We start from the raw sequence: 57,206 nt of genomic DNA, 5'->3' as shown, positions 1-57,206 counted from the left end.
GCGTCTCCGGCCGCAAGCCGGGCCGGGTCGTGTACGTGCGCTCGCCGCGGCCGTTCAGCTCGGCCGGCGGGCAGACGCTGTGGAGCACCGAGGCGTGGTACACGCTCAACTCCATCCCGGGCGGGGCCACCGTGGCCAACCTGGCACTGAACGCGACGGCCACCGCCGACAGCTCGTGCATCGCCGCGGAGAGCCCGGCGAAGGCCGTCAACGGCACCGTCTCCGGCGGTACCGCCGACAAGTGGTGCTCCAACAGCGCCAACAAGTGGCTGCAGGTCGACCTCGGCTCGGCCAGGTCCGTCGGCCAGATCGTGGTCCGGCACGCCGGCGCCGGCCGGGAGAACGTGGCGAACACGAGCAACTTCACGCTGCAGACCAGCACCGACGGCACCACGTGGACGACCCGGGCGACGGTCACGGGCAACACCGCGAACATCACCACGCACAACTTCCCCGCGGTGAGCGCGCGGTACGTGCGGTTCGCGACGACCGACACCCCGTACGCCCGCGTCTACGAGCTGGAGGTGTACTCGCAGACCGGCGCGACGTCCGGCCCGATCACCGGCATCGGCGGCAAGTGCCTGGACGTCGACAACGCCGGCACCGCCGACGGCACGAAGATCCAGCTGTGGACCTGCAACGGCACCGGCGCCCAGCGCTGGACCAGGACCGGCAACACGTACCAGGCGCTCGGCAAGTGCCTCGACGTGGACAACGCCGGCACCGCCAACGGCACCAAGGTGCAGCTGTGGACCTGCAACGGCACCGGCTCGCAGGTGTGGATGCCGCAGGCGAACGGCACGGTCCTGAACCCGCAGTCCGGCAAGGTCCTGGACGCCCTCGGCGGCTCCTCCGCCGACGGCACCCAGATCCACATCTGGGAGGCGGCCGGCGTCGCCAGCCAGCAGTGGGTGGTCCCGACCGGCTGACGGTGACCCGGCGGGGCCCGGCGTGGGGTGCGCCGGGCCCCGCCGGCACGCCCGCGGACCGTAGAGTCCTGCCCATGCGACGGGGACTCGTACCATTGACGCTGATCGTCCTGCTCACCACGGCCGGCTGCGCGCGGCCGGGCCGGGTCGACGCCGCGAGCGACGCCACGCCCGGCTCACCGCGGCCGGCACCGAGCCGGTCCGTGGCCGCCTGCGCCGACCCGGACGCCTCGCCGGCACCCGCCACCGGCGCCCCGGGCACCCCCGGCACGGCGACCGCCGGCACGCCCGGGTCCGAGGACCAGTTCCAGCGCGACAACCAGGCGAACCGCGCGTTCCGCCAGCGCGGGGTGCTGCCGCCGCAGGCGATGGCGGCCGTCCAGCCGTGCGTGGCGGAGGTCCGGGCCGGCCTGGACCGGCTGCGCGCGGAGGGCCGTTTCGACGGGCCCGCGATCGAGCGGGTGCTGACCGACGCCGGCCTCGCCGAGGTGGAGAGCCGCCGGGCCGGCCGGCTGGACACCGGCGACGGCAGCGGCCTGCTGTTCTGCGGCAACTCCGGGTTCGGGTACGTGTTCGGCCAGCACGGCCCGGCCGGCACCACGGTCGACGCGGGCGGCGCCATCGCCGACGGCGGTTGCCTGCCGGCGCCGGACTGAGCCGCCCGGCGGCCGGCGCCATGCCGAGCCACCCGGCCGCCGGGCGGCCGGACCGGGCCAGCCGGCTGTCGGCTACCCGCCTGTCACGGGCGGCCGCGGGGGCGCGACCCTACGCTCCCCGCCATGAGACGTGTGCGGAGTCACCCCGGCGCCTGGCTGCCGGTCATGATCGTCGGGGCGCTGCTGCTCACCGGCTGCGGCGGTGACGAGCCGTCCGCGGCCCCGGCCTCCGCGGGCGCCGCCCCGACCGCGGAGGCCAGCACCGGCGCGCCGGCCGAGGAGCCGCCCGCGTCGCTGCCGCCGGGCGCCCAGCCGGGCCTGGACGACTACGACGGCGACGGGCAGAAGGACCCGACCTGCTCGACGCAGGACTTCGGCGCCGGGCTCGTGCTGCGCATCCCGTGCCAGATCTCCAACGCGCACGACCCCGAGAACGACACCCGGCTGGTGAAGGACTCCCTGTACCGGCTGCCCGGCCCCGACGTCGACCTGACCGGCGTCTCCGGCTCCGTGCTGGAGGCCCGCGACCCCGACGGCGGCCACGTCTACATCGTCACGTTCAACAGCGACGCCCTCTTCGCGACCGGCAGCGCCGAGATCGGCAGCACCGACACCCTCGACAACACCATCAAGGTCATCAACAAGCTGTACCCGAACGGCGCCATCCAGGTCCGCGGCCACACCGACGCGACCGGCTCGGCGTCGGGCAACCAGGCGCTGTCGCAGCGGCGCGCCGAGACCGTCCGGGCGTACCTGACCGGGCACGGCGTCGCCGCCACCGCCGTCACCGCGGTCGGGCTCGGCAGCAGCCGGCCGCTGGTGGAGGAGCGGAACACCGACGGCTCCGCCAGCGTCGCCGGCCGGGCGTTCAACCGCCGGGTCGAGCTCGTCATCCGCCTGCCGAAGTGAGCCGCTCCGGCGTCACCGTGTCGCCCGGACGGCCGGGCGCAGGGCATGCTGGAGGCATGACGGAGCCGGAGACACCCAGCACCGCACGGATGATCGACTACTGGCTCGGCGGCAGCGACCACCATCCGGTCGACGTCGCCGCGGCGCGGGCGTTCGAGTCGGCGTACGGGCCGTGCGCCGACATCTTCCGCTCGCTGCGGGCGTTCTCCGGGCGGGCGGTGCGGCACCTCGCCGCCGAGGGCATCGACCGCTTCCTGGTGTTCGGCGCCGGCATCCCGACCCGCGGCAACGTGCACGAGCAGGCGCCCGGCGCACGGGTGCTGTACACCGACATCGACCCGCTGATCGTCGCGGCCGGCGCGGCGATCGTGGCCGGGATGGACGGCGTCGGCTACGTGCGCGGCGACGCCACCGACCTGGCCGCCATCGACCCCGCCGCCCGCGCGGAGGTGCTCGACGGCGCCCCGGCCGGCCTGGTGTTCCTGGGCCTGGCCGCATTCCTCGACGACGCCACGCTGGCCCGCGCCCTGGACGCCATGTACGACGCGGTCCCGCCCGGCAGCCGGCTGGCGTTCGACTTCGACGCCACCGAGCTGGAGGCGTACCCGCAGGCCCTGGCGATGATGGGACCGGCCTTCCACATGCGCGCGCCCGAGCGCTTCGCGCGGCTGCTGGGGCGCTGGACCCTCACCGGCGACGGGATCGTGCCGGTCGCGCGGTGGCGCCCGGACGGCGATCCGGAGCGGGTGCCCGACGCGTTCTGGGGCGGCGTGGCCGTCAAGTAGCCGCCCCCGCGGACTGCACACAACCTGCAACTGCCGGCGGGCTCCGCGGCGCCCGAACTCCCTTAGAGTGACGGCCATGGATGAGCTGGTGGTCCGCCGCACCGTGTCGTTCGCCGGCGAGGGGGCCGGGACCGGCGAGCTGTCGTGGGGGCAGCTCGACGTGTGGCTCAAGATGCGCCGGCTGGGCCGCACGTTCGCGATGGGCGGCGCGCGGGCCCTGCCGGCGGGCGCCACCGTCGAGGACGTCGCCGGCGAGCTCGCGTATCTCATGGGCCGCTACCAGTCGATGCGCACCCGGTTCGTGCCCGTCGACGGCGAGGACGTCCCCCGGCAGGTCGTGCACGACCGCGGCACGATCGGCCTGGACGTCGTCGAGGCGGCGGGCCGGGACGCCGCCGCGGTCGCCGAGGACGTCGCGCGGCGCTACCGGACGGTCCCCTTCGACTACGCGCACGAGTGGCCGGTCCGGATGGCCGCCGTCGTCGACGGTGACCGGTGCACCCACGCGGTGCTCGTCATGTCGCACCTGGTCTTCGACGGCGCCGGGGCGGTCGTCATGATGGCGGAGACCGCCGCCCGCACCACCGCGCCGGTGCGCGGCATCGCCCCGCTCGAGCAGGCCCGGCAGCAGGCGCAGCCGGCGGCGCGGCGGCACCACGCGGCCGCGCTGCGGCACTGGGAGACCCGGCTGCGCCGGATCCCGGTGCCGGTCGTGCCGCCGTCGCGGGACGTGCGCAGCCCCCGCTACCACCACGGCGTCCTGCGCTCCACCGCCCTGCCGGCGGCGCTCGTGGCCGCCGCCCGCCAGCACGGCACCGACACCGCCGCGGTGCTCCTCGCCGTGTTCGCCACGGCGTTCGCGTCGGTGACCGGCGTGCTCGTGCTGCCGCTGCGGCTGATGGCGAGCAACCGCTTCCGCGCAGAGCTGGACGGCAGCGTCTGCCCCGTGTCGCAGAACGGGCTGTGCGTCCTGGACACCACCGGCGACTTCGGCGAGGTGGTGCGGCGGGCCCGGGGCGCGGCGATGGCCGCGTACAAGCACGCGTACTACGACCGGCGGGAGCTGGAGGCCCGGGTCGCCGCCGTCGCCGCCGAGCGGGGCCCGGGCATCGACCTGGACGTCGCCTTCAACGACCGGCGCTTCGGCGGCACGCTGCGCCCGGTCGCGGCGCCCGCCGGCCCGGGCGCCGAGTTCACCTGGGTCAGCGCGCACGACGACCCGCAGTCGGCGTTCTTCCTCAGCGCGGACGGCACCGACGAGGTCCTCGAGCTGACCCTGTACGTCGACAGCCACTTCCTCGCCCCCGACGACGCCGCCGCGGTCCTCTGGGCGATGGAGGCGACCGCCACCCGGCACAGCACTGTCGGGATTGCGGCAGCAGGCCCCTGACCTGGGCGTTGTGGTGTCTGCACCACAACCCGCCTGGTCCTGCCACGACTGACCGCGGCCGCCCGCCGCCGGCAAGCTTGCACCCATGTCAAGCCTGAACTCCGGTGCCGGCCAAGCCCGGCTCGTCGGTTGCATCCTTACCGCCGTCGCCGCCGTCATGGTGGGCGTCACCGCGCTGCTGTTCGCCACCCTGCCCGCCTCCCCCACCAGCGACGACCTGATCGCCGCCGCAGCGGTCGCCGCGGTCACCGTCGTGCTGTTCGCCGTCGGCGTGCCACTGTTCGTCGTCGGCGCCCGCCGCCTCGCCCGCCAGCGGCGCGTCCTGCGCACCGGCACCCCGTGCCTCGCCACGGTCGTCGCCGCGCACCGGGTCACCGACCCCGACAACGACCGCCCCGTCGCCAAGATCCTCCTCGCCGTCCCGGCCGCGGGCCACGGCACCGTGACCGCCACGGTGCGCCAGGTCGTCCCGCCGGTCCTCACCCGGATCGTGCGGCCCGGCGCGGTCCTGCCCGTCCGCGTCGACCCGGCCGACCCGACGTTCGCCGTCATCGACTGGGAGCACGCCCAGCAGCGCCACCGCATCGCCGGCGACGTCGGTTTCCACGTGGCCACCGACATCGCCGGTGCCCTGCTGTTCGGCTGACCCCCGGCCCGCCGCGCCCACCGGCGCGGCTCGCCGGGGTCGCGCACCGGGGCGGCGGTCGGCTCGCCGCCCCGCGAGGGTCGACGCGACGTTGTATGCTGCCGGCGATGACTACCTCGTGGTGCAGATTGGGGGTCCCGTCCGCAAAAGGTGAGTGCTGATGCACACACCCGACGCGACTGGGGACACCCGCCGTTCCTTCTGGCTGCGCGTGCGCGAGTTCGCCGTGCCGCCCTCCATGATCGAGTCGGCGACCGCTCGCCGGCATGCCGGTGACTGGGCCGGCGCCTGCGCGGCCGCGCGCGTCGACGTCGATCTCGACCTGCGGGCCGTGGCCCGCGCCGGCGGCACCGAGCTCGCCGCCCGGATCCGGGCCGACCTGCGGCACCTGGCGCCGGACCTGCTGCGGTGGCACATGCCGCGCATCGCTCCGGACGGGTTGTTGCGCCCCGGCCTGACCGTGTCCCTCGCCCGGTACGACGGCCCGGTCCACCTCGTCGCCCGCACCCCGCCGGCGTGGGCGGACGCGGGCCAGCGGATCAGCCTGGCGGTGTGGGACGGCGCGCGGTGCGGCGTACCGCATCCGCATCCACATCCCGACCGGCGGTTCCGCCTCGACCTGCACCGGCACCTCTGGGACGCGCGCCGGACCGGTGAGCTGCCGGCCCGCTCCGGCGCACCACCGGGACCGTGGCCGGCCGGGCCGCCCGGCGGGCTCCCGCCGCCGGGCCGGGCCGACGGCACGGCCGCGCTGTCGGTGCTCGGGTGCGCGGTGGACCGGTGGGCCGCGGAGGCCGCGATCGTGCTGCGCACCGACGGGCACCCCGGCGGCACCGTGACCGTGCGGGTCGGCGCCCGGCGCCGGCTGGTCGTCGACGCCGGCGACGGCGGCATCACCGCGGCCCACGGCCGGGGCGGTCGCGGTCCGGTCCTGCCGGACGCCGCGACCTGGGTGCCGCCGGACGTGGAGCTGCTGCGCGCCGGGCTGCTCGACGCCGGCCGGCTGCACCCGCTGGTCGCCGCCGCGCTCGTGCCGGACCGGCCACCGCCGCCGGCGCCGCCGGACGACCCCGGGGCGCCACGCACCGTCGAGTGCCGCGGGCAGCGGCACCGCATCGGGCTCGCCGGTGGCGTGCTCGTCGCGTTCGACCACGACCCGGCCGAGATCCGCCGCGAGGAGCTCCTCGTGGCGCTCGGCGGCACCCCGCTGCCGTGCCTGCGGGCGATCGACGAGGCGCACCGCCGGCCGGAGTGCCTCACCGACGTGCGGGCGCGGCTCGACCACGGCGACGCCGCCGGGGCGCTCGCCGTCGTCGAACGGCTGCTCGGGCCCGACGCCCTGCTGCGGCACGGCGCGCTGCGCGAGGAGCTGGAGACCGCGGCGCAGCGCCTGGTCGAGCACGGCCTCTTCCGCGCCGGGCTGGCCGGCGGCCGCGGCCCCGCGCACCGCACCAGCCGGGCCACCCGGTCGCACCCGCGGCACGCCTCCCCGCGCTGACCTTCCCTGACCTCGTACAGGCTCCACCGGACACGACAAGGTGATGCATCATGCCCATGACCGACCCGTCCGCCGACCAGCTCGCCGTCGCCGCCGACCTGCTCGCCCTGCTGCACGACACCGGCACCGAACCCCGCGCCGATCCGCAGCTGGAGGCGCTGACCCTCGCCGTCGCCGCCGACCTGCCCGTCCTGCTGTGGGGCGAGCCCGGCATCGGCAAGACCGCCGCCCTGGCCCAGCTCGCCGAGGCGCTCGACCTGCCGCTGACCACCGTCATCGCCAGCGTCCACGAGCCGTCCGACTTCTCCGGCCTGCCCGTCGTCGGCGACGACCCCGCCGCGCAGGGTGTGCCGATGGCCCCGCCGGACTGGGCCGTGCGCCTCGTGCGCGCCGGCCGTGGCCTGCTGTTCCTCGACGAGCTGTCCACCGCGCCGCCGGCGGTCCAGGCCGCGCTGCTGCGGCTGGTCCTGGAGCGCCGCGTCGGCGCGCTGCGGCTGCCGCCCGGGGTGCGGATCGTGGCGGCCGCGAACCCCCGCTCCTCGGCCGCGGACGGCTGGGAGCTCAGCGCGCCCCTCGCCAACCGGTTCGTGCACCTGCAGTGGGCGCACGACCATGACGTCGTCGTGCGGGGACTCGGCGGGACGTGGCCGCGCGCGACGCTGCCCCGGCTGGACCCCGCGGCGCTGGCCCCGGCCGTCGCGTACGCCCGGCGGGCCGTCTGCGGGCTGCTCGCCGCCCGGCCCCGGCTGGTGCACCAGCTGCCGGGCAGCGACGCCCGCCGGGGCGGCCCATGGCCGTCGCCGCGCAGCTGGGACATGACGCTGCGGCTGGTCGCCTTCGCCACCGCCGCTGGGACGTCCCGCGACGTGCTGTCCATGCTGGTGCGCGGCACCGTCGGCGACGGCCCGGGGCTGGAGCTGCTGGCGAGCCTGGACCGGATGGACCTGCCGGATCCCGAGACGCTCCTGGCGGACCCGGCTGCGGCCACCCTGCCGGAGCGCGGCGACCTGCGGCAGGCCGTCCTCGACGGGGTTGTCGAGGCGGTCCGGAGCCGGCCGGAGAAGGCCCGCTGGGACGCCGCGTGGGCGGTCCTGGCCCGCGCCCTGGACACCGGCGCCCCGGACCTCGTGGTCGTGCCGGCGTCCACGCTCGCCGCGCTGCGCCGCGTCGACTGGGACGTGCCGGACCTCATCGAACGCCTCGCCGGCGCCGTCGCCCTGTCGCAGCGCGCCGACCGGGCCGGCGCCCGGGTCGCCGCGGCGGTGACCGGCTGATGGCGGCGGCACCCACCACACCGGTTCCGCGACCGGCGACGAGCCCCACGCCGGCTCGGCGGCCGGCGGCGGGGCCGACGCCGGCCGCCGGGTCCGCGGACCCGGCCGTCGATGCGCCGGGGCTCGACCTCGACAAGCTGTACGCGGCGCGCCTGCACGCGGCCCGCGCCCGGCCGTACCTGGCGACCGCCCTGTTCGCCCTGCACGTCGTGGCGTCGCGGCGGGTACCGACGATGGCCGTGGACCGGCAGTGGCGCTGCTACGCCGCGCCCGCGTTCGTGGCCCGGACCCCGGTCGAGGAGCTCGCCGGCGTGTGGGTCCACGAGGTGTCGCACCTGCTGCGCGACCACCACGGCCGCGGCGACCGGGTGGCCCTGGATCGCGACCTGACCGGCCCGGGCGAGCGGCTGCGGATGAACATCGCCGCCGACTTCGAGATCAACGACGACGTCTACGGCGACGGCCTGGCCCGCCCCGAGGGCGCCGTCTCGGCCGCCGACCTCGGGCTCGACGAAGGGCTGCTGATGGAGGAGTACCTGCGGCAGTTCCGGCTCGGGCCGTGCACCTCCGGCATGGTCTGGCTCGACTGCGGCAGCGGCGCCGACGGCCACGAACGCGAGTGGGACCTCGGCCCCGACGGCGCGCACGGGCTGAGCCGCGAGGAGCTCGACGCGGTGCGGTTCCGGGTCGCGCAGGGCATCAACGGCGCCCCCGGCGACGTGCCGCAGGCGTGGCGGCGCTGGGCGAAGGACGCGTTCCACCCGCCGCAGCCGTGGCGGGAGCTGCTCGGCGCCGCGGTCCGCGCCGCGGCGGCCGGCGCCGCCGGAGGCGACGACTACACGTACGGCCGGCCGTCGCGGCGCTCCGCGGGCCTGCCCGGCGTGGTGCTGCCGAGCCTGCGCCGCAACCCGCCGCGGGTCACCGTCGTCATCGACACGTCGGGGTCGGTGAGCGACGCGGAGCTGGGCAGCGCGCTGCTCGAGGTCGCCGCGATCGGCCGGGCCGTCGGCGGCCGCCGCGACCTGGTGCGGGTGCTGTCGTGCGACGCGGCGGCCGGGGTGGCGTACCCGCTGTGCCGGGCCGAGGGCATCGAGCTGATCGGCGGTGGCGGCACGGACCTGCGCAGCGGGTTCGCCGCGGCGCTGCGGGCGACACCCAGCCCCGACGTCGTGGTGGTCCTGACCGACGGGCAGACGCCGTGGCCCGCCTCGCGCCCGCCGTGCCGGACGGTCGTCGGCCTCTTCCCCCGCCGCCGCACGTGGACGGAGGACGACCCGGAGGAGCCGCCGGCCTGGGCGCGGGTCGTGCGGATCGGCTGACGGTCAGCCGGTGGTCGCGTACACCCGCAGCGTCACCTCGTTGCTCAGGTGGGTATCCCCGCCGACGGTCAGGGCCGCCTGCATGGTCCAGACGGTCGGCGGGGTGGCCTGCCCGCCGTCGGTGACGGTGACCCGCGCGTTGTTGCCCCGCCCGCGGAACTCGACCGGGCCGAGCAGCGTCTGCGCCCGCACCGTCCACTGCAGCGCGTCGGCGAGCCGCGCCTCGTCGAACCCGGCCGGGACCGCCACCGACAGCGGCAGCGTGAACGGCTGCACCGAGTAGCACGCCCCGCCGAACGTCTGCCCCGGGCACCCCGGCGCCCGCACCAGCAGCGGCAGCACCTCCCGCAACCGGTCACCGGCCGGCGGAGGCGCCCCGGTCGACGCCGCCGCGGGCGACGGGGCGCCCGGCGCCTTCGGGGATGCCGCCACGGCGGCGGTACGCCCACCGCCCGCCGACCCCGACACTGACACCGCGACGGCCGGCGCGGACACCACGATCGCCGGCGCGGCCCGCGGCGGGACGGTCGACGACGGGACCACGGCGGCGCCCGCCACCTCCTTCGGCGGCCCGCCGCGCACCCCGAGGAGCCCGGCCCCGGCGGCGAGGACGAGGAGCACCACGACGACGCCCAGCAGCACCGGCGGCCGCCGCAGCAAGGGCAGCCGCCCGCTGACCACGGCCGGCGCCGGGTGGTACACCGTCGCAAGTGGACGGTCCGGCTCCGCCACGACGACAGGCGGCAGCTCGGCGGTGACGTCCGCGTCGTCGCCCGGGCCCGCCAGGGTGCACCCGGCCTCGGCAGCGGCATCCGACGCGACGGGGTCGTCCGCCACGGCGGCGTCGCGCGGCGCGGCGGGTTCCCCGACCGGGTCGAGGGCGGCGATGTCGTCCGGCACCTCGGGCAGCGGGACCGCGCCCAGCACCGCGGGCACCGCCGGCCGGCCGTCCCGGGCCGCCGTGCACGCCGCGCAGTCCGGCAGGTGCGCCGCCACCGCCTTGCGCAGCGCGGGCCGCAGCCGCTTCGCGTCCCCGACGACGGCCGCCAACCGCGGGCAGCCGGACCCGCCGGCGAAGGCGTCGGCGGTGAACATGGCGAGGTCGAGGTGGCCGCCGGGTTCCACCAACCGGTCGACCGCCTTGCGGGTGACGTCGGCCTTCCTGCCCAGGGCCGCGGCGACCGTGGTGAGGTCGACCTGCCGGTGCCGGGGCCGGTCCGCGTACTCGGGCAGCACCAGCGCCAGCAGGCTCCAGTGCTGCTCCTCCAGGGCCGGCCGGGCCGCGTACAGGGCAGCCGCGGGACCGTCCGGCGCCGGCGCCGGTCGCTGCCGCAGCGCGGCCCTCACCGCGGCCCGGGCGAGCGCGAACATCGCCGGCGGGTCGCCGGGCGCCGCGGCCACCGCCTCGAGGGTGGCGGCCCGCGCCACGGCCTCGTCGCCGCACGCGAGGGTGACGCAGTAGCGGTACAGCTGGACGTGCTGCCGTTCGATGCGCTCCATCGACCGCCTCCTTCGCCTGGGTCCGCGGGCTCAACGATCGGACCGCGCCCCAGGTCGCGGCGGCGGCCCGGCCCGCAGGACGCGGACCGGGCCGTCGCGGGGCAGGTCAGGCGCCACCCACGCCGAACTCGCGCGGGCCGACCCGGAACAGCTGGGTGTTGGTCAGCCGGTTGCGCTCCCGGCTCTGCTCCGGGGTCTCGTTCGGCACCCGCTTGAAGAAGCCGCGCTGCACGACGGTGCCGTCGGCCTCGACGGTCATCTGCAGGCCGCTGCCGGCGTTGCGCACGAACGTCTGCACGTCGTTGGTGAGGAACACGAACGCCTGGCTCGGGGTGCCGTCGCACGGCCGCAGCTCCAGGGCCGCGCCCGCCTGCTGCGAGTCGCCGGTGACGTCGATGCACAGCGGCCGGCTGCCCGGCTGCAGGCTCGGCTGGAAGGCGTAGGAGGTCGCCCCCTTCACCACCTTTCCGTCGGCGCCGATGACCTTCGGGAACAGCTTCGTCCACACCTGCGAGTCCGGGGTCTGCCCGGCCTAGCCGACGCGCGGCTTCGACACGATCCGGGCGCCCGCCGTGTTCCCGGCGGGCTGCAGGACGTTCGCGGTCCCGGCCGGGACGATGACCTGGCTCTTGACCGGCGGCAGGACGTCCTCGGCGGACGCCGGCCCGGCGGCGAACCCGGCCAGCAGCCCGGTCGCCAGGGCGGCGCCGCCCAGCAGGGTGGTGGTCCGGCGCAGCGTGATGGTGCGCATATCAGTGCTCGCTTTCTGGTGGTCGGATGTCGGTGGACGTTCGCCACCAGATACGAGGCGGGGCCGGCGCCCGGTTCAGCGTCCGGCGCGCGGATCGTGGTGCTGGCACGACTTCGGGAGTGGTGCCTGCCGCCTTGTCGCGTAGCCGACCGCCGTGCGGCAAACCGGTCCGCGGGCGGCCGCGTGTGTACCGGCGACGCACCGCTGCCGATGTCCGATGAGGAGAACCGTTGTGAAAGCCCTTTCCGCCGCTGCCGTGCTCGTCGTCGCGCTGGGCGGCCTGACCGCGTGCGGGTCCGGCGGCACGCCCGCCGCGAGCCCGTCCACGGCTCCGGCGACGGCCCAGGCCGCCGGCGCGGACCTCGCCGACGGCGCCGCCGTCGCGGTCCCCACGCCGAGGGCGGAGCCGATCGCCCTGACCGCCGGCACCGCGAAGGTGGCCGGCGCCGACGCCGCCGTCGTGCGGTTCAAGGACCGCGTCGTGTACCGCTTCGAGGCCGACGAGAACAGGCCGCCGAAGGTGAACTGTGCCGGCGACTGCCTCGTCATCTGGCCGCCGCTGCTCACCGACGGCACCCCGGTCAAGCTCGCCGGCGTCGACCCGGCCCTGGTCGGCTCGGTCCGGCGCGCCGACGGCTTCACCCAGGTCACGCTGGACGGCTGGCCGCTGTACCTGTTCAAGCAGGACGAGTCGCCCGCCGACACGAAGGGCGAGGGCGTCGGCGGCAACTGGAGCGTCGTGCGCCCCGACGGCAAGCCCGTCGTCAGGAAGTAGCGCGCACCGGGCCGGGCCCCGCTGGTGGGGGCCCGGCCCGGCGCCGGTCACGGCTCGCGGTGGGAGAAGGCCATCTGGTACTGGAAGCTGCCGAGGCCGTCGGCGCCCGGCACGAACACCGGGTCGCCGAAGCCGTCGCCCTTCGGGTAGAACACGGACAGGCCGGTCATGCTCCAGTTGTCGACCGACCACACGGTGTTCGGCCGGTACGTGAGCCGCACGCTGAGCACGTTCTCCGCGAGCACGGTCGGCAGCCCCGCCGCGGCGAAGGACATCCAGCGGTCCCGGGTCGAGCGGTCGGGCCAGCCCTGCCCGTCGTCGCGGCCGCCAGCCCGCGCAGCACGGTGCGCCGGGAGTGCCGCCGGGGCGCGGGCGGTTCGATGCGATGGTGTCCACGTGACCTCCTGTCGTCGGCGGCCACCCGGGTCGGTCGCCGCCTGCACAGTGGTCGTGTCGGATGCCGCGGCGACCTCTCACCGCCGCGGCGGATCTTTTCCGGTCACTCGTGCGGTGATGCCGTCGCGTAGGTCAGGTCGAACGCGCTGTCCGCCGGCGTGCCCGAGGGCGTGCTTCACCGTTCGGCGAGGAAGGCGGCCAGAGCCGCCAGGTTGTCGAGGGTCAGCGCCACCTCCGGGTGCTCGGCGCCGCAGGTGCGGCGCCTGCCGTCCAGGGCGCGCCGGTACAGCCGCTGCGCGCCCCGCACCGGGCCGCCGGCGCGCGGCCGTAGCAGGATCGTGCGGCGACAAGCCTCGATCTTGGCGGTCCTGCCGTGTACCTTCACCGCCGTGACCATCCAGCAGGAGCGCCCGCCCGCGCTCACCCACCCGGTGCTGCGCCGGCACCCGATCGACCTGCTCGGCCGGGCCCTGATGCGGATGACCAGCCGCCGCCTGCCGCGGGCCGAGGCCGCCTGGCTGGTCGGGCCCAGCGCCGGGCGGGACATCGTCGGGCACGAGTGGGTCGAGCGCACCGCCGCGGACCTGGGCGGCTCGCTGAGCACCGGCCCCGACCACGGCCTGCTGACGTCGTTCGCCGCGCTGCGCGGCGACGGCTTCGACCCGGCCGACGTCGACCCGCGCATCGCCGACTTCTACGAGCACGCCTCCCGGTGGCAGCTGGACCTGTGGTCGGAGTGGTCGGTCGTCGCGTGGCCGTTCGGCCGGGTGCTGGCCGCGCTGCTCAGCGAGCGGCTGCAGCAGGCGTGCCTGCCGATGCGCCCGCTCGACGCGTCGTTCGGCATGAGCAGCGAGGTGGTGCACATCCACGACGCCGCCGGTGCCGTCGCCGGCGCCGCCTGGTTGCGCAACATGCGCAAGACCGGGCACGTCACCTACAGCGGCCTGTACGGCGTGCGGACCCTCCCCGGCAGCGCCCAGCCCAGCGTCCGGGTCGTGTTCCCGCTGCCGCTGGGCTCGGTCCAGATCTTCCTGAAGCCCTCCGCCGGCGAGGACGGCAGCTTCCACCTGCGCTCCCCCGTCGCCAGGTTCGGCGCCGACGGCGCCTACCTGGTGCTGGAGCGCAAGGACGCCACGCTCAACGCCCGCCGCATCCCGCTCAACGAGCACTTCCACCTGTACGTCGACGAGGACGGCGACGTGCGCGCCGACCACAGCCTCAAACTGTGGAACATCCCGGCGGTCCGCCTGCACTACCGGATGCGCCGCACGGCCGCGGCTCAGACGGTGACCGGGCCGGCGACGGCGCTGTAGTCGGTCCAGCCCGAGGTCTCGGCCTGGGTGGCCCAGCCGTACACGGTGCTGCCGTTGCCCAGCGACGGGCTGGTCCACGTGTACGTGCCGGTGGCGGCGACCGTCGCGGTGCCGGCGGCGGCCTGCTGCCCGGCCGGGCACGGCCTGACCGCACTGCGGCACAGCGTGACGGTGACCGACGTGGCGTAGGCACCGCGCCCGGCGGCGCCCGACACGACGACGGTCTTCTTGTTCACCGCGAGCGTCGCGGTGACGGCGGCGGGCGAGCCGGCACGGGTGGCCACCTCGCCGGCGCCGGTGCCGGCGCAGCGCCAGTACGCGTGGGCCGGCGAGGGCAGCGCGGCGAGGGCGAGCGCGGCGAGACCGGCCGCGGCGAGCCGGACGGTCAGTGCCACTGCTCGGCGCTCCCGGTGTACGTCAGGGGGAAGGACACCCGCCGGCAGGCGTCGGGCGCGGCGGCGGCGAGGGTCACCGTCAGCGTCACCGAGCCCTGCGCGCGGCCCGCCACGACGGTCTGCGGGGTGCCGTCGAAGACCGACACCGCCAGCAGGCTGCCGGGGCACGACCGGCCGGCGGCGCCCGCGGCGGCGGCGACCCGGGTGAGGCGCAGCGGCTGGGCGTTCGGGTTGGTCACCGTGACCCGCAGCGCCGCCGGTCGCCCGGGGACCAGGTCGGCCACGGCCCCGGTCATGGTGAAGCCGTGCGGGTCGGCCGCGGCGGCGTGCGCCGCGAGCTGCCGGCCGCAGAGCGCGCCGAGCACCACGACGGCCGTGGCGTAGCCGGCCCAGAGCGGTAGCCGCTGCCGTACCCGCACGATGCCCTCCAACAGGGGTGGTGCGGGGAGCACGCGGCGCGCTCCCCGCGGTCGGCCGTGACTCAGGCGTTCACGGTGTAGGTGATGGTGACCGTCGCGCCCTTGCAGGCGTCCTGGTTGGTGCCCGGGTCGGTCATCGCGACCTTGCCGGTGAACGCGGCGGAGCTGTTCGCCGCGACCGACGCCGCGGTGCTCAGGTTCGTCACCGTGTACCAGCCCGCCTGGCAGCCGGCGGAGGCGTGCGCGGCGTCCACGGCGACGGCCGCGGTCAGCGAGGTCAGCTGCACCGGGAACGTGTTGGGGTTGCCGATGCTGCCGGAGACGTCCTGCGCCGCGCCGCCGGGGGTGAGTGCCGAGCCGGCGAACGGGGCCTGCGTGACGGTGAGGTTCTGGCTCGACGCGGCGGTGGTCGCGGTGCCGGAGCCGGAGCCGGTCGCGGTCCAGTAGGCGAACGCGACGCCGCCGCCGACGGCGAGCAGCCCGGCCGTGGCCGCGGCGACGATGGCGGGCTTCCGCAGGTTGATCTTCATGATGGGGGTCCCCTCGAAGGCGTCGCGAACGGCCGAGCCGGTCGACAGCAGCGTCCGGGTCGGTTTCGCCTCTTGCTCCCTGCCGGACCGAGGGGCGACCAGTACGCCCGGCAGATCATCGCGTTCCCGACGGCCCGTGGCGGGCCGCTGCACACAGTGAACGGCACCGGGCGCCGGCGCGCTGTCAGCCGCCGGGACGCGCTCTGCCGCACCACTCGGACGACGCGGCCGGCGGGCCGCTCAGTGCGGGAACGGCATCCGGGGTCTCGGGGTGATCCCGTCGCGGAACCGTTCGATGATGTGGCTGACCTGGAGCATGTCGTCGGTGCCGCGGATACGGTCCAGGTACAGCGACCGCGCCGCGAGGCCGGCCAGGTCGAACGTGAAGTACATGGCCATCAGCGGGTTGACGAACAGCGGCGGGCCGCCGGTGCGCCCGTCGAGGGGTACGTCGCCGGCGGCGCCGGTCAGGGCGGCGGCGATCTGCCCGTTGACGATGCTGGCCCGCTGCGGGGCGGCGGCCCGGGCGTGCTCGACGGCGTCGCGGTAGAGCGCCGCCTCGGGCCCGTGCGACGGCACCGTGAACGCGCCGAGGTAGGCGCCGGCCCGGTCCAGCGCGGCGATGTTCTCCAGCACCTGGACGTGGTTGATCCCGTGGTACGCGTCGACGCCGAAGCCGATCGAGGCGACGAGCTTCACCGCCACCGGCGTGGCGTTGACGGCGGCGAGGCTCGTCGCGTCCTCGACCGGGGTGCCCAGGGCCGCCTCGTCCCCGCGCATCAGGATGTCGGTCCCGCCGTCCACGAGGATGATCGCGTCGAGGTCGAGGCGTTTCGCCAGCCGCCGGTACGCCGAGCGCAGTGGCCGCACCCCGGTGCGCGGGAACGCGTACACGGTCGGCGGCAGCCGGTGCAGGGCCAGCCACCTGGCCAGCGACCGCTCCGCGAAGGGGTCGCCGGGCGCGACGGTGTCCGGGGTCACGGCCGCGATACCGGGCTCCAGCCAGGCGTCCGACTCGTACAGGTTGGCGATCGACAGGCTGCCCAGGTGCACGGTCCTGCCCTCGTGCATGAGCGACAGCGCCAGCGGCAGCCCGGCGTAGACGTCGTACCCGCCGCCGGCGCCGGCGACGAGCACCCGGCGGGCGTCGCCGAGCGCCTCGAAGAACGGCAGCCGCCACGTCATGCCGCACCACCCGCAACCGTGTCCATCGACCGGTGAGACTACCGGCCGCGGCCCCGGCGGCCTGCGGATTTCGCGCCGGGCCGGGGAACGGTATCTTCGTTCGCACCGCCGGACCGGGGGGTGCAGGATGGGCAGGGTGACCCGACGACTGGCGCTGCGGCAGGCCGACCTCGACGACGCCACCTGCCCGGTGCCGGAGGAGGTCGTGGCCGCGCTGCGGCACCGCGCCACCGTCCAGGTCGCGCTCGACCACCGGGCGCGCGGCGTCACCGCCGAGCGGCACGTCTTCGAGGCCTCGTTCGGCCAGGACGTCGAGTGGCGGCTCGGCGGCGTCGAGTGGCCCGAGGACCTGCACCCCGGGGTGCTGGTCACCGTCGCGTGGCGGGCCGCCCGGGACGAGGTCGTCGTGCGCACCGCCGCGCTCGTGGAGCCGATGCGCGTGGACGGCGTCGTCTACTTCCACGAGTACGACCCGAAGGTCGTCACCCGCGAGTACACGCCGGGCCCGGCGAACTGGGCGAAGGTGCTGCAGACCGTGCGCCGGCTCGGCCGGGTCTTCGACGACGGCAGCGCCGTGTTCCCCGAGGCGGACCTCGCCCGGCGCAGCGGCCTCGGGCGCGGCTCCCGCGGCACGTTCCTGCTGCGCAACGCCGTCGACCAGCTCCTGCGCGAGGGGTACGTGACCCGGGTCGAGGGCAGCGTCGACGCCACCGGCCACCCGTCCTACCCGGCGGTCGACGGCGAGGAGCCGGCCGAGATGCTCCTGTACGCCCCGCTGGTCGAACCGGCCCCGCACCACGACGACGCCCACGGCGACGCCGGCGAACGGCGCGAACACTGGGTCAACGGCTTCCTGCGCAAGCTGCCCCCGGGCGCCCACGCCTCGCCGCGGCAGCTCACCCTGCTGCAGCAGACCGTGGAGCAGCAGGAGCTCGACGCGACCGAGCTGCCGCCCGGCTACACGTTCGTGAAGAAGCACCACCGCAACGGCTGAGGCCCTCGCGGGACGGGCGCCGGGGCGTAGCATCGGGCGATGGCCGCCGGTCGATGGGTGCTCCTGGCGCTGATGGTGCTCGCCGGGCCGCTGCTGTGGGTGGCGGGCGTCGGCGGCACCGCGGACGCCGCCCGGGTCGCGGCGGGGGCGGAGCCCGATGCCGCGTACTTCATCAGCGACTACGACGGACCCGGCCGGGTGATGGCCGGCCTGTTCGCGCTGGTGAACCTGGCCGTGGTCGCGGTGCTCATGCCGACCGCCCGGCAGCTGGCGGCGGGGCGGGCCGGCACGGCCGCCCGCGCCGTCGTCGCGGCCGCGGTGTCGGCCGCCCGTCAGCGGGCCCGCAGCGCCGTGGCGTAGTCGGGCAGGTCGAAGGCGCCGGCCTTGGCGAACTGCCCGGCGAGGACCTGCTTCATGGGCCAGTGCAGCATCATCCGCATCGACAGCGCGCGCAGGCGGATCATCGTCGCGGTCTGCGGCGCGTACCCGCCGATGCCGCCCGGCGGCAGCTGCGTGCCGGCCTCGACGTAGTCGCGCAGCCGGTCCTGGTACGCCGCGCACGCGGCCTCGACGTCGTCGCCGGCCGTGGCCAGCTCGCCGGCCAGGACGTACGCGCCGACGAGGGCCAGGCTGGTGCCGAGGCCCGCGAGCGGCGAGCCGCAGTAGCCGGCGTCACCGAGCAGCACCACGCGGCCGCGCGACCAGCGCTCCACCGACACCCGGCTGAGGGAGTCGAACACGAAGTCGGGGGCGGTGGGCATCGCCGCGAGGAGCGCCGGGACCCGCCAGCCGGCCCCGGACAGGCGATCGGCCAGCAGCCGCTGCTGCTCGTGAACCGGCAGCCGCTCCAGGCCGGGCTCGGCGCTGGTGAAGCTCAGGTACGCCTTCGCGGTGCCGCCCGACTCCGGGCGGAGGCCGGCGGCCAGCCCGCCGGGCGCATTGTACATCAGGTACCAGTGCCGCAGGTCGCCCGGGTCAGGGACGCTGAACCAGGCGATGTAGCCGCCGAGCGGGCGCACGAAGGAGTCTTCGGGGCCGAACGCGAGGGCACGGACGCCGGAGTGCACGCCGTCGGCGCCGACGACGAGGTCGACGTCCTCGGCGCCGCCGCCGGAGAGCTCGACGCGCACCCCGCGGCCGTGGCTGTGCAGCGCGGTGACCCGCTCGCCGAAGCGGTAGTCGACGTGGTCGCGGGTCGCCTCGTACAGCACCCGCGCCAGCTCCCCGCGCGGCAGCTCGATCTCCGCGACGAAGCCCTCGCCGCCGAAGGCGTCGGCCGGCATCCGCGAGGTCCACCGGCCGGCCGCGTCGACCGTGGCGATGCCGCGCTCGTCGACGGTCGCCGCCCGTACCTGCGGCATCAACCCCATGCGGTGCACGACCTCGCGGGCCGCGCCCCGCACGTCGACGGCCTGCCCACCCGGGCGGGGCCCGGACGCGCGTTCGACCACGGTCGCCTCGATCCCGTAGCGGTGCAGCCAGAAGGCCAGCGCCGGGCCGGCGATCCCGCCCCCGGAGATGAGCACCCGCATCCTTCGCTCCGTTCGTGTGTACTGCGTACATCGTGACGACCGAAGGCTATACATGCGCTCTGAGCAGGGGCAATCGCTACTAGTACACCGAGTACGGCGCCAGTGGCGATGCCCTGGTGTACTAGTACTCGTGACCGACACCGAACCGCCCTACCGCCGGGTCGCCGCCGACATCCGCCGCCGCGTCGAGGCCGGCGAGCTGGCCCCCGGCGACCTCGTGCCGTCCGCCCGGCAGATCACCCAGCGGTGGGGCGTGGCCATCGCCACCGCCACGAAGGCCCTCGCCCTCCTGCGGCAGGAGGGCCTCACGACGGTCCGGCCCGGCATCGGCACCGTCGTGGCCAGCACCCGGCCGGGCGCCCGCCGCCGCGAGCGTCGCGACACCCCCGAGCTGAGCCGCGACCGGATCGTGGCCACCGCGATCGCCATCGCCGACACCGAAGGCTTCGCGGAGGTGTCGATGCGTCGGGTCGCCACCGAGCTGGGCGTCGCCACCATGTCGCTGTACCGGCACGTCCCGAGCAAGGACGAGCTCACCCTGTTCATGATCGACGCCGCCTTCGGCCCGGCGGTGCTGCCGGCCACCCCGCCACCGGGCTGGCGGGCCCGGCTGGAGCTGGCCGGCCGGGTGCTGTGGCGGCTGTTCCGCCGCCACCCGTGGCTGGCGCCGACCCTGTCGCTGACCCGCCCCCAGCCGGCGATGAACGGCCTGCGGTTCACCGAGTGGGTGCTCGCCTCCTTCGACGGCACCCGGCTGTCGATGACCGACCGGCTCCACGTCCACCTGCTGATGTTCAGCTACGTCCGCGGCCTCGCCACCACCCTGGAGGCCGAGGCGGAGGCCGAGCGGGACACCGGCATCACCGGCAACGAGTGGATGGACCGCGGCTTCGGCGGCGCCGAGCTGCCCCCGGACGTGCCGGTCTTCCGGCACCTGGTCGAGATCGACGACTTCGACCTGGACCTGGACCACCTGTTCGGGTTCGGCCTGGACCGCCTGCTCGACGGGCTGGCCACGTACATCGACGGCCGTTGAGCCACCGCTACAGTCCACGACCATGAGCGTCGAGGTCGAGGTCGTCAAGGATGTCACGGACGAGGTGGTGGCGGCGTTCGGCCGGCTGCTGCCGCAGCTGTCCGGGTCCGCGCCGGCGCCGGACGCGGCGGGGCTGCGGGCCCTCGCCGGGTGGCCGGGCAACCGGCTGCTGGTGGCGCGGGTCGGCGGGGTGATCGTGGGGACGCTGACCCTCGTCGTGTTCCCGGTCCCGACGGGCCTGCGGGCGCGGATCGAGGACGTCGTCGTCGACGAGGCGGCCCGCGGGCTCGGCGCCGGCGCGGCGCTGACGCGGGAGGCGGTGCGGCTGGCGCGGGCCGGCGGCGCGCGGACCGTCGACCTGACCTCGCGCCCGTCGAGGGAGGCGGCGAACCGCCTGTACGAGCGGCTCGGCTTCCGCCGGCGCGACTCGAACGTCTACCGGCTCACCGACCACGAAACCGACCACCGTTGAACCCGACCACCGTTGAACCTGGGCCGTTGACCTGGGCCGTTGACCTGGGCCGTTGACCTGGGCCGTTGACCCGCCGGGACGGGTCGGAGTCGCTGGGGTCAGCCGGCGCGGGCGTAGCGCTCGGCGATGGCGGCGAAGGCGGCCTTCGGCTCCCACGGCAGGTCCGGGTACGTGGTGCCGCACCGGTCCTCGAAGACCTTGACGATGCCGTAGCTGGCCAGGTCGAGGTCGTCGCGGGGCGGGCCGTCGGGGCGGTGCGGGTGGTCGTACAGGGCGAGCAGGAACACGAACGCGGTGTCCACGCCGGCGGCGTCGAAGGCGTCGAGCAGCTCGCCGATGTAGGCGGCCTGCCCGGCCTCGTCGCGGACGTAGTCGCCGTCGAGCCGGACGGGGCCGTGCTCGTCGTGCTCGACGACGTCCAGGCCCTGCGCGCCGCGGTCGCCGGCGCCCTCGTAGGTGGCGGCGCCGAACTCGGTGACGGCGACCGGCTTGCCCTGCAGGGCGGGGTCGCGCATCCCCTCGGCGAGCATGGCGGTGAACTGCCCGGCGATGGCGGCGGAGCGGTACACGTCCATGGAGACGATGTCGAACGGCGTCCAGTCGACGCGGTCGATCGGCACGGAGGCGTAGGTGACCGGGCCGGCGAACCGGTCCCGCACCACGGCGACCGCCTCGGCGAGGAACGCGTTGACCCGCGCGCCGACGCCGGCGACGACCTCGCGCAGCCGCTCCGGCCGGCGCAGCAGCTCCAGCCGCTGCTCAAGGGTGTCGCCCGGCAGGAAGCCCGGATGCATGACGCTGAGCTCGGCGCCGGTGACGAACACGATGTCGCCGCCGCCCCGGCGCAGCCGCTCCGCCCGCGCGGCGCAGTCGGCGAACAGCGCCAGCAGCTCCTGCCGGTCCAGCTCCAGAGGGTACGGCGAGAACCACACCTGCAGGCCGAGCGCGACGGCGGCCGCGGCGGCGAGCTCGATGCGCGCCGGGTCCCCGCCGATCACGCGCACCGTGGTGCAGTGCAGGTCGTCGCGGATGACGCGCAGCTCCCGGTCGACCAGGTCAGGATCGAACCGGCGGCGTGACTGCACGCCGTGCCGCACGAACCCGGTGTCGTAGGTGATGCCCTTGCCTCGCACGCGCGGCTCCTTCGAACGCTCGAATTAGGTACGACTAGTACCGTATTTTGACGAGCGGCGGCGGTCAAGCCGATGCTGGGACGCATGGCCGAGGACAGCACGACGCGGACCCGGCGGCGGGGTGCCGCCCTGGAGACCGCGATCCTGCACGCCGCCGCCACCGAGCTGGCCGAGCACGGCTACGCCGGTCTGACCATGGACCGCGTCGCCAAACGGGCCGGCACCAACAAGAACGCCATCTACCGGCGCTGGCCCGACCGGCTCGCGCTGGGCGTCGCGGCGTACCGGCAGCTCGCCACGACCATCGAGCCGCCCGACACCGGCACGCTGCGCGGCGACGCCCTCGAGCTGCTGCGCCGGGCCAACCGCCACTGGAGCTCCCCGCTCGGCGCCGTGCTGCGGGAGCTGCTGGCCGCCGCCGGTGGCGCGCAGCACCTGCTGGCGCAGCTGCCGGGCCAGTCGGCCGACGCCATGACCACCATGTGGCTGACCGTCCTCGGCCGCGCCGTCGCCCGCGGCGAGGCCGCCCCCACGGCGCTGCACCCACGGGTCGCCACCGTCGCGATCGTGCTGCTGCGCAACGAGTTCGTCACCCGCGGCGTCCCCACCGCGCCGGACGACGTGCTCGTCGACATCGTCGACCAGGTGTACCTGCCGCTCGTGCGGCACCGCACCGCCGGCTGAGACGCCGGGGGCCGGGGTCGCGGGCCGCGGTCCGTCAGGGCATGCTGGTCCAGCCGGGCCGGTCGATGTGTCAGGGGGTTGTGCCGTGGACGACGCCATCCAGTTGGCGGACGTGATCTGGCAGTTGCGGCACGAGCTGAGCCGGGCGATGTGGGCCGGTGAGCACGCGGACCTGCGGTTCGAGGCCGAGTCGGTCGACCTGGAGCTGACCGTGGCCATGGAGCGCGTCCGCGAGGACGGGGTGAAGGTCCGGTTCTGGGTCCTCGACGGCAACGCCGGCAGCACGCGCACCTCGATCGTCACGCAGCGGCTCGCGTTGAAGCTGCGCCCGATCCGGTCCGACGACCCGGGCCGGCCCGCGACGATCTCCGGCGCGGCGCTGCCCGGCGAGGAGTAGCCCGCGTGGACGGCCGCCGCGTCGTCCAGGTGCGGGTCACTCACGACGGCGGCGTCCGGTTCGGCTCCGGGTACCGGGTCACCGCCGGCACCGTGCTGACCTGCGCCCACCTGCTCGCCGGCGCGGCCACCGTCGAGGTGGTCCAGGACGGCGACGCCGCGGGCGGGGCACCGGCCCGGGTCGCCTGGCGGGACGACGCCGCCGACGTGGCACTGCTCGGCGTCGACCCCGGGGACCCCGGGGAGCCCGGCCTGGCGCCGTGCGGGTTCGCCCGGCTGCCGGACGGGCACGCCGTCGTCGAGGTGACCGCGGCCGGGTACCCGCGCTGGAAGCTGCGCCGCGACGCCGGCGGGACGTACCGCGACCTGCACGTCGCGACCGGCCGGGTCAGCACCCTGGCGAACCGGCGCAGCGGCCGCCTGGAGCTCACCGTCGAGCCGCCGCTGGAGAGCCCGGACGCGGCCGTGTCCCCGTGGGAGGGCATGTCGGGCGCGGCCGTCCTCGCCGGTGACCGGGTGGTCGGCGTCGTCGTCGAGCACCACCGCGACGAGAGCGCCCGCCGCCTGACCGCCGCCCGCGTCGAGCCGGTCGTGCGCGGCGCGGGCGCCCTGCTGGGGCTGTCCGGCACGGCCGGGCTTCCCCTGGTGTCCGCGCCGCCGGTGGACGGGGAGCCGCCCCTCGTCGAGCAGCTCGCCGGGCGGGTCCACGCCGAGCTCGATCACGAGCTCGACCGGCTGGGGGTGCACCGGCCGTACCCCCTGCCGGTGCGCTGGCGGCCGGGGCCGGACGGGGACATCGCCGGCACGTACCGCGGCACGACCACCGGGCGGCTGGTCATCCTCGGCGAGCCGGGCGGCGGCAAGACCGTCCTGGCGCTGCGGCTGGCGCACGCGCTGCTCGCCGAGCGCCGCCCGGGCGCGCCGGTGCCGGTGGTGTTCGCCGTGCGGACCTGGGACCCGCGGACCACCGCCCTGGACACCTGGCTGGCCGGCGCGCTCACCGAGCGGTACCCGGCGCTCGCCGACCACCGCGGCGTGCCCGGGACCGCGGCGCAGGAGCTGCTCGACCGCGGCCGCGTCCTGCCGGTCCTCGACGGCCTCGACGAGCTGGCCCCGGACCTGCGGGCCGAGGCGGTCAAGCGGCTCCCCGGCACCGGGCCGATGATCCTGACGAGCACCGCCGAGGCGTACCGGACGGCCACGGAGACCGCCGGCAGGCTGCACCGGGTCACGCACATCACCGTCACCGGCGTGGACCGCGACGAGCTGGCCCGCTACCTGCCGCAGGCCGGCACCGCCGGCTGGGCGCCCGTCGTCGCGCGGCTCGCCGGCGAGGAGCCCGGCGCGGCCGCCGCCCGCGACGCGCTGCGCACCCCCCTCGCGATCGGGCTCGCCCGCGACGTGTACCGCACCGGCGACCCGGCCCGCCTGCTGGACACCGCGGCCGTGGGCGGGCGCGCCGCGGTCGAGCGCCACCTCGTCGAGGCGTTCCTGCCCGCCGTGTACGCCGAGCCGCTGCGCGGGCCGGCACTGCGGCTGCGGCGCAGCACCCGGCCGTGGCACGCCGAGGACGACGTCGAGCTCGCGGTCGTCGGCCGGCAGGTGCGCACCCTGGCCCGGCTCGCCGGCCGGTCCCGCGGCGTGATCGCCTGGTGGCACCTGTATGGCGCGGTGCCGCCCGCCTTCCGGATGCTGGCGTCCGGCGCCGCCTACCTGCTCGCGGTCGCCGTCGGGCTGCTGCTCGCGAAGGCGGTGCAGGCCGTCACCGGCGCGGGCGTGGACCCGGTCGCCCCCGGCGGGCCGCTCGGCGCGGCCGCCGCGATCGGCGCCGTGGCCGCCGTGATCGGTGCCGTCCACGCCGGGCGGGGCACGCCCGGACCGGTCCGCACCCGGCTGCGGTTCCGCGGCCGGACCAGGGCGGCGCTGGTGAAGTTCGGCCTGATGTTCCTGCTGGGCAAGGCGCTGCTGCTGCCCGTGAAAGGGTTCGCGCTGCTGACCGGGCGGCTGGACCTGCTGGCCCTGATCGTGGCGTTGTCGTGGGGCACCGGCCTGGCCTTCGCCGGCACCTTCGCGCTGCGCGGGTTCGTCGAGGCCCCCGCCGACCTCGGCACCGTGCCGAGCGCGCCGGCGTCGTACGCCGCCAGCCGGCGCAGCCTGGCGCTGACCTGTGCCGTCGTGGCCGCCTCGACCGTCGTCGCGATCGGTGGGGTCTTCGCGATCCTCCGCCCGTTCGCGGTGCTGGGCCTGATGCTCGCCGCCTTCGCCACCCCGGTCCGGCTGGTCGTCGCCGTGCTGGACACCGCGTACGGCCGGTGCTGCCTCGTCACCCGGCCGTACTTCGCCCTCACCGGCCGCCTGCCGTGGCACACCGTGGACTTCCTCGACGACGCCCTGTGCCGGGGTGTGCTGCGGCAGTCCGGCGCCGTGTACCTGTTCCGGCACGAACGGCTCCGGCGCGCCCTGCTCGACGGGCCGCCGGTCCCCCGGCAGGACGCGCCCGGCCCGGCGCCCGCCGACCGTGCCGGGTGACGGGCCGATCAGCCGCGGGCGGCAGCCGCTCGTTGGACTGCCCGTCGACAATGATCATGCGGGCAGGACAGGCCGTACCATGGCGGGGTGGCGGGTGGGGCGACCGGCGGGGTGGACGAGGTCGAGAGCAAGCATCCCGTGCCGGATCCCGGTGCGCTCACCGACCGGCTCGCGGCGCTGGGGTTCCGCGCGGCTCCGGAGCAGGAGCAGCTCGACGAGTACTACGACACCCCCGACGGGCAGCTGCGCCGCCAGGACCTGGTGACCCGGTTGCGGGTGGTCGCCGGGGTCGTCACCGCCGGGTTCAAGGGTCCGCGCTCGTACGCGGACGACGGCACCTACCGGCGGGTCGAGGTGGAGTTCCCGGCCGGCGCCGGCACCCGCGACGCCTTCGCCCGGCAGGGCCTCGTCGTGGTGTGGCGGATGGCGAAGCGACGGCGCGAGTTCCACCGCGACGGGTTGGTCGTCGCCGTCGACGAGCTGCCGCGGGTGGGCACGTACGTGGAGTTCGAGGGTGACCCGGCGCAGATCACCCTCGCCCGGCAGCAGGTCGCGGGGCTGATCGGGCCGCCCGAGCCGCGCAACTACGCGGAGCTGGCCACCGGCTGGCTGCGCGCGCACGGCCAGCCCGACGCGCGCGAGCTCACGTTCTGACCCGCCGCGGGCTCCGGATCCCGGGGAAGGGTCAGACCACCGCCAGCCGGTTGTAGATGCAGATCGGGTCGTGGCCGCCGTCCGCCGGCCGCAGCGGGCACCCCTGGCACGGCGGCGCGGTGCGGGCCAGCTCCGTGTCGCCGGCGCGGCGGAACAGGGCGCCGTCCTGCCAGTGGTACGCCGCGAGCGCCTCGTCCTCCAGCAGCATGCCGCACGAGAAGACCGCCCCGCCGGGCAGGAACTGCAGGTTGGTGCGGTCGCGCACGGCGCAGGTGCCGCGGTCGGCGCCGGGCACCGGGAAGTCGAACGCGACCTGGCAGTCGACCGTGAACGACTGGCGCGCCGGGCGGTAGGCGGCGACGACGTCGAGCACCCGGCGCCGCCACTGCGCGGCCGGCACGGACTGGCCGGCGGCGTGCAGGGCGCCCCGGCCGACGGGTGAGAACCAGTGCATGTTGAGCCGGCCGGCGCCGCTGGCCTCGGCGTAGGCGAGCATGTCCGGCACCGCGTCGAGCGTGTCGGCCAGCACCGTGCAGTTGAGGTCGAACGGCACGCCGGCGGCGCGCAGCTCCTCCACGGTCGCCACCGCGTCGGCGAAGGCACCACGGCCGCGCAGGCGGTCGACGAGCCCGGCCGACGGGGCGTCGAGGCTGACCGCGACCCGGCTCAGCGCCGCGTGCACCGCGGGCAGGGCGGCCCGGAAGCGCCGGCTGCCGTTGGTGACGGTACGCACGCGGATCGTCGCCGCCGTGTCCCGTACGATCGCCGCGAACTGCGGGTGCAGCGCCGGCTCGCCACCCAGGACGGTGATCTCGTTGGCCGCGCCGGACGCCCACCCGACGATCGCGGCGACGGTCGCCGGCGTCATGTGCTGGGTGCGGTCGAAGTAGGCGTCGGGCAGGAAGCAGTACGAGCAGCGGCGGTTGCACCGCGAGGTGATGTACAGGTCGATGCTGTCGAGCTTGAAGTCCGAGGCGGAGAGCCTGTGCCGCGCGGCGGAAGGCCTGAGCGGCGAGGCGGCAAGCCGGGTCACGCGGCGAATCATGCCATCGCCCGGGGCCGGTCCGTGGCAGAACCGGTCAGCGGGGCTTGAGCGAGTCGCGCTCGGCGAGCTCCAGCACCGTGCGGCGCTCGTGCTCGTCGCCGGTGCGGATCACGCTCGCCGGGCTGCGGAAGCCCAGTGCCGGGTGCAGGTCGCGGGCCCAGGCGCGGGCGACGCTGCCGAGGTCGAACAGCCGCTGCACCTCCAGCACGCAGTGCAGCCGGGTGCGGGCGGCCGGGTCGGCCAGGGCGGCCTCGGCGGACCAGCCGGCCAGCGGCGCGTCGAGCCCCGCGCCGAGCAGATATGCCAGCAGGTCGGGGCCCCAGACCTGCTCCGCGGTGTCGAGCAGGGCCAGGTCGTCCAGAGCTGGGTCGTCGGCGACCGCATCGGCCACGGCGGGGGAAGCGCCCATGTCCTCGACGGTACCCGCGGGTGGGGCGGCGCGCATGGGCCGATCAGCCCGACTCGCCCGGGACCACCCGGGCCGGCCGCCCGGTCACACCGACTCGTGCATCAGCAGCGCGGCGACCTCGCGGGCGATCACCCGCAGCGTGCCGGGGCGCAGCCGGGCGTCGAGCAGCGCCGCGCGGATCGTCTCCCACGAGTCGAGCAGCCGGCCGTCGTACGACAGCGGCGGCCGGTTGCGCAGGTACCGGTGCAGCACCACCGCGTGCTGGACGATCCAGTGCAGGTAGTGGTCCTCCCGGTCCCAGCTGGCCAGCCGCATCGCCTTGCGCAGGTGGTCCTCGACCTCGCGGAAGCTGCGGGCGCCGAGCATCCGCGCGTCCTGCCGGACGTTGGCCATCACCGGGTGGAACAGGTGCCCGACGGAGTCGGGGAACGTGTCGTGCCACTGGTCCCACATGACGGCCTCGTCCTCGCCGCCGAGGGTCATCACCGCCTCGGGGCGGGTGTCGCGCAGCAGGTACTGCAGGTACGCCCAGATCGCCGGGGTGCTCATCAGCCGCTCGGCGCGGGTGGTGCGGATCTGCGCGCCGACCATGGCGTCGTCGATGTCCAGGTCGCCGACGCCCGGGAACGCCTTGGCCCCGCGGGCGACGTCGAGGATCATCCGGTCGCCGCGGTAGTACTCCAGCTGCACCGCCCACGGGTGCGTCGGGCGGCGCAGCAGCTCCGGGTCCTGCAGCCGCTCCGCGACGCGGCCCGGCGAGCAGAACGACATCAGCGAGTCGACCTCCGGCGGCCGGGCGCCCTCGACCAGGGCGAACCAGCGCTCGACCTCGTCGGTGAAGCGGACCCGCCAGCTGCGGGTGTGCTGGTCGCCGGCCAGGTCGTCGAAGCACAGCACGACCCGCACGCCGCGCGCCGACAGCGCCGCGGCGACGGTCGCCTGCACCGCGTAGATGAGGGTCGGCTGGCGCAGCCGGACCGGCCAGAACACCAGGTCCAGCGGCGTGTCCGGGGTGTCGTCGACGCGCCGCCAGCGAAACTCGTAGTCCAGCTGCCGCAGCAGCTCCACCGCCGACGGCCGGGTGCCGAGGACCGCTTCGAGGGTCGGCAGGTGTACCCGGTGCAGCGCGGTCCCGGCGGGCGCCACCGGCTGCTCGACCGGCCGCGGGGGCGCCTGCGTCTCCGGGCCGGGCGGGGCGGGCAGGGTGGCCAGGCCGCGCCGGACCGCCGGGAACAGCCGGTCGACGTCGACGCCGGTGTAGATCAGCGCCGCGCCGACCGGGGACGCGTCCTCGTCGTGCCGGGCCCACAGCACGTCGGACTGCTCCTGGACCGCGCGGGTCAGCGCGTCGTTGCGGCCCGGCGGGTACCCGGCCACGCAGAGCGTGTCGCCGCGCAGCGCCTCGGCGAGCGCCGCGACGAGCGCGGTGTCGTCGGCCCGCAGCGGCTCCGGGTCGTGCAGCAGCGACCGTTCGTCGGTCTCCGACGTGGGCCGCCAGTACCCGTGCAGGTGCAGCACGTCGATGCCGTCGGCCGGGCCGAGCGGCCCGGTGAACGTGCCGTCGCGCCGCAGGGTGAGGCTGCGCGCGGTCCCGCCGGCCCGGCGCACCGCGATCTCGATGAGCGGGTCGAAGTTCGTGGTGACGACCCGGCGCTGGAACCGGTCCGGCAGGCCGGCGAGCAGCTCGCCGAGGGCCACGACCCCCGGCGGCAGCGACCACGCGTCGCGGTCCTCCTCCAGCTGTACCCCGCGGTGGTAGCCGACGCGTTCCCAGCCGACGGCGACGCGGGCCGGGCGGTACGCCTCGAGGGTGGCCCGCTGCACGACGATGTCGAACTCCACCGGGGACAGCCACTCGGTGAACGCCCGCCGGTAGGCGGTGTAGAGGGCGGCGTCGCGCCGGGTGGCGCGCAGCTCGGCGAGGGCCGCCTGCAGGTCACTGTTCTGCAGCGCCTGCGCGACGAACTCGTCGGCCAGGTCGACCATCCGCTCCACGCCGGGCACGACCCGGGCGGTCAGGCCGGAGCCCAGCACCAGGGTGACGTCGCGCCCCTGCCGGATGGTGGTGACCAGCCGGTTGACGAGGCTCTGTTCAGTACCCGTCACGCCGTCACCAGCCCTGCGGCGGATCGCTGAGCCAGGCGGCGAGGTCGGTGCCGGTGTCGACGAGGTCACCGGTGGCCAGCTCGCCCTCCAGCTGCTGGGGACGCCAGCCGAGGTAGCCGACGAACAGGTACGCGGCGGCGACCACCGACTCCGCCCGCGCGGGATCGGCATCCAGGGGCATGACGACGAGGTCCCGCCCGAGGACCCGCCAGCCGTCCGGCGCGGCGGCGCCGGGGCGCAGCACGGCCAGCAGCAGCACCACGTCGCGGACCGGCCCGCCGTCCAGGACGGCCGGCACGTGCAGCGACCCGGCCAGCTCGTCGCCGAGCACGTGCGCGGGTGAGCGGGTCGCGGGGCGGTCGAGCCGCACGCCGATCGCGCCCTCGATCGGGGAGTGGGCGAGGATCGCGACGGCCCCGTCGAGCTCCGGGTCGGCGCCGCCGGCGCCGCCGCGCAGGACCCGCCCGACGAGGGAGCTGTCGGGCCGCGGCGACTCGGTGCGCGACGGCCGGGCCGGCACGTCCGCCGGCCGGGCCGCCCGGCGGGCGTTGACGACCAGCGGGATGCGGTCGCCGCCGTTGCGGGCGCGCAGCTCCGGGATCGGCCGGCCGCGGGCGCGCTGGACCCGCCGGATCTCGTCGTGCAGGGTGCCGAGGTCCAGCAGCTGCGGCCCGCCGTCGACGCCGTCGCGCAGCAGCTCGACGAGCACGCCGGTGAACGCGGTGAGCGGCTCGTCGGGCGGCGCCAGGGCGACCCGGTTGCCGGACGCGGCGACCAGCACGCAGCTACGGTCGATCTCGACCTGGGTGGCGAGCGCGGCGTCGTCGGCGGCGCCGAGACCGGGGATGGCCCGCCCGGCGTAGCAGCAGTCGAGGATGACGACGCGGTGCGCGCTGCGGCTGCCCTGCACCAGGCGGCGCACCCAGTCGAACGGCACGGCGCTGGAGTACGCCGAGTCCGGCATCGTCTGGCCGACCGCGAGGTGCAGCACGCCGGTGTCCGGGTCGATCACACCGTGCCCGGCGAAGTACAGCAGCAGCAGCCCTGACACGTCGACCTCGGCCGCGGCGCGGCGCATCACGGCGTGGACGTCGCGCGGGGTCTCCGGGTTGTGCACGACCCGGCACGCGTCGGGGTCCAGCCCCCACCGCTGCGGGTCGATGAGGACGTCCCGCAGGGCGGTGAGGTTGTTGGTGACCGCCGGGATGGCCGGGAAGTTGTCGTAGGTGCTGGACCCGACCAGCACCACGCGCGACCGCCGCGGGTCGGACAGGTGCGTCAAGACGCGGGCTCGCCGAGCCGCCGGTCGCCGTCCCCGGAAACGTCCCGCACCCGCACCACGCCACCTTCCATCGACCCGCGTCGTCGGCACCGAGGGTATACGGTCGATGCCCCTCGGTGCATCCGCGGGGGCTACCCTTCGGCGGCCGCCGCCCTGCCCGCGGGTGGCGCGCCCTCGCCGGGCTCCTTGCCGTCGATGAAGTCGACCACGGCGCCGACCACCTGCGGCTCGCGCAGCAGCCCGCGGTGCCCGAGCCCTTCGGTGATCCGCAGCGTCGCGGTCGGCCACGCCTCGGCGATCGCGATGCCGTCGGCGACGGGGATGGACCGGTCGGCGCGGTCGTGCACGATCAGCGTCGGCGGCATCAGGACGGCCCGCCCCAGTTCCGGCACGTCGAAGTGGCGCATCGGCGCGCCGACGCGCCGCTCGACCCGCCGGTTGAGCCGGGACAGCACGCGCGGGCCGAACCCGAGCACCCTGGCGAAGTACTCGGCGTACGAGGCGGGGCTGGCCATCGGCGCGATCATCACGACCCGGCCGGCCCGCAGCCCGTCGCACAGCGCGACGGCCGCCGCGACCGAGCCGAGCGAGTGCGCGACGATGCCCTCCGCGGGCCCGTGCGCGGCGACGGCGGCCTCGAGCGCCGCGGCGAACTCCGGGATCGACGACGACCTGGGCCCGTACGCGCCCGGCCCGGACCGGCCGTGGCTCGGCGCGTCGAAGGCCACCACGGTGAAGCCCCGGCCCACGAGGCCCGGCACGAAGGGCTCCAGCTGGCCGCGGTGCCCGGCCCAGCCGTGCAGCAGGTACACCGCGGGCCCCTCACCCCAGGCGACCCCGGCGACGTCCGCGGCGCCGGCCTTGACGGTGAACGGCCGCCCCGGCGGCAGCGGGGTGCCGGCGGCCCGGGCGGTCCGGGCGGCCCGGACGGCCCGCTTCGGCAGCCGGAACCAGATCCGCTCGGCCCACCGCGCACCGAGCGCGGGCGTGGCCCGTTCCAGGATCCGGAAGGCGAGCCGCACCGGCCGCGGCGCCTGAAAAAACCGATCGTTCGTGCTTTTCTGTGTCGCTGCTACGGCCTCGACTGCCATGGGACTCCTCGGGGTGGGTGCGGTGGTGGCGACGCCGGCCGGCGGACCACCGGCGGACGGCAGGTGCGGGATCGGGCCGGCTGCGGCCGCGGGTCAGGTGCGGGATCGGGTCAGGCGCGGTCGCGGGGTCAGGCGCGGACGCGGTCGAACAGGTCCTCGAGGGCCTGCCGGGCCCGCGGCTCGGCCCGCTCGTCCTCGAGCAGATGGAAGGCCTGGTGGAAGGCGAGCAGGATGCCGTTGAACCCGTACGCGGCCTGGTCGGGGTCGGTGTCCTGGCGGAACGCGCCGTCGGCGACGCCGGCGCGGAACATCGTGGCGACCATGTCGCACATGTCCCGCTCACCGCGCACGACCTCGTCGCGCACGGCCCCGGGCTGGTGGTGGAACTCGGCCGCGGCGGTCACGAAGAGGCACCCGCCGGGCGCCCCCTCCCACCGCAGCCAGCCGTCGAAGAGCACGCGCAGCCGCGGCTCCCCCCGCGGCGCCGCGAGCGCGGGCCGGACCACCAGGTCCACGAACCGCGCCCTGGCGTGCTGCAGGACCTGCAGCTGCAGCGACTCCTTGGACTTGAAGTGCCCGAAGAGCCCGCTCTTGGACAGCGCCGTGCGCTCGGCGAGCGTGCCGATGGTCAGCCCGCCGAGCCCGACGGCACGGGCCACCCGCGCGGCCTCGTCCAGCACCGCGAGGCGGGTCTCCTCACCCTTCCCCATGCGCTAAGAAAAGCACGACCGTTCGTCTCACGCAACCCCGTCGCTACCGGGCGGTGACGGCGGCGACCTGCCACAGGGCGGCCGGGCTGCCCAGGCGCAGCGACTCGACGGCCACCTGCCGGTACGCGGTCACCGTGGTCGAGTGGGCCAGCATGCCGCGCACACCGTGCAGCTGCAGGGCGGTGCGGCTGGCGGCCTGGGCGTGCTCGGCGACGGCGGCCAGCAGCGCCGCCGCCGTCGTGGGCTCGTCGCGGTCGTGGTCCCAGGCGGCCTTGTGCAGCACCAGCCGCCAGCCGTCCGCCTCGCCCATGAGCACCGCCAGCCGGTGGGCGACGGTCTGGCGTTCCACGAGCGGCCGGCCGGACTGGACCCGGGTGTTGACGTGGGTACGGGCCACCTCGAGAATCCGGTCGGCCATCCCCAGCAGCAGCGCGGCCTGGCGGATCCGGGCGGCGGCGAGCGCGCGCTCCCAGTGCGCCGCGGTCACCGGCAGCGGCGCGGCGGTGGCGCCGTCGAAGCGGATCCGGGTGGCGGGCGTGCCGAAGTGCTCGAACGCCTCGACCAGCGTGGTGCCGGGGTCGGGGAGCACCAGGTGCCAGCCGTTGCGGCCGTCGTCGGCGGCGGCGTGCACCAGGCACAGGCCCGGGTTGCCGCGCGGCAACGGCTCCGATTCGCCCCAGACCGTGCCGCCCTCGCCCCACACCGTGCCGTCGGCCTTGACCCGCACGCCGGCACCGCCGCCGCCGGGGACACCGGCGACACCGGCGGCGGCCCGGGCGCCGACGAGCACGGCGTGGTGGGTGCCCTCGTACAGCGCGGCGACGGTCTCCGCCGGCAGGTCCGCGTCGGCGAGCAGGTCCAGGGCGAACGCGGTCTCCCGGTAGGCGCTCAGCGGCTGCAGGGCGTACCCGAGCCGCTCGTTGACGACGATGTCGGCGGTGAGGCCCAGGGCCAGCCCGCCGAGCCGCTCCGGTGCGTTGAGCGCCGGCACCCCGATCGTCGCCAGTTGGGCGGACAGGTCGCCGGTGTGGGTCAGCACGGCGTCCACCGCGTCACGCAGGCGCGCCTGCAACGGATCCAGGCGCGGGCCGGGCGCGCCGCCGGCGGCGCTCACCCTCGCGCTGCTGAGGATGTCCAGCATCACCTCGGACGCCCCGCCGGAGATGGTCACGCCGGGCGCCTCGCGCAGCGCGGCCTCCAGGATGCGGTCGCCGGTGTCCGGCCCCGGGACCAGCGCGTCGGGGCCGAGCGCGTCCAGGCTCCACCAGGCGACGCGCTGCGCGGTCTCGCTGCAGTGCCACTTGGCGAAGGACGACTCGGCGATGTCGGCGTTGCCCTCCTGCAGGTTCTGCATGACCTGGCAGCTGAGCAGCTTGCTGGCGGCGAGCCGGGTCCGGTAGCGGGCCAGGCCCACCCGGTCGCCGTGCTCGCCGAGGCGGTCGGCGATCATGTTCAGCCAGTGCCGGCCCCGGGCGTAGTAGTCCAGGCCGGTGCGCTCCGCGGCGAACATCTGGGTGATCAGCGACCAGCCGGCGCCGGCCCGGCCGAACACCGCCGAGTCGTCGACCCGCACGTCGGTGAACCAGATGTCGTGGAACTGCTCGTTGGCCATGCTCGGGATCGGCCGGATGACCACGCCGGGCGCGTCCAGCGGCACGAGGAAGAGCGTGATGCCCTCGTACTGGCTGGCCTGCGGGTCGGTGCGCACCGCGATGAGCGCGAAGTCGGCGTAGGCGCTCTTGAGGTTGTACGTCTTGCGCCCGTTGATCACCCAGCCGTCGCCGTCGCGGACCGCGGTGGTGGTCAGCGCGGCGAGGTCGGAGCCGTTCGTCGGCTCGGTGAACAGGATGCACGCGGTCGTCTGCGCGCTCGCCATCGCCGGCAGCAGCGTGCGGCGCTGCTCCTCGTCGCCGGAGGCCAGGATCAGCGAGCCGACGTTCTGCACCGAGATGCAGTACAGGTTCTGCGGGATCCCGCGGGCGACGAGCTGCTCGAGCAGGGTCACGGTCGCGGTGTAGTCCAGGCCGCGGCCGCCGTACTCGACGGGCCACGAGGGCGCGAGGATGCCGGCGGCGCCGAGGTGCCGGTACAGCGGGCGGACGTCACCATCCATGCCGTCGCGCCGGGCCCGCACGTCCTGCAGCAGCCGTGCCGTCTCCGGCGAGCGCAGCACCGCGTCCACCTCCGCGGCGAAGTCGGCGGTCTCCTGTGGCACATCGAAATCCATGCTCTGCCTCCTTACGACAGCGGCTCAAGAACAGCGGCGGCTCAGATAGGGGCGGCGACGCCGCGATGGCAACGGCGGCGTTCAGAGGCCCCGGATCGCGGTGGTCACGCCGCGCAGGACCTGGGCGTGGTGCTCGGTCAGGAAGAAGTGCCCACCCGGCAGCACCGTCAGGGTGAACGGCCCGGACGTCTCGTCGCCCCACGGCACCATCGCTGACGGCGGCACCCCGGGGTCGTCGTCCCCGCACCACGCGGTGACCGGGCAGGTCAGCCGCGGCCCGGGCCGGCGCCGGTAGTTCTCGATCATCGCGAAGTCCGCCCGGATCATCGGGATGAGCAGGTCCAGCAGGTCGTCATGGGCGAACACGGCCTCGTCGGCGGCGCCGTAGTCGCGCAGCACCTGCAGGAACTCGGCGCGCGGCAGGCCGCTGACCGGCTCCCGCGGCCGCACGATCGGCGGCGCCGGCCGGCCGGTCACGAACAGGTGCCGGGCGGGCCGTCCCATGGCGGTGAGCCGCCGGCCGACCTCGAACGCGATGATGGCGCCCATGCTGTGGCCGAACAGCACCGCCTCGGTCGGCTCGCCGGCGATGGCCTCGGCCAGCTCGTCGGCGAGGGCGCACAGGTCGGTGGCCGGCGGCTCGGTCATCCGCGCGCCGCGCCCCGGCAGCTGCACCGGCACCAGCTCCACCCGGCCGGTGAAGTACCGGTCCCACGCCGCGTAGTAGGTGGCGGAGCCGCCCGCGAACGGGAAGCAGTACAGGCTGTGCGTCGCGGTGGCGGACTGGAACCGCCGGTCGAACCACAGCGGGGCGTCACTCCGGTACGTCTGCTGCGCGCTCACGGACCCACTCACCGGGCGGCCGCCACGGTCTTGCGCGGCGTGAAGCGCACCGGGAGGCTCTTGTACCCGGGCACGAAGTGCGACGCGACGTGCTGCACCTCGCCGGCGATCTCGACGGTCTCCACCATGTCCAGCAGCTCCTCCATGAAGATCTGCAGGGTCACCTTCGCCATGCCGGCGCCGATGCAGTAGTGCGGCCCGACACCGAACGCCACGTGCCGGTTCGGCCGGCGGGTCAGGTCGAAGGTGTAGGGATCGTCGAAGACGCGCTCGTCGCGGTTCGCCGAGCCGAGCCAGGCGCTGACCGGCTCGCCGGCCCGGATCGTCTGGCCCTGCAGCTCCACGTCCTGGATCGCGTACCGCATGAGCGCGGTGACCGGCGACGCCCAGCGCAGCACCTCGGCGAGGGCGATCTGCAGGTCCTCCGGGTGGTGCCGCAGCCGCTCGAACTGGTCCGGGTGCTCGGCCATCTGCGTGAACAGGGTGCACAGGGTGTGCGGGGTGGTCACGTTGGCGCCGATGAGCAGCACGTAGCCGTTGACCATGGCCTGCTGCTCCGTCATCGGGCCCTCGGACAGGTCCATCTGCCGCATGATGCCGATCGCGTCGGGATGCTCGTCGTCGCGGGTGCGCAGCGCGAACTGCTCCTTGAACGCCTCGAACATCTGGTGCCGCGCCTGGCGGACGGTGGCCATCGCGTTGCCGGCCGCGTATGTCGGGTCCTCGTAGGCGATCGTCATCATCACCACGTGCATCAGCCGCTCCCAGGACTCCGGGGGCAGCCCCATGAGCGTGCCGGTGATCGACATCGCGAACATCATCGTGTCGTGGGCGATGTCGTAGACGTCGGCGTCCAGCGCCCGCTGGATCGCGTCGCGCGCCAGCCCGCGGATGAGCTTGTCGTGCGTGGCGACCAGCGACGGGGCGAACGCGTGGTTGAGCGGCTCGCGCAGCTCCCGGTGCCGCGGCGGGTCGGTGTCGGCGAGCATGTCGTCGGTGGCGATGTCCGGCGTGTTCAGGTCGAGCACGCTGAGGATCGTGCCGCGCCGGGAGGAGAACTCCGTGTGGCTGCGCAGCACGCGGCTCACGTCGGCGTGCCTGGTCACGACCCAGAACTGCTCCCGCCCGCCGCCCGGATCCGCCTTGTACACCGGGGCCACCTCACGCAGGTGCGCCCACAGCGCGTGCATGTCGGTCGTGGCGTGGAAAGCGGACCGGAGCAGATCCGGGTCGTCGAACTGCACCGGACAGAACGGCGGCGTTGAGATAATCATCGACCATGCCTCTCGATATCGCCTGTGCATGTCGTATATGTCGAGTGTCGAATAAGGCTACAGTAGCCTCGGGCACCGGGGGCGGCAACCGCTGCGCGCCGGATCAGATCCGGATCCGTCGATCCCACAGCTGCTCGTAGAACGGCAGGTGGTGCTCGTAATACCTACGCAGCAAGGGATCCGTCTCGACGGTCCGGTCGTAGGCGCGCTCCGTGCGCCGCACGGTCGAGCTGTTGCTGACGTCGGTGTGCCAACGCGCTGACTGGCGCCACTCGGACCGCTCCCCCGGCTGCCAGTGCAGTATGTCGTCACGGAACGGCAGCCCGACCGCCGCACAGTACGCCCGGGCGGTCCGCTCCGGCTGGTCGACGAAGTCGTCGGAGTCGACGACCACCGGCTCACCGCCGGCGTCCAGCACCGCCTGGTGGAGGCGCCACAGGTACTCGACGCCGACCTCGCGCAGCGCCATGTCGGGCTTGATCGCCGCGTACGACGGGATGATCTCCCGCGGGTGCCGCAGCAGGAACGTGTGCCGCCCGCCCTTGAGGAAGTCCTGGCGGTCGAACACGGTGTCGTACTCGCAGTCGGTGGTGTCCTTGAAGAACACCGTGCGCTGCCCGGCGAGCGCCAGCAGCACGTCGACCAGCTCGCCGCTGGAGGTGACCACCCGGTCGCCGGCCTCGGTGCGGCCGTCGTTGGCGATGTTGCAGAACGGCTCGTGCAGCGGCAGCAGGTCGTCGCGCTCCAGCATCATCCTGAAGAACACGGTGGACCTGGAGCGCGGCGCGCTCCACAGTGCGAGCAGTGCCGGTCCCATCAGCGCTCCATCTCTTCCAGCGCGGCCACCAGCCAGTCGACGATGCAGCCCGCCACGTCCACCCCGGTCGCGTCGATCGCGCCGTGGAACTCGGGGGTGTGGTTGACCTCGTTGGCGAACATCCGCCCCTGCTGGTCGATCAGGATGTCGACGCCGAGGAAGCCACCGCCGACCGCCCGCGCCGCCGCGACCGCGAGGTCGTTGAGCTCGGCGGTGATCGGGCACGGGGTCGGCGCGCCGCCGATGGCGGTGTTGGTGCGCCAGTCGTCGACCGCGTTCTTGTAGATGGCGCAGACCACCTCGCCGCCGGCGACGTAGGACTTGATGTCGCGGCCGGGCTTGTCGATGTGCTCCTGCAGGTAGAACACGTGCTGCTGCGGGTTGGGCAGGGCGGCGCGGTGCTCCAGCACGGTGCGGCCCTGCTCCTCGTCGTACACCCGGGCCGTCAGGTGCCCCCACGAGCCGGTCACCGGTTTCACCACCACCGGATAGCCCAGCTTGGGCATCGCGTCCAGGGCGGCGGGGGTACCCCACGCGACGGCCGCCTGCGGGATCGGCAGCCCTTCGCGGTGGAACGCCAGCGCCGTGCGCAGCTTGTCGCCGCACGTGTCCAGGACCTCGGGCCGGTTCAGCGTCGGGACCCCGAGCGCGGCGAGGGTGGAGGCGACCGAGCTGGCCCGGCTGTGGCTGACCTCGCGCATGAGCGCCGCGCGGAACGGTGGCCGCCCATCGGCCAGCAGCACCGTCAGGCGGCGCGGGTCGACGTGCTCGAAGCGCAGCCCGCGGCGGTGCATCGTCTGCAGGATCAGCCGCTCCTCCCGGCGTACCCGGGAGGCGACCACGGCGATCGGCAGTTCAGTGGTGTCCACGGTGCCCCTCCTCGATCTGCCGGTGCACGGCGTCGGCGGCCAGGTCCAGCTGCTCCAGCGCGACCTCGAGCCGGCGGACCAGCTCGGTGCCGTGCGCGCGCAGCTCGTCGAAGCGGTGCCGCCCCCAGACGCGCGAGTGCGCGCCGGTCATCCGCACCCCGGTCCAGCCGTGCGCGACGGCATCGACGCGGGCCGCGGCCTCGGCGAGCTCCGGGATGCGCCACCGCAGGCTCTGCGCCCGCAGGAACTCCGCGTGCAGCCCGGCCTGGGCCTGGATGTTCCAGCTGATCACGTACAGCTCGCTGAGCGCCTCGCCGGCCGCGGCCGAGCCGGGCTCCAGCGCGCACAGCTCGGCGAGGTACTGCCGCAGCCCCTCCACCCCGGTCTGGGTGCCGGGCGGGGACGGCTGCCGGTAGCGGGTGACGTTGTCGCGGAGCACGCCGGCGAGCCACTCCAGGCCGGCCTGCGGCGGCGGGCCGTCCATGCGGGCGTGCAGCCAGCGCCGGTCGCTCGGGCTGGAGCTGAAGAACACGTCGGCGTCGTCGGCGGGGTTGGCCGAGCCCCAGCTGTTGAGGAAGTCGGCGATCGGGATCGGTCCCTGGAAGGCCGGCGGCTGTGCGTCGGAGACGTACACGTGGGTGTCGGTGATGCGGTACACCACCAGCAGGTGCGCGGCGTGCACGTCGTGGAAGGCGGGGCGGAACGGCAGGTGGTAGTTGTCCACCGCGGCGATCGGCAGCACGCCCGCGGCGAGGGCGTCGCGCAGCTCGTCCAGGCCGTCGCCCGTGCCGTCGCGGGGATCGCCGCCGCTGCGGTGCCACGTCGACTCGAACGGGTGGAACAGCGCGAGCCGGCCGGCGAGGGAGTCCGGCTCGGCGTGGAAGTAGTACTCCTCGGTGGTCCAGGCGCCCGGGCGGCGGCGGAACTCCCACGGCGCACCGAGCACGGTCACCGGGTCGTGTCCGTCGTGCAGCAGCACGGTGGCGAGCGTGCCGTGCAGGCAGCTGCCGAGGTCGCGGGTCCACAGCTCGACAGGGGTCGCGGTGCTCGTCATGCGGCCGCACCGCCCGCGAGGCGCGCGTCGGCACCGCCCGCGAAACGCCCGTCGGCGCCGTCGGCGAGACGCACGTCGATGCCGGTCACCAGGGTGATCGCGAAGACGTGCAGGGCCACCAGGCGCGGCAGCCGCAGCGCCTGGGCGCGCCCGCGCCGGGGCATCCCGACCCTGGCCAGCCACATGGTGGTGGGCAGGCGCTCCTGGACGTGGTGCGGGTAGTGCATCCGCGCGGTGCGGAACGCGGGCAGCTCACCGAAGGCCGGCGTGCCGTCCAGGAAGTCCGAGACCCCGACCCGCAGCGGGTCGGCGTGCCCGTCGTCGTAGTGCACCCACAGCGTGTCCTCGCTGCGCCGCTCGGAGGCGGCCAGCAGGTAGATCCAGTCGTAGCGGCCGGGAGGGATGTCGATGACCTGCCCCTCGGAGCGCACGTTGTCGCCGTCGGGGTTGGCGTCGGGCCACACGAACGGGATGCCGGCGATCTCGATGACGGCGCCGGGCTCGGGCAGCTCCCGCGACGGGAACGAGTTGCCCCACGCGTTCAGCCGGCCGGCGTCCAGGTCACCCGTGCCGGTCGTGGCGCGGTTGTTGAGCAGGTCGTCGATGCCGATGAGGCAGAAGTCCGGTTGTGCCGTCGTGCCGGGCAGCCGCTGCACGAGACGGTCGTACGCGCCGGGGACGAGCACCGGACGGTCTGAAACCTGGCTCATGGAACCCTCCAATCACTGCAGCGAGCTGTGTGTGCGCCCCGCCACCTCGGTGAGGTCGGAGACCGTGTTGAAGTCGACGATCAGGGTGTCGCGCCAGCCGCACTCGCACTCCTGCTCGGTGCGGATCTCGCTGACGGCGTGCTCCATCGTCGTGTCGGACAGCACCAGCGCCTCCAGCGGCTCGGTCATCGTGACGCGGTGCTGCGCCCGCTCCTCACCGCGCCGGAAGACCTGGCTCTCGCCCCCGACGCAGTGGTGCCGGTCGATCAGGTGGATCGCCACGTACTCGTGGCCGTCGCGGTGCCGGCCCTCGGGCGCGGGCTCGGAGGCCTCGTCGGCGTCGGCGATCACGCGGATGAAGTGGATGCCGAGCTCCCAGTCGCGCTTGCCCGCGGCCTCGTTGACCAGCGCGACGGACTCGCGCAGGATCTCGGTGAACCGCGTGCTGGCGAGGGCCTCGTCGGTCAGCGGCTCGAAGACGCGCAGCTGGTCGCCGAACGCCCGGTTGATCTGCTTGCTCTGGAAGAATTCGGTGCCGACGAGCGGCTCGAGCGTGCCGTCGCGGTGCGCCAGCACCCTGCCGTACCGCCGGTTGCGGCGGCACCGCGCGGGGCCCAGGTAGGCGTCCGGGACCAGGTCGTCCCACGCCGACGCGAACCGTCGCCACTCGCGTCCTTCGGTCGGCAGCGGCAGGCGGCCGTGTGCCCAACCGTGCTGCGCGACGTCGTCGGCGCGGAGGTCTTCGGAGTTGTCCATCAGCGGCTTCCCCTCGATGGGTCAACGTGAACGAGTGCCTCGCGGGCCGGTGGCCGCATCACGCGCACTCGGGGCAGGAACCTGCAGGCTGTGCTCTACAGACCCCACAGTCATTACCAGCATCATAGCGTGGACCCTGCACCGTGTCCTGTCGACTGTTGCGCCAAATCTGTACTGCAGGGCGGCAAAACGACGCGTCTTAGCAGGTCAGAGCGGCATTGCCGGCCGGGCAGAGTATGTGCAGTGTGTGGAGGACACAACGGGCCCGGGACGGGTGGGTCGCACCGTCCCGGGCCCGGGTTGGACCGGGGCGGCGAGATCATCTCCGCCCCGGTCCGGTCTCATCCGGCGGCCACCGGGGTCTCCAGCCGGACCTGCGGCACGTGCCGGGTCAGGCTGGCGCCGCCGTTCGTCTCCGGCTCGCCGTCCACCGGCGCGTCACCGGCGTCCGCCGGCGCGGCGGCCTCCTCCTGCGCGCCGCCGACCTCGCCGGCGAGGAACGCGGCAAGCGCGCGGACCGTCGGGTTGCTCCACAGGATCGTCGGTGGCAGGTCCACCGCGAAGCAGCGGTGCAGCCGCACCCGCAGCGCCACGGTGAGCACCGAGTCGACGCCGAGCTCCAGCAGCGGCCGGTCGATCGCGATGTCCTCCGGCGCCAGGTTCAGCTCCGCCGCCACCTGCTGGTGCGTCTCGGCGAGGACCTTCTCCTGCAGCTCGCCGGCCGGCACGGCGGACCAGTCCACCGCACCGTCCGCGGCGCTCTGCGCGCCGGCGTCGGTGACCGACAGGTGCGAGAAGACCGGCAGCGTGTGGCCCGGCATCACCCGCATCACCGCGGCGTACGGCAGGCCGTACCGGTCCGCGTAGCTCCAGCTGCGCAGCGCCTCGGTGACGGTGATGCCGCCCAGGCCACGGGACTCGGCCTCCAGGATCGTCGCCTTGCCCGTGGTCTCGCCCATGCCGCGGCCGATCCACTGTGCCCACGCGAAGCTGGTCGCGCCGGCCTCGCCCTGGGCCCGCCGCAGCGCGGCGAGCGCGTCCAGGAACGAGTTCGCCGAGGCGTAGCTGACCTGGCCGGTGAGCCGGGCCAGCTGGCCGCACGAGGAGAACATCGTGAAGAAGTCCAGCGACCCGGCCGGGTACAGCCGGTGCAGGACCATCGCGCCGTCGGCCTTCGGCCCCATGGTGGTGTCGAGGTTCGCCGCGCCGGTCTTCTCCACCAGCGCGTCGGACACCACGCCGGCGCAGTGCACGATGCCACGCACCGGCGGCATGTCCAGCGCGCCCGGGTCGAGGGCCTTCGCCGTCGCCTCCGGGTCGGCGATGTCCAGCCGCAGCACCCGTACCGTGGCACCCGCCGCCTCGAGGGCGACGACCTCGGCGACCTGTGCCGCCACCGCCGGGTCGGTGACCTGGTCCCACTCCGAGCGCGGCGGCAGGCCCCGCCGGCCGACCAGCACCAGGCGCCGGGCACCCTGCTCGACCAGGTAGCGCGCGGCCTCCAGACCGAGCGCGCCGAGGCCGCCGGTGACCAGGTAGGTGCCGTCGGGGCGGCAGTCGACCGGCTCCCGCTCGGCGGGCCGCTCGACCCGCTGCAGCCGGGCCGCGAACAGCCCGTCCGGCGTCCAGGACAGCACGTCCTCGTTGGGCGGCAGGGCACCGATGACGCCGGCCACCTCGGCCAGCTCACCGTCGCCGCCGATGTCGATCGTGCCGCCCCACAGGTCGGGGCGTTCCCCGGCGACGATCCGGCCGGCACCCCACAGCGGGGCGTGCGCCAGCGCGGCCTCGGTCCGGCCCTCGCGGACCCCGCGGGTCAGCGCCCACACGGTGGGCCGGCGCTGCTCGTCGGGGATCTCCGCGATGCGCTGCACGGCGTCGACGAGCGCGAGCGCGCACCGCCGGGCCGCCTGCTCGGGTGCCTCGCCGTCCAGCAGCGCCGGCGGCGCGACGATCACCACGTCACCGGCGGCCAGCAGGCCGTCGCCGATCGCCGACGGGTCGGCCGTCGCCCGGGTCTCCACGCCCTGCGCGGCGAGCGCCTCGACCAGCCCGGCGGCGCCGTCGGGCTGGCCGACCAGCAGGGCCTGGCGCGGCGCGGGCGCGTCGTCGCGGATGGTGACCCGCTCCCAGGCCAGCTCGTGCACCAGGTCGCGGGGGCCGACCGCGCCCGAGCCGATGTCCTGCACCTTGACGTAGCGCAGCCCGCGCGCCTCGCACACGACCTCGCCGCGCTCGTCCGCCACGACCATGTTGATGGTGTCGGGTGTACGGGGGTCGCGCGTGGTGTGCACGTAGATGCGCGGCGGCGGCGCGCCGCGGTAGGACAGCGACTCCAGGTGCGAGCAGGTGCGCAGCACCGTGGAGTCCTCGGTCATCACCAGCACGCCGCTGGCGGTCAGCGCGGCGTCGACGACCGCCGTCCAGCTGGACGGGTGCCGCTTCGGCGTGTGGTCCACGGTGACGGTCGCGATCTGCTCGTCGTCACCGCGCAGCAGCTCCTCGACCTCCCAGGGGAAGGTGTAGCCGTCCACGCCCATCGCCCGGAAGATGTCGTCGACCTTCGTCCAGGTCCATGACACCGGGCAGCGGGCCCGGATGACGTCCACGTCCTCCATCGGGGTGGCCCCGACGACCGGCTCCGGCACCACGGTCGCGGTGGTGTGGGTCAGCCACTCGTCGTCGTGGACGCCGCCGCCGTTGTCATCGCGCTTGATCCGGCTGGCGAGGCGCACCTTGTCCTGCTCCATGACGACCTGCACCACGCGGGTCGGGTGCGCCGCCAGGGGGATGCGGAACACGATGTCGCGCAGCCCGAACCGCACGTCGCCCTCGCTGGCCGCGGCGGCCGCGCCGATGAACGAGTTGAGCACCACCGAGGCGGGCACCGTCTCGACCCCGACGACCTTGTGCGACTGGGCGTAGGGCCGGTTGGTCATGTCCAGCTCGGTCTGCCACACCCGCTGCACGGGTGCGCTGGCGACGGTGGTGTACCCGCCGATCAGCGTGTGCGTCTCCGGGTCGTGGCCACGGCCCGCGCTGTGCTCGTCCGGCGTGTCCGGGAAGATCCAGAACGGCCGGTGCTGCCAGCGCACCGCCGGCACGTCCACCAGCTCGCCCGGGTACGACCAGCTCACCGGCGTGCCCAGGCAGTGCAGCTTCGCCAGGTTGAACACGGCGGTGCGCTGCTCCGGCTCGTCGCGGCGCAAGGTGATGGCGACCTGGGCGTCGGCGATCCCGGCGTCCAGCGCGGTCTCGGTGATCGAGTGCGCCACCACGGGGTGCGAGGACACCTCGAGGAAGACCCGGTTGCCGTCGTCCAGGGCGGCGCGCACCGCCTGGTTGAAGCGCACCGGCTCGGCCAGGTTCGTCGCCCAGTACTCGCCCTCGCGGGGCGCGCCGGAGCGCGGGTCGGTCTGCGCGGTGCTGTACAGGGTCACCTGCGGGGCACGGGCGTGCAGCTGGCCCGCCGCCGCGCGGACCTCGTCGAGGACCGCCCCGCGGACGTGCGGGCTGTGGAACGCGACGTCGGTGTTGACCTTGCGGGCCCTGATGCCCTCGGTCTCCAGCTCGGCGACCACGGCCTCGACCGCGCCGACGTCGCCGGAGATCACCGTGGACAGCGGGCTGGCCGCGATCCCGGCCACGACGCCGTCCCGGCCGGCGAGCCGCCGCTCGACCTCGTCGAAGGCGAGCGGCACCATCGCCATCGCGCCGCGCCCGGCCACCTGCTCCAGGGCCCGGGCCCGCCGGCAGGCGAACCTGGCCGCGTCGGCCCGGTCCAGGCTGCCGGCCACCACCGAGGCGGCGATCTCGCCGACCGAGTGGCCGATCACGGCGCCGGGGCTCAGGCCCAGCTCCGACCACACCTCGGCGAGCGCGACCTGCATCGCGAAGGTCATCGCCTGGGTGCGGGTCACCGTCCACGGGCCGCCGGCGTCGATCGCCTCGCGCGGGGTCCAGCCCAGCTCCTCGGCGAAGACCGGGCCCAGCTCGTCGATGACGCGGGCGAACGCCGGCTCGGTGCGCAGCAGCTCCTGGCCCATGCCGGACCACTGGGCGCCGTGCCCGGAGAACACCCAGACCGGCCCGGGCGCACCGGTGTCGCCGAACGTGCGCGCGGCGCCCATCGCGACGGCCGCCGAGTGGTCCCCGCCGGCCAGCGCGTCGAGGCCGGCGAGCAGCTCGTCACGGTCGCCGGCGACGATCGCGGCGCGGTGCGCCAGGTGCGAGCGGCGCTCGGTCAGCGTGTGGGCCAGGGAGCCGAGGTCGGCGTCGGGGTGCTCGCGCACCCACTCGGCGACCGCGCCGGCGAGGTCGCGCACGCCCTGGCCGGCGGCGGCCGACACCGGGAACACCCACGGGCGCGCGGTGTCCGCCGCGCCGCCGTGCCGGCCGTCGGCCTCGTGCCGCACGACGGGCGGCTCCTGCAGGATGGCGTGGGCGATCGAGCCGCCGACGCCGTAGCTGGAGACGCCGGCCCGCTTGCCGTGCTCGCCGCCGGTCCACGGCGTGGGCTCGTCGACCAGCCGGATCTTGCTGGACTCCAGGCCCAGCTCCGGGTTGACCTCCTCGTGCGGGCTCGGCGGCAGCTCGCCGTGGCGCATGCCGAGCAGCACCTTGATGACGCCGGCGATGCCGGAGGCGGCCTCGACGTGGCCCACGTTCGGCTTGAGCGTGCCGATGAACAGCGGGTCGTCGCTGTCGCGGCCGGGGCCGAAGACACTGCCGATGGCCCGCGCCTCGGCGGTGTCGCCGAGCTGGGTGCCCGTGCCGTGCGCCTCGACGTACTGGACCGTGTTCGGGTCGATGCCGGCCCGCTGGTAGGTCTCCTCCAGCATCCGCTGCTGCGCCTCGCTGTTGGGCGCCATCATCCCGTCGGAGCGGCCGTCCTGGAACACGCCGCTGCCCATGACCAGGCCGTAGACCGGGTCGTCGTCGCGGACCGCGTCGGAGAGGCGCTTGAGGATGACGACGCCGCCGCCCTCACCGCGGCCGTAGCCGTCGGCGGCCTTGTCGAACGCCTTGCTGCGCCCGTCAGGCGAGGTCGCCGAGGCGGCGTCGAGGGCCACCACGAGCGCCGGCGAGGACATGATGTTGATGCCGCCGACGATCGCCACGCTGGTCTCGCCGCTGCGCAGGCTCTGGCACGCCACGTGCAGCGCGGTCAGGGAGCCGGCGCAGGCGGTGTCGACCGCCATGCTCGGACCGTGGGTGTCCAGGAAGTACGAGATGCGGTTGGCGATGCCGTAGAACGTGGTGCCGTTGACCGCCCAGGCGCTGGTGCGGTCCAGGTCCTCCAGGAGGCGGCGGCCGTAGTCGTTGGAGTTGGCCGCCACGTAGACCCCGGCGTCGGTGCCGGCGAGGGACGTCGGCGGCAGCCCGGCGTCGCAGAGCGCCTCCCAGGCCATCTCCAGCATGATGCGCTGCTGCGGGTCGATGTACTCGGCCTCGCGCGGCGTGATCTGGAAGAACTCCGCGTCGAAGCCCTCGATGTCGCGCATGAACGAGCCCTTGCGGGTCGTCTGGCGCAAGATCGCGCGGGTCTTCGGGTCGGCCTCGTACGGGTCCCAGCGCCGGGCGGGCATCTCGCCCACCGCGCTGCGGCCGGCGCGCAGGAACTCCCACAGCTGGCCGGGGGTGTCGAGGTCGGGGGCGAAGCGGCAGCTCATGCCGATCACCGCGAGCGGCTCTTCGGTCGTGTCGGTGGTCGTCGGCGGCGTGTACACCATCTCAGCCAACGTGCACACCCCCCTCGACGACGGCGGCCCGACGCAGGCTCAGCGGCCGCAGGTCCGTCCACACCTCGGCGATGTGCGCCAGGCAGGCGTCCTTCGGGCCGTCGAAGCCTTCTGCGGCCCAGCCGGCCGGGACGTCCTGCCCGGCGGGCCAGATCGAGTACTGGTCCTCGTGGTTGCGCACCACGAGGTACGTGCGCTCGTCCGTGCTCACTAGTCACTCCCATCGTTCGACGTGTGGTCTCGTCCTTGGCCGTGCTTGGGCTTGGGGCCTGGGCATCCTCCCGGTCCGTTCCCGTCGTGGACGTGTGGCTCCGGCCGGCCGGCGGTGGCACCGCCGGGCGTGGCCGGCAGGTCAGGACGCGTCGAGCGTCCGGATGTACCCGGCCAGGTGCGCCGGGGTGTGCAGGGCCCGCGTCCGCAGCAGCTCGCTCAGCTCGCCCGCGTCGTCGGGGACGGCGAAGCGGCGCAGGGTGCGGGGTGCCGGGGCGGCGTCGTGCGCCGCCAGTTGGGCCGCGACCTGGCCGGCGATCCCGGCCACCCAGACCCGGCCCGGGTCCAGGTCGCCGACCCGCGAGTACCACTCGCGGTCCGGGCAGGGGCGCAGTTCGTGTCCGGCGGCGCGGATCGCGTCCACCAGGTCCCGGGTGCTGCCGGTCGCCGCCGGGACGGCGTCGAGGTAACGGGTGCCCGGCCGGGTGTGGCCCTCGTCGGCGAGGGTCACCACGCGGGCGGCGGCGTCGGCCGGCAGCGCCTGGAAGAGCTCGTTGCCCTCCAGCCCGAAACTCTCCGGGTAGCGGCCGGTGTCGATCATCGCCCGGGACCAGCTCCACACCGCGTCCGCCGCGTTGATCTGGAAGCGCCGCTGGTCGCCGAAGACGCTCGGGATCCGCACCACGACGGCGGGCACGTCCAGCTCCTCGGCGTGCTCGAGGTACAGCTCGGCGACCGCCTTGGAGCGCACGTAGCCGTTCGCCGCGGACGGCAGCGCCCGCAGCGGGCCGGGTGCGACGGTGCCGCCATCCGGGTCGTGCACCGAGCTGGTGGACACCACGGTCAGCGCCGCCCGGCGGCCGGCCGCGGCCAGCTCCAGCAGGCCGGCCATGCTGTGCGTGTTGGCGTCGGCCAGCTGCTCGTACGGGTACACGTGGTTGACCCACGCCGCCACGTGCACGATGCGCCCAGCCGTCTCCGCCAGCCGGTCGAAGTCCTCCGTGGACAGACCGAGGCGGGGTGCGGCGATGTCGCCGTCGACGAGGTCCAAGCGGTCCGCGAGCTCCTCGCGCCACAGCCCGAGCCCGGTCATGCCGGCGATCAACCGGTCCCGGCGCCCGGCGCCGCCACGGACCAGGCACACCACCCGGGCGCCGCCGGCCAGCAGGTCCGCCAGGACGAACCGGCCGACGAAGCCGGTGGCGCCGGTGAGCAGCACGGTGCCGCGGTCGGCGGCTTCGCGCGGCCCGGGGCGCGGGATCCCGGCGGCGCGCCGCCGCACCTCGGCCCGTGCCGCGTCGATGTCGCCGGCCGGACGGGCGTCGTCCGGGACCGGGGTCGCGACCTCGTCCACGGCGTCGGCGAGCGGCTGCAGCTGCGGGTTGCGGAAGAGGGTCTCCATCGGCACGTCGACGCCGAGCGCCGTGCGGATCCGGGCGACCAGGTGCATCACCATCAGCGAGTGGCCGCCGAGCTCGAAGAAGTTGTCATCGCCGCCGACCGCGGGCACGCCGAGCAGGTCGGTCCAGATGGCGGCGAGGGCGACGGCGGTGTCGCCGCGGGGCGCCTCGCCGCGCGGCCCGGCCGGCGCGCCCCGGTCGGCGGCGGGGTCGGCGGCGCGGGCGGCAAGGGCCTTGCGGTCCAGTTTCCCGTTGCGGGTCAGCGGCAGCTCGTCGAGGACCGTGACCGAGGCGGGCACCATCCACTCGGGCAGGGTGCGCAGCAGCGCCCGGCGCAGCGCGCCGCCGGTGGGGCGGGCGTCCGCGGCCGGCACGACGTACCCGGCGAGGGTGGCGGCACCGACCCGGTCGCGCTCCAGCACCACCGCGGCCCGCGCGACGTCGTCGAGCGCGCCGAGCGCCGCCTGGACCTCGCCGAGCTCGATGCGGTGGCCCCGGACCTTGACCTGGTCGTCGCCGCGGCCGAGGTAGACCAGCTCGCCGTCGGCGCGGCGCACGGCGAGGTCGCCGCTGCGGTACATGCGCGCGCCGGGGCGGTCACCGAACGGGTCGGGCAGCATGCGGTCGGCGGTCAGCGCCGGGTTGGCCACGTAGCCGTGGGTGACGCCGTCGCCGCCGACGAAGATCTCGCCGGGGACGCCCGTGCCGACCGGGTGCAGCGCCCCGTCGAGCAGGTACAGCGACAGGTCCGGCAGCGGCGGGCCGATGAGCGACGCCGTCTCGGCCAGGTCCGCCTCGCGCACCGGCCGGACCGTGACGTGCACGGTGGTCTCGGTGATGCCGTACATGTTGATGAGCTCCGGCTGCCGGTCGCCGTGCGCGGCCACCCACGGGCGCAGCGCGCCGAGGTCGAGGGCCTCGCCGCCGAACACGACGTAGCGCAGCGCCGTCGGCCCGCCGCGCTCCAGCAGCGCGGCGCTCACCTGACCGAACGCGGACGGGGTCTGGCTGAGCACCGTGACACCCTCACGCCGCACCAGGTCGGCGAACACGTCCGGGGCGCGGGTCGCCCACTGCGGCACGACGATCAGCCGGCCGCCGTGCAGCAGGGCGCCCCAGATCTCCCAGACGGAGAAGTCGAAGGCGTAGGAGTGGAACAGCGTCCACACGTCGTCGGGCCCGAAGCGCATGTGCTCGTCGCAGGCGTCCAGCAGCCGCAGCACGTGGCGGTGCGCGACCAGCACGCCCTTGGGCCGGCCGGTGGAGCCGGACGTGTAGATGACGTACGCGGGCGCGTCCGGGGAGACCTCGGCGGTGACCGGCTCGGGCGCGGCACCGGACCAGGCCGGGTCCTGCCAGTCCAGCACCACGACGTGCGGGCCGCCGTCGGCGCCCAGCGCGGGGGCGTGCGCGGTCTCCGGCCCGGCGAGGACGGTGCGCACCCCGCACTCGGCGAACTGGTCGGCGGTGCGGTCGGCCGGGTTGTCCGGGTCGATCGGCAGGTAGGCGGCGCCGGCCCGCAGCACGCCCAGGACGGCGGCGGGCAGGTCCACGCCGCGTTCCAGGACGAGGCCGACGATGCTGCCCGGCCCCTCGCCGCGCTCGCGCAGGGCGGCGGCGATCCGGCCGGACCGCTCGGCGAGCGCCGCGTAGGTGAGCGGGGGCTGCCCGCCCTCGCCGGACACGGCGACCGCGTCCGGGTGCTCGGCGGCCCGGGCCGCGAACGCGGCGTGCAGCGTGCCCGCGCCGGTGAGGGCCGCGGCGGACAGGCCGCGGGCGGGGACGACGGCCCGCTCGTCGTCGCCGGTCATCGGCAGGTCGGCGACCGGGACGTCCGGGGTGGCCAGGCCGGCCCGCAGCAGCGTCTCCAGCCAGCCCGCCCAGCGCGCGACGGTCGCCGCGTCCAGCAGCTCGTCGTCGAACGGCAGGTAGCCGACGACCTCGTCGCCCTCGCACCACAGCTCGGCCATCAGGTCGTAGTGGGTGGCGCCGCCGTCGAGCTCGGCGAAGTCGACCTCGAGGCCCGGCATGCGGGGCGGGGTGGGCGCGCCGTCGCGCAGCGAGAACGACGTCTGGAAGATCGGTGTCACGCCCGGGCGGCGCGACGGGGCCAGCTCCCGGACCAGCATGTCGAAGGGGATGTGCTGGTGGGCCAGCGCGTCGGCGAGGGCGGCGCCGGTGCGGCGCACCAGGGTGTGCAGGTCGGGCCGGTCACCGACCCGCACGTGGATCGGCAGCCAGTTGAGGAAGTAGCCGATCATCCGCTGCGTCTCCGCCTGCGGGCGGCCGGCCACCGGTACGCCCACGACGAGCGAATCGGTGCGCACCAGCCGGGAGAGCAGGGCGACGTAGCCGGCGAGGAACGCGCCGAGCAGCGTGGTGTCGTGCTTGCCGGCCAGCTCGCGCAGCCCGGCGACCAGGTCGGCGCCGAAGCGCACGTGGTGGAACTGGCCCTGGCTGCCGCGGATCGCCGGCCGGGGCCGGTCGGTGGGCAGGTCCAGCGCGTCCGGCGCGCCGTCCAGCCGCTCCCGCCAGTGCTCCAGGGTGCGCCGCATCGACACACCGTCCACGGTGGCCCGCTGCCATTCGGCGAAGTCCGGGTAGTGCACCTCCAGCGGCGCCAGCTCGACCGGGACGCCGCACTCGCGGGCGTACAGCCGGCCGAGGTCGTCCAGCAGGATCCCCAGCGACCAGTTGTCGGACACGATGTGGTGCTGGACCAGCGCCAGCAGGTGCTCCCGCTCCCCGGTGCGGTACAGGGTGCACCGCACCAGCGGGCCCTCGGCGAGGTCGAAGTCCTCGACGACCAGGTTCGAGGCGAGCCGCCGCGCGGCGCCGGCCGGGTCGGCCTCGGCGCGGCAGTCGACCCGCCGCAGCGGGGTCGTCAGGCGGTCCAGCACGAGCTGGAACGGCTTGCCGTCGCGCTGGCGGAAGACCGTGCGCAGCGACTCGTGCCGGTCCGTGAGCCGCTGCAGCGCCCGCTCCAGCGCGTCGGCGTCCAGGTCGCCGCCGACCCGCAGCGCGACCGGGACGTGGAAGATCTCGCGCCGGGTCAGCAGCTCGTACATGAACCACAGCCGCTCCTGCTCGAAGGAGCAGGGCGCCTCCGGCGCGTCGCCGGCACGGCGGGTGATCCCGAGGTCGGTGCCCTTGCGGGCCAGCATCCGCTCGACCAGCCGGCGCTGCTGCGGGCTCAGCGCGGCCAGCCGCGACCGCAGCGCGGCGAGGTCCTGCGGGGCGGCGGCGCCGCCCACCGGCGTGTCGGGCCGGGTCTGCAGCTCGGTCGGCTGGTCCATGACAGGGGGCTCCTTGTCCGTCGTGGGTTGACCGTCGGAAGGGGGTGCTGCGGTGGCTGGCTCAGCGGGCCGTGAAGCCGCCGTCGACCACCAGCTCGGTGCCGGTGACGCCGCCGGAGTTGGGGCTGGCCAGCCACAGGCAGGCGGCCGACACCTCGGCGGCGGTGACCAGCCGGCCGATCGCGTGCAGCGCGGCGGACGTGTCCTCGTAGTCCTCCAGCCCGGAGCCGAGGGACTCCGCGACCGCGCGGGTGCTGCGGGTGCCCAGCTCGGCGTCGTCGGCCACGGTGCTCGGGCAGACCGCGTTCGCGCGGACGCCGTGCCGGCCGTACTCCAGCGCGATCGACTTGGTCAGCCCGACCACGCCGTGCTTGGACGCGACGTAGTTGGAGTACAGCTCGAAGGCGACCCGGCCGCCGGTGGACGCGGTGTTCACGATCCGCCCGCCGCCCTGCGCCACCATGTGCGGCAGCACCGCCCGGCAGCACCGCCAGGTGCCGCTGAGGTTGACGTCCAGCGCGAGCTGCCACTGCTCCTCGGTCAGCTCGTGCGCCCGCCGCCCGCCGGGGCCGAGCACGCCGGCGTTGTTGAGCAGCACGTCGATCTGGCCGAACTCGTCGAGGCCCTGGTCGACGACCTTGTCCACGCCGGCCTGGTCGCGCACGTCGGCGACGCCGGTGAGCACCCGGCTGCCGAAGCGCCGGCAGGCGTCGGCGGTCTGCTCCAGGTCGCGCCGGCCCGACATCGGGTACGGCCCGGCCTCGGGGTCGCAGTGGTCGACGAGGATGAGGTCGGCGCCCTCGCGGGCGAAGGTCAGCGCGTGGGAGCGGCCCAGCGCACGGGCCGCGCCAGTGATCATGGCGACGTTCCCGTCGAGCAGCATCATGCCTCCAGGGGATTCGGACGGTTGGACGGCAGGGCTCCGGCGAGCACCGGTTCGGGTTGGCGGGACGGCGTCGCGGCCAGCTGCCGGCCGAGCCGGGGCAGGGCGACGGCGAGGACGTCGATCGCGCGGTACAGCTCGCTGATCGGGATGTGTTCGTCGGTGGTGTGGTCCAGGTGGGCGTCGCCGGGGCCGTAGGCGGCCATCGGCAGGCCCCACGGGTCGAGGGTGTTCATGTCGGAGGTGCCGGCCTTGCGTTTGAACGTCGGGCGGGCGCCCTGGGCGGCGATCGCCGCGCGCAGCTGGCTCACCACCGGGTCGGCCCGGGTGCGGGTCACCCCGGGCACCCGCTCGTCGACCCAGATCCGGCTGTGCGTGCGGCTGCGGGCGAAGCGCTCCAGCGCCGCGAAGTCGAAGCCCGGCGGGACCCGGCAGGTCAGGAACGCCTCGGCGGAGGCGAGGTCGCCGCACAGCCGGATGAGCGTGCCGGCGGCGACGCCGAACGCGACCGGGTCCTGCTCCGGCGACAGGCCGCGCAGGTAGTCCTGCACGTCCCGGGCGAAGGCGGCGGCGCGCTCCACGGCCGTGGGCTCCGGGCTGCTGGTGTGCAGCGGCGGCTGGTGCATCTCGTACCCCAGGCCGATGCGGCCCTTGTAGCCCAGGCAGACCCCGTCCCAGCCGCTCGGCTCGCCGATGACGACGGCGTCCGGACGCGGCACGGTCGCCATCACGTGCCGGGCGCCGCGCGAGCCGGCCACCTCCTCGCCGACCGCGCCGACGACATGCACCCGCACCTCGCGGCTGCGCGCGGCGGCGCAGATCATCGTGACGAAGGCGCCCTTGGCGTCCACCGAGCCGCGGCCGTAGAGCAGGTCACCGACCTGGCAGACCGGGACCTGCCCGGGGACCGTGTCGATGTGGCCGAGCAGCATCACGGTCGGCCCGCCGTCGGGGCCGATGACGCCGTGCACGTTGCCGACCTCGTCGACGTGCGCGTCGAAGCCCAGCGTGTCCAGCTGCTCGGCCAGGAACCCGGCGAGGGGCAGCTCCTGACCGGAGACCGACGGGATGCTCAGCGCGGCGCGCAGCAGCCACGCCGGGTAGTCCTCCCGCAGCCCGCCCGGGCGCGCCCGGCGGCCCGTCCAGCCCATGGTCCTGTCCGTCATGCCTGGCCCCCGTCCCGGACGAAGGTGCCGGCGCCGCCGAGGGCCCGGCGGATCGGCCGGTCCTGCTTCGCCGCGGCGATGGCCACGTGCGCCACCGTCCGGCTGGCCCGCAGGCCGGCGCGGACCTTGTGCCGCATCCGGCCGCGGACGAGGTCGCCGTCCAGGTGCTCGGGGCCGACCTCCGGGAGCCGGGTCGACGGGTCGGTGGGGTCGGTGAGGACCCCGACCACGTCAGTGAGCAGCACCAGCGCGTCGGCCTCCAGGGCCACGGCGAGCCGCGCCGCGGTCTCGTCGGCGTCGACGTTGAGCAGGTGGCCCTCGGCGTCGCTGGCCGGCGGCGACACCACGGGGACGTCGCCACGCGCCAGCACCGCCTGGACCGGGGTCGGGTCGACCCGCTCGATCTGCCCGGACCGGTCGTCGCGGATCAGCACGGTGCGCCCGTCCTGCACCGACCGGATCGCCGGCTTGCGCTTCGCCGTCAGCATCTCGCCGTCGGCGCCGCTGAGGCCCACCGCGCGGGCGCCGCGCGCCCGCAGGCCGCTGACCAGCTCCGGCTTCACCTGCCCGAGCAGCGCCATCGTGATCACTTCGAGCATCGGCTGGTCGGTGCGCCGGCTGTGGGTGCCGTCCGGCGACCGGATCACCTCCCGCCGCACGCCGAGCTGGTCGGCCAGCTCGTCGGCGGCGGCGCCGCCACCGTGCACCAGCACGGTCGGCCGGCCGGCGGCGGCCCGCTCGGCCACCTCGTCCAGCACCGCCTCCGGATCGGCTCCGCCGCCGATCTTGACCACGATCACCCCGCCGGGGGTGGAGCGGCCGGTCCGCGCGCCGTCCAGAAGGTCCCGGCTGTCGTCCTGTGCCATGTCCCCGCTCACCTCCCGTCTTCGTCGCGTGTCGCTGTGCCGTCGGGTTCCGCCGTCCACGGCCGCACCGCGGCCGGCCGCGTCCGATGCCGCGGTCGATGCCGTGCTCAGGGCCGTGCTGCGGGCCGTGGTGCGGGCCGTGCTGCGGGCCCGGTCAGGCCGGGTGCAGGCCCGGGAACTCCAGACCTGTCTGTTCCGGCAGGCCGCGGGCGACGTTGAGGCTCTGCACCCCGCCGCCGGCCGCCCCCTTCACGAGGTTGTCCAGCGCGGCCACCACGACGATGCGCCGGCCGTCCTCGTCGACCGCGCAGCCGACGTCGGTGAAGTTGGTGCCGGACAGGAACTGCGGGTCCGGCAGCCGGTGCACGCCGCGGCTGCGGGCGACCACCCGGACGAACGGGCGGTCCCGGTACGCGTGCTGCAGCACCCGCAGCACGTCCCGGCGGGTGACCGGCTCCGGCGGCGTGACGTGGCAGATCACCTGCACGCCGCGGACCGCCGGGACCGCCGTCACGGTCATCCGGGCCCGTACCCCGGTGTGGGCGGCGATCTCGGTCTCGTGCCGGTGCCCGGTGGGCCGGTAGACCCGGAAGGCCTGCCCGCGCTCGGCGTGGTGCGAGGCCGGTCCCGGCTCGGCGCCGGAGCCCGACGAGCCGGTCCGGGCGTCCACCACGGCGTCGCCGGCCACCAGGCCGGCCCGCCGCAGCGGGGCCAGGGCCAGCACGGCGGCGGTCGCCATGCAGCCGGGGACGCTGATCCGGGCGGCGCCGGGCAGGTCGTCGCCGTACAGCTCGGGCAGCCCGGTCCGGTACGTCTCGCCCGACGCGGAGCTCGCGCCGGCCCGGAAGTCCGGACTGAGGTCGACGATGGTCCCGGCGACCTCTCCGACGCCGGCCTCCACCTCGGCGGAGGCGCCGGAGGGCAGCGCCAGGAAGGCGGTGTCCACCGGGCTCAGCTCCTGCGGCGGCTGGAAGGTCAGCCCCAGATGGTGCAGGTTCGGGTGCACCTCCGCGACCGGCCGGCCGGCGTACCGGCGCGAGACGGCCTGCACGAGGTCGAGCTCAGGGTGGGTGTGCACCAGGCGGAGCAGCTCCCCGCCGGTGTAGCCGGCCGCGCCGAGAACACTCACCTTCACCGGGCAGCTCCTTCCGGCTCGTGGTCGTCGTGTCGATTTCGCTGAAGGATGTGCAGTGTTTCCGCCCCGACCGCGGGGTGCGGGGGTCGCGCCTCGACCGTGGGCCTACTCGCCCCAGTCCTCCTCGACCTCGGGCGCGAGGGCGAGGACCACCGGTCCGGTCGCGACCACCTCGAGCTCGCTGGAGCAGTGCTGGCAGATCACGATCTCGGCAACCATCAGCTCGTCGGAGACGGGGACCGCGCCCGCGCACTCGGGGCACTGCACACTCAGCGCAACAGACATAGTTGCCTCCCGCAGATTTGTGTGATTACTGTTTGCTAACACTGCAGAAGCTAACACATGCTTCACGGCTGCACACCCCGAGAGACATTCTTGTCGCGAAGCAAGGACCGATCGGCGCCGATCACTGGCCGCCGCCAGCAGCGAGGATCGCGCGATCCGGCCACAGGAAAGAAAAATGCTGCTCCACAAGCCTTTCAGCCCGCGTCGTCGCGCGCGGCGGGTCCGCGAAGATCGAGTTGCGGAAGCCGTGGACCGGGACGATGCTGGCCGTCGTGACCGTCCTGCCGACTGGCTGACACTGCATCGGCGCGGCGAAGAGTCTACATTTTGTCTATCAAGTGTCTGCGATGACCGGAGGTCCGCCGGCCGCGCACCGTGTTCCGTCCGTCCGGAGGTGTCCACCCATGTCTGAGACGACCCGCACCGCGAGCCGTCCGGTGTCAGGTACCGAGCCGGGTGCCGGACCGGTCACCCGGTCAGATGCCCGGTCCGGCACCCCGTCCAAACGGGCCGGTGCGGAGCTGGCGCTGCTCGGCGGCCCCAGGGCCGTGCCCAAGGACTGCGCCGACGGCGTCTGGCCGATCGTCACCGAGGCCGACGAGCAGGCGGTGCTGCGCGTGCTGCGCAGCGGCCAGCTCAACGCCGCCTCGCCGGGCGAGCTGGAGGTCGGCCGGCTGGAGGCCTCGTGGGCGCAGACCACCGAGGTGCGCCACTGCGTGGCCGTCGCGTCCGGCACCGCCGCCCTGCACATCGCGCTGCGCGCCTGCGGCGTCGGCCCCGGCGACGAGGTGGTCGTGCCGGCGCTGACCATGAACGCCACCGCGCACGCCGTGCACGCCGCCGGCGGCACCGCGGTCTTCGCCGACATCGAGCCCGACACGTACACGTACACGATGGACCCCCACTCCGCGGCCGAGGCCGCCGGGCCGCG

The 57,206-nt window shown here is 75.3% G+C and carries 53 protein-coding genes (2 of these 53 cut by a window edge); 20 read left to right on the top strand and 33 right to left on the bottom strand.

What is annotated here, in order from left to right; all coding sequences use genetic code 11:
- The 9 genes from OP18_RS14305 to OP18_RS14265 all read left to right on the top strand — a co-directional run.
- Positions 1-929: the final stretch of a ricin-type beta-trefoil lectin domain protein gene (locus OP18_RS14305; RefSeq protein ID WP_052386707.1), read on the top strand. 1,873 nt of this gene lie to the left of the window's left edge; only the last 929 of its 2,802 coding nucleotides appear in the window; the start codon falls outside the window, past its left edge; it ends in the stop codon at positions 927-929.
- 74 nt (positions 930-1,003) lie between these two features.
- A complete protein-coding gene (locus tag OP18_RS14300) occupies positions 1,004-1,585 on the top strand; it encodes a hypothetical protein (RefSeq protein WP_156089518.1) in 582 nt (193 codons plus the stop codon).
- A 123-nt stretch (positions 1,586-1,708) separates the two neighbouring features.
- Positions 1,709-2,494: an OmpA family protein gene (locus OP18_RS14295; protein ID WP_081970746.1), complete on the top strand. Its 786-nt coding sequence runs from the start codon at positions 1,709-1,711 to the stop codon at positions 2,492-2,494.
- Between the two features lie 56 nt (positions 2,495-2,550).
- A complete protein-coding gene (locus OP18_RS14290) occupies positions 2,551-3,279 on the top strand; it encodes an SAM-dependent methyltransferase (protein ID WP_033359339.1) in 729 nt (242 codons plus the stop codon).
- A 76-nt stretch (positions 3,280-3,355) separates the two neighbouring features.
- On the top strand, positions 3,356-4,669 hold the full coding sequence (locus OP18_RS14285) for a condensation domain-containing protein (protein WP_052386706.1): 1,314 nt from the start codon (positions 3,356-3,358) through the stop codon (positions 4,667-4,669).
- Positions 4,670-4,754: 85 nt separating this feature from the next.
- Positions 4,755-5,315, top strand: a complete 561-nt coding sequence (locus OP18_RS14280; RefSeq protein ID WP_033359338.1) for a DUF3592 domain-containing protein — start codon at positions 4,755-4,757, stop codon at positions 5,313-5,315.
- Positions 5,316-5,475: 160 nt separating this feature from the next.
- On the top strand, positions 5,476-6,813 hold the full coding sequence (locus tag OP18_RS14275; protein ID WP_033359410.1) for a hypothetical protein: 1,338 nt from the start codon (positions 5,476-5,478) through the stop codon (positions 6,811-6,813).
- A 50-nt stretch (positions 6,814-6,863) separates the two neighbouring features.
- The gene (locus OP18_RS14270; protein WP_033359337.1) at positions 6,864-8,087 is read left to right on the top strand and encodes an AAA family ATPase; all 1,224 of its coding nucleotides are present in this window, start codon (positions 6,864-6,866) and stop codon (positions 8,085-8,087) included.
- Positions 8,087-9,406, top strand: a complete 1,320-nt coding sequence (locus OP18_RS14265) for a vWA domain-containing protein (RefSeq protein WP_081970745.1) — start codon at positions 8,087-8,089, stop codon at positions 9,404-9,406. Before OP18_RS14270 ends, OP18_RS14265 begins: the two co-directional genes overlap by 1 nt.
- A gap of 3 nt (positions 9,407-9,409) precedes the next feature.
- On the opposite strand, the gene OP18_RS14260 is transcribed toward OP18_RS14265, so the two are convergent.
- The 3 genes from OP18_RS14260 to OP18_RS14250 form a co-directional block, all read right to left on the bottom strand.
- The gene (locus tag OP18_RS14260) at positions 9,410-10,906 is read right to left on the bottom strand and encodes a hypothetical protein (RefSeq protein ID WP_033359336.1); all 1,497 of its coding nucleotides are present in this window, start codon (positions 10,904-10,906) and stop codon (positions 9,410-9,412) included.
- Positions 10,907-11,012: 106 nt separating this feature from the next.
- Positions 11,013-11,414, bottom strand: a complete 402-nt coding sequence (locus tag OP18_RS14255) for an RICIN domain-containing protein (RefSeq protein WP_033359335.1) — start codon at positions 11,412-11,414, stop codon at positions 11,013-11,015.
- A gap of 24 nt (positions 11,415-11,438) precedes the next feature.
- Positions 11,439-11,657 (bottom strand): hypothetical protein, encoded by a 219-nt coding sequence (locus tag OP18_RS14250; protein WP_033359334.1) that lies wholly within the window; start codon positions 11,655-11,657, stop codon positions 11,439-11,441.
- 232 nt (positions 11,658-11,889) lie between these two features.
- Here OP18_RS14250 and OP18_RS14245 point away from each other — a divergent pair, with 232 nt between their 5' ends.
- Positions 11,890-12,432 (top strand): hypothetical protein, encoded by a 543-nt coding sequence (locus tag OP18_RS14245; RefSeq protein WP_162189792.1) that lies wholly within the window; start codon positions 11,890-11,892, stop codon positions 12,430-12,432.
- A gap of 47 nt (positions 12,433-12,479) precedes the next feature.
- On the opposite strand, the gene OP18_RS14240 is transcribed toward OP18_RS14245, so the two are convergent.
- Both OP18_RS14240 and OP18_RS57110 read right to left on the bottom strand, forming a co-directional pair.
- A complete protein-coding gene (locus OP18_RS14240; RefSeq protein ID WP_033359332.1) occupies positions 12,480-12,707 on the bottom strand; it encodes a hypothetical protein in 228 nt (75 codons plus the stop codon).
- Between the two features lie 296 nt (positions 12,708-13,003).
- Positions 13,004-13,213: a hypothetical protein gene (locus OP18_RS57110; protein WP_156089517.1), complete on the bottom strand. Its 210-nt coding sequence runs from the start codon at positions 13,211-13,213 to the stop codon at positions 13,004-13,006.
- A 4-nt stretch (positions 13,214-13,217) separates the two neighbouring features.
- Between OP18_RS57110 and OP18_RS14235 the strand changes: the two genes are divergently transcribed.
- Positions 13,218-14,141, top strand: a complete 924-nt coding sequence (locus OP18_RS14235; RefSeq protein WP_156089516.1) for a hypothetical protein — start codon at positions 13,218-13,220, stop codon at positions 14,139-14,141.
- Here the strand turns inward: OP18_RS14235 and OP18_RS14230 are convergent.
- The 4 genes from OP18_RS14230 to OP18_RS14215 form a co-directional block, all read right to left on the bottom strand.
- On the bottom strand, positions 14,108-14,536 hold the full coding sequence (locus tag OP18_RS14230; protein WP_033359331.1) for a hypothetical protein: 429 nt from the start codon (positions 14,534-14,536) through the stop codon (positions 14,108-14,110). The genes OP18_RS14235 and OP18_RS14230 overlap by 34 nt on opposite strands.
- Positions 14,527-14,988, bottom strand: a complete 462-nt coding sequence (locus OP18_RS14225) for a hypothetical protein (protein WP_156089515.1) — start codon at positions 14,986-14,988, stop codon at positions 14,527-14,529. The genes OP18_RS14230 and OP18_RS14225 overlap by 10 nt, the downstream gene beginning before the upstream one ends.
- Positions 14,989-15,017: 29 nt before the next feature.
- Positions 15,018-15,485 (bottom strand): hypothetical protein, encoded by a 468-nt coding sequence (locus OP18_RS57105; RefSeq protein WP_052386703.1) that lies wholly within the window; start codon positions 15,483-15,485, stop codon positions 15,018-15,020.
- A gap of 240 nt (positions 15,486-15,725) precedes the next feature.
- The gene (locus tag OP18_RS14215) at positions 15,726-16,670 is read right to left on the bottom strand and encodes a DUF1152 domain-containing protein (protein ID WP_033359329.1); all 945 of its coding nucleotides are present in this window, start codon (positions 16,668-16,670) and stop codon (positions 15,726-15,728) included.
- A gap of 127 nt (positions 16,671-16,797) precedes the next feature.
- Here OP18_RS14215 and OP18_RS14210 point away from each other — a divergent pair, with 127 nt between their 5' ends.
- Together OP18_RS14210 and OP18_RS14205 are read left to right on the top strand one after the other, a co-directional pair.
- Entirely contained in the window at positions 16,798-17,664 is an 867-nt protein-coding gene (locus tag OP18_RS14210; protein ID WP_033359328.1) for a hypothetical protein, read from the top strand.
- Positions 17,665-17,703: 39 nt separating this feature from the next.
- Positions 17,704-18,024, top strand: coding sequence for a hypothetical protein (locus tag OP18_RS14205; protein WP_156089514.1), 321 nt, complete (start codon positions 17,704-17,706; stop codon positions 18,022-18,024).
- Here OP18_RS14205 and OP18_RS14200 read toward each other — a convergent pair.
- A complete protein-coding gene (locus OP18_RS14200; RefSeq protein ID WP_033359326.1) occupies positions 17,997-19,196 on the bottom strand; it encodes an FAD-dependent monooxygenase in 1,200 nt (399 codons plus the stop codon). The genes OP18_RS14205 and OP18_RS14200 overlap by 28 nt on opposite strands.
- 130 nt (positions 19,197-19,326) lie before the next feature.
- Between OP18_RS14200 and OP18_RS14195 the strand changes: the two genes are divergently transcribed.
- Together OP18_RS14195 and OP18_RS14190 are read left to right on the top strand one after the other, a co-directional pair.
- Entirely contained in the window at positions 19,327-20,232 is a 906-nt protein-coding gene (locus tag OP18_RS14195; RefSeq protein WP_033359325.1) for a TetR/AcrR family transcriptional regulator C-terminal domain-containing protein, read from the top strand.
- A gap of 22 nt (positions 20,233-20,254) precedes the next feature.
- The gene (locus OP18_RS14190; RefSeq protein WP_033359324.1) at positions 20,255-20,704 is read left to right on the top strand and encodes a GNAT family N-acetyltransferase; all 450 of its coding nucleotides are present in this window, start codon (positions 20,255-20,257) and stop codon (positions 20,702-20,704) included.
- A gap of 98 nt (positions 20,705-20,802) precedes the next feature.
- Here the strand turns inward: OP18_RS14190 and OP18_RS14185 are convergent, their stop codons facing one another.
- The gene (locus tag OP18_RS14185; protein WP_033359323.1) at positions 20,803-21,837 is read right to left on the bottom strand and encodes a glycoside hydrolase family 113 protein; all 1,035 of its coding nucleotides are present in this window, start codon (positions 21,835-21,837) and stop codon (positions 20,803-20,805) included.
- A gap of 84 nt (positions 21,838-21,921) precedes the next feature.
- Between OP18_RS14185 and OP18_RS14180 the strand changes: the two genes are divergently transcribed.
- The 4 genes from OP18_RS14180 to OP18_RS14165 all read left to right on the top strand — a co-directional run bounded on the left by OP18_RS14180 (position 21,922) and on the right by OP18_RS14165 (position 26,100).
- The gene (locus OP18_RS14180; RefSeq protein ID WP_033359322.1) at positions 21,922-22,521 is read left to right on the top strand and encodes a TetR/AcrR family transcriptional regulator; all 600 of its coding nucleotides are present in this window, start codon (positions 21,922-21,924) and stop codon (positions 22,519-22,521) included.
- A gap of 85 nt (positions 22,522-22,606) precedes the next feature.
- Entirely contained in the window at positions 22,607-22,918 is a 312-nt protein-coding gene (locus tag OP18_RS52460) for a trypco2 family protein (protein ID WP_052386702.1), read from the top strand.
- A 5-nt stretch (positions 22,919-22,923) separates the two neighbouring features.
- Positions 22,924-25,446 (top strand): serine protease, encoded by a 2,523-nt coding sequence (locus OP18_RS14170; protein WP_033359321.1) that lies wholly within the window; start codon positions 22,924-22,926, stop codon positions 25,444-25,446.
- A gap of 87 nt (positions 25,447-25,533) precedes the next feature.
- Positions 25,534-26,100, top strand: coding sequence for a class IV adenylate cyclase (locus tag OP18_RS14165; RefSeq protein WP_033359320.1), 567 nt, complete (start codon positions 25,534-25,536; stop codon positions 26,098-26,100).
- A gap of 31 nt (positions 26,101-26,131) precedes the next feature.
- Here the strand turns inward: OP18_RS14165 and OP18_RS14160 are convergent, their stop codons facing one another.
- The 22 genes from OP18_RS14160 to OP18_RS14050 all read right to left on the bottom strand — a co-directional run bounded on the left by OP18_RS14160 (position 26,132) and on the right by OP18_RS14050 (position 56,275).
- Positions 26,132-27,133 carry a radical SAM protein gene (locus OP18_RS14160; RefSeq protein ID WP_033359319.1) on the bottom strand — a complete coding sequence of 334 codons (1,002 nt, stop codon included), beginning with the start codon at positions 27,131-27,133 and terminating at the stop codon, positions 26,132-26,134.
- A gap of 46 nt (positions 27,134-27,179) precedes the next feature.
- The gene (locus tag OP18_RS14155; protein ID WP_156089513.1) at positions 27,180-27,554 is read right to left on the bottom strand and encodes a hypothetical protein; all 375 of its coding nucleotides are present in this window, start codon (positions 27,552-27,554) and stop codon (positions 27,180-27,182) included.
- An 84-nt stretch (positions 27,555-27,638) separates the two neighbouring features.
- Positions 27,639-29,660, bottom strand: a complete 2,022-nt coding sequence (locus tag OP18_RS14150) for a hypothetical protein (RefSeq protein WP_033359317.1) — start codon at positions 29,658-29,660, stop codon at positions 27,639-27,641.
- 4 nt (positions 29,661-29,664) lie between these two features.
- Positions 29,665-30,942 (bottom strand): YqgE/AlgH family protein, encoded by a 1,278-nt coding sequence (locus tag OP18_RS52455; protein ID WP_052386701.1) that lies wholly within the window; start codon positions 30,940-30,942, stop codon positions 29,665-29,667.
- A 131-nt stretch (positions 30,943-31,073) separates the two neighbouring features.
- Positions 31,074-31,964 (bottom strand): alpha/beta fold hydrolase, encoded by an 891-nt coding sequence (locus OP18_RS14140; RefSeq protein ID WP_052386700.1) that lies wholly within the window; start codon positions 31,962-31,964, stop codon positions 31,074-31,076.
- 197 nt (positions 31,965-32,161) lie between these two features.
- Positions 32,162-32,743, bottom strand: coding sequence for a TetR/AcrR family transcriptional regulator (locus OP18_RS14135; protein ID WP_033359316.1), 582 nt, complete (start codon positions 32,741-32,743; stop codon positions 32,162-32,164).
- Between the two features lie 43 nt (positions 32,744-32,786).
- The gene (locus OP18_RS59600) at positions 32,787-34,970 is read right to left on the bottom strand and encodes an acyl-CoA dehydrogenase family protein (protein WP_211273544.1); all 2,184 of its coding nucleotides are present in this window, start codon (positions 34,968-34,970) and stop codon (positions 32,787-32,789) included.
- A gap of 81 nt (positions 34,971-35,051) precedes the next feature.
- Positions 35,052-35,813 (bottom strand): thioesterase II family protein, encoded by a 762-nt coding sequence (locus OP18_RS14120; protein ID WP_052386699.1) that lies wholly within the window; start codon positions 35,811-35,813, stop codon positions 35,052-35,054.
- Between the two features lie 8 nt (positions 35,814-35,821).
- Positions 35,822-37,087, bottom strand: a complete 1,266-nt coding sequence (locus OP18_RS14115; RefSeq protein ID WP_033359315.1) for a cytochrome P450 — start codon at positions 37,085-37,087, stop codon at positions 35,822-35,824.
- 103 nt (positions 37,088-37,190) lie between these two features.
- Positions 37,191-37,904 carry a sulfotransferase-like domain-containing protein gene (locus tag OP18_RS14110; protein WP_033359314.1) on the bottom strand — a complete coding sequence of 238 codons (714 nt, stop codon included), beginning with the start codon at positions 37,902-37,904 and terminating at the stop codon, positions 37,191-37,193.
- On the bottom strand, positions 37,904-38,773 hold the full coding sequence (gene lysX, locus OP18_RS14105; protein WP_052386698.1) for a lysine biosynthesis protein LysX: 870 nt from the start codon (positions 38,771-38,773) through the stop codon (positions 37,904-37,906). Before lysX ends, OP18_RS14110 begins: the two co-directional genes overlap by 1 nt.
- Positions 38,760-39,827 (bottom strand): BtrH N-terminal domain-containing protein, encoded by a 1,068-nt coding sequence (locus OP18_RS14100; protein WP_052386697.1) that lies wholly within the window; start codon positions 39,825-39,827, stop codon positions 38,760-38,762. The genes lysX and OP18_RS14100 overlap by 14 nt, the downstream gene beginning before the upstream one ends.
- The gene (locus OP18_RS14095) at positions 39,824-40,537 is read right to left on the bottom strand and encodes a hypothetical protein (RefSeq protein ID WP_156089511.1); all 714 of its coding nucleotides are present in this window, start codon (positions 40,535-40,537) and stop codon (positions 39,824-39,826) included. Before OP18_RS14095 ends, OP18_RS14100 begins: the two co-directional genes overlap by 4 nt.
- A 12-nt stretch (positions 40,538-40,549) precedes the next feature.
- Entirely contained in the window at positions 40,550-41,293 is a 744-nt protein-coding gene (locus OP18_RS52450; RefSeq protein ID WP_052386695.1) for a 2OG-Fe dioxygenase family protein, read from the bottom strand.
- 341 nt (positions 41,294-41,634) lie between these two features.
- Positions 41,635-47,025: a type I polyketide synthase gene (locus OP18_RS14085; RefSeq protein WP_063745508.1), complete on the bottom strand. Its 5,391-nt coding sequence runs from the start codon at positions 47,023-47,025 to the stop codon at positions 41,635-41,637.
- Between the two features lies 1 nt (position 47,026).
- Positions 47,027-47,245 (bottom strand): MbtH family protein, encoded by a 219-nt coding sequence (locus OP18_RS14080; protein WP_033359313.1) that lies wholly within the window; start codon positions 47,243-47,245, stop codon positions 47,027-47,029.
- Between the two features lie 141 nt (positions 47,246-47,386).
- Positions 47,387-51,940: a non-ribosomal peptide synthetase gene (locus tag OP18_RS14075; RefSeq protein ID WP_081970740.1), complete on the bottom strand. Its 4,554-nt coding sequence runs from the start codon at positions 51,938-51,940 to the stop codon at positions 47,387-47,389.
- A gap of 61 nt (positions 51,941-52,001) precedes the next feature.
- Positions 52,002-52,826, bottom strand: a complete 825-nt coding sequence (locus OP18_RS14070; RefSeq protein ID WP_211273543.1) for an SDR family oxidoreductase — start codon at positions 52,824-52,826, stop codon at positions 52,002-52,004.
- A complete protein-coding gene (locus OP18_RS14065) occupies positions 52,823-53,989 on the bottom strand; it encodes a M20/M25/M40 family metallo-hydrolase (protein ID WP_211273542.1) in 1,167 nt (388 codons plus the stop codon). Before OP18_RS14065 ends, OP18_RS14070 begins: the two co-directional genes overlap by 4 nt.
- Positions 53,986-54,855, bottom strand: coding sequence for a [LysW]-aminoadipate kinase (locus OP18_RS14060; RefSeq protein WP_081970739.1), 870 nt, complete (start codon positions 54,853-54,855; stop codon positions 53,986-53,988). Before OP18_RS14060 ends, OP18_RS14065 begins: the two co-directional genes overlap by 4 nt.
- Positions 54,856-55,009: 154 nt before the next feature.
- Positions 55,010-55,990: an N-acetyl-gamma-glutamyl-phosphate reductase gene (gene argC, locus OP18_RS14055; RefSeq protein WP_033359311.1), complete on the bottom strand. Its 981-nt coding sequence runs from the start codon at positions 55,988-55,990 to the stop codon at positions 55,010-55,012.
- Positions 55,991-56,095: 105 nt separating this feature from the next.
- Positions 56,096-56,275: a hypothetical protein gene (locus tag OP18_RS14050; protein WP_033359310.1), complete on the bottom strand. Its 180-nt coding sequence runs from the start codon at positions 56,273-56,275 to the stop codon at positions 56,096-56,098.
- 404 nt (positions 56,276-56,679) lie between these two features.
- Here OP18_RS14050 and OP18_RS14040 point away from each other — a divergent pair, with 404 nt between their 5' ends.
- Positions 56,680-57,206, top strand: the 5' end (the start) of a protein-coding gene (locus OP18_RS14040; RefSeq protein ID WP_081970738.1) for a DegT/DnrJ/EryC1/StrS family aminotransferase. It continues 889 nt past the right edge of the window; only the first 527 of its 1,416 coding nucleotides appear in the window; its start codon is at positions 56,680-56,682; the stop codon falls past the right edge of the window.

The organism is Dactylosporangium aurantiacum (assembly GCF_000716715.1).
Taxonomy (GTDB): Bacteria; Actinomycetota; Actinomycetes; order Mycobacteriales; family Micromonosporaceae; genus Dactylosporangium; species Dactylosporangium aurantiacum.
Note: the sequence above shows the minus strand (reverse complement) of the source record. Positions and strands in the feature narration are given on the sequence as shown.

Coding starts and splice junctions, on each gene's coding strand:
- OP18_RS14050 (WP_033359310.1), bottom strand. CDS start 56,275: ATGTCTGTTGCGCTGAGTGTGCAGTGCCCCGAGTGCGCGGGCGCGGTC.
- OP18_RS14060 (WP_081970739.1), bottom strand. CDS start 54,855: ATGGCACAGGACGACAGCCGGGACCTTCTGGACGGCGCGCGGACCGGC.
- OP18_RS14135 (WP_033359316.1), bottom strand. CDS start 32,743: ATGGGGAAGGGTGAGGAGACCCGCCTCGCGGTGCTGGACGAGGCCGCG.
- OP18_RS57105 (WP_052386703.1), bottom strand. CDS start 15,485: ATGAAGATCAACCTGCGGAAGCCCGCCATCGTCGCCGCGGCCACGGCC.
- OP18_RS14200 (WP_033359326.1), bottom strand. CDS start 19,196: ATGCGGGTGCTCATCTCCGGGGGCGGGATCGCCGGCCCGGCGCTGGCC.
- OP18_RS14300 (WP_156089518.1), top strand. CDS start 1,004: ATGCGACGGGGACTCGTACCATTGACGCTGATCGTCCTGCTCACCACG.
- OP18_RS14085 (WP_063745508.1), bottom strand. CDS start 47,025: ATGGTGTACACGCCGCCGACGACCACCGACACGACCGAAGAGCCGCTC.
- OP18_RS14295 (WP_081970746.1), top strand. CDS start 1,709: ATGAGACGTGTGCGGAGTCACCCCGGCGCCTGGCTGCCGGTCATGATC.
- OP18_RS14210 (WP_033359328.1), top strand. CDS start 16,798: ATGGGCAGGGTGACCCGACGACTGGCGCTGCGGCAGGCCGACCTCGAC.
- OP18_RS14275 (WP_033359410.1), top strand. CDS start 5,476: ATGCACACACCCGACGCGACTGGGGACACCCGCCGTTCCTTCTGGCTG.
- OP18_RS14205 (WP_156089514.1), top strand. CDS start 17,704: ATGGCCGCCGGTCGATGGGTGCTCCTGGCGCTGATGGTGCTCGCCGGG.
- OP18_RS14155 (WP_156089513.1), bottom strand. CDS start 27,554: ATGGGCGCTTCCCCCGCCGTGGCCGATGCGGTCGCCGACGACCCAGCT.
- OP18_RS14260 (WP_033359336.1), bottom strand. CDS start 10,906: ATGGAGCGCATCGAACGGCAGCACGTCCAGCTGTACCGCTACTGCGTC.
- OP18_RS14070 (WP_211273543.1), bottom strand. CDS start 52,826: ATGATGCTGCTCGACGGGAACGTCGCCATGATCACTGGCGCGGCCCGT.
- OP18_RS14100 (WP_052386697.1), bottom strand. CDS start 39,827: ATGACGAGCACCGCGACCCCTGTCGAGCTGTGGACCCGCGACCTCGGC.
- OP18_RS14065 (WP_211273542.1), bottom strand. CDS start 53,989: ATGACGGACAGGACCATGGGCTGGACGGGCCGCCGGGCGCGCCCGGGC.
- OP18_RS14180 (WP_033359322.1), top strand. CDS start 21,922: ATGGCCGAGGACAGCACGACGCGGACCCGGCGGCGGGGTGCCGCCCTG.
- OP18_RS59600 (WP_211273544.1), bottom strand. CDS start 34,970: ATGGATTTCGATGTGCCACAGGAGACCGCCGACTTCGCCGCGGAGGTG.
- OP18_RS52450 (WP_052386695.1), bottom strand. CDS start 41,293: ATGGACAACTCCGAAGACCTCCGCGCCGACGACGTCGCGCAGCACGGT.
- OP18_RS14250 (WP_033359334.1), bottom strand. CDS start 11,657: ATGCGCACCATCACGCTGCGCCGGACCACCACCCTGCTGGGCGGCGCC.
- OP18_RS14270 (WP_033359337.1), top strand. CDS start 6,864: ATGCCCATGACCGACCCGTCCGCCGACCAGCTCGCCGTCGCCGCCGAC.
- OP18_RS14240 (WP_033359332.1), bottom strand. CDS start 12,707: ATGTCCTTCGCCGCGGCGGGGCTGCCGACCGTGCTCGCGGAGAACGTG.
- OP18_RS14285 (WP_052386706.1), top strand. CDS start 3,356: ATGGATGAGCTGGTGGTCCGCCGCACCGTGTCGTTCGCCGGCGAGGGG.
- OP18_RS14290 (WP_033359339.1), top strand. CDS start 2,551: ATGACGGAGCCGGAGACACCCAGCACCGCACGGATGATCGACTACTGG.
- OP18_RS14075 (WP_081970740.1), bottom strand. CDS start 51,940: ATGGACCAGCCGACCGAGCTGCAGACCCGGCCCGACACGCCGGTGGGC.
- OP18_RS14190 (WP_033359324.1), top strand. CDS start 20,255: ATGAGCGTCGAGGTCGAGGTCGTCAAGGATGTCACGGACGAGGTGGTG.
- OP18_RS14110 (WP_033359314.1), bottom strand. CDS start 37,904: ATGGGACCGGCACTGCTCGCACTGTGGAGCGCGCCGCGCTCCAGGTCC.
- OP18_RS14265 (WP_081970745.1), top strand. CDS start 8,087: ATGGCGGCGGCACCCACCACACCGGTTCCGCGACCGGCGACGAGCCCC.
- OP18_RS14280 (WP_033359338.1), top strand. CDS start 4,755: ATGTCAAGCCTGAACTCCGGTGCCGGCCAAGCCCGGCTCGTCGGTTGC.
- OP18_RS14095 (WP_156089511.1), bottom strand. CDS start 40,537: ATGAGCCAGGTTTCAGACCGTCCGGTGCTCGTCCCCGGCGCGTACGAC.
- OP18_RS14215 (WP_033359329.1), bottom strand. CDS start 16,670: ATGACGTGGCGGCTGCCGTTCTTCGAGGCGCTCGGCGACGCCCGCCGG.
- OP18_RS14115 (WP_033359315.1), bottom strand. CDS start 37,087: ATGATTATCTCAACGCCGCCGTTCTGTCCGGTGCAGTTCGACGACCCG.